The organism is Streptomyces sp. JJ66 (assembly GCF_019303495.1).
GTDB lineage: Bacteria > Actinomycetota > Actinomycetes > Streptomycetales > Streptomycetaceae > Streptomyces.
The window spans coordinates 397689-455359 of record NZ_JAEVFI010000001.1; the positions used below are offsets into that span (position 1 = coordinate 397689).

Here is a 57671-nt window from a genome sequence, read left to right on the forward strand (position 1 = left end):
CGGCGGCCGAGTCCCACATGGAGAGCACCAGGAACTCGTCCTCGGAGGCCGCCTGCGCGAACACTCCGCGCAGCATGCCGGGTGACCCGGCCATCGCCGGGTTCCACACCTTCTCCTGCATCAGCACGTAGTGGTCCACGCGGTCGGCACGCACGTGGCAGTGGGCGACGCGGAGGAGGTCGGCGTCGGTGAATTCCGGCCGGAAACCGGTCTTGACGTCGAAGCGGTACTCGAACAGGAGCGTGCGCATGTCACGGTAGGTGCCGATCTGCGCGGCGTGCAGGCGGTCGTGCGACCGGGCCATGAAAGAGTCGTAAAAGGCACGGCTCTCCCAGAAGCCGAAGAGGTGGGCCACCGCCTCGCGCGACCGGCTCCAGCCGCCTCCCTGCCCCCGGAAGCCGGGCTCGCCGAGCAGGCCCGCCCACTTCCGCTGTCCACGCTCGAACCCGCGGCGATCGACGACGGTGCACCGCATCCACTTGACCAGCACCGCGCCATCGTACGGGCATCTCACCCGCTGATCGGCCGATACCGCTGACGCAGCACCTCGACCTCCTCGCTACTGAGGTCAATTCCGAAAATCCGTCCCAGCACTGCACCGAACTCATGTTCCGCGATGTCGCGCACGTCCCGTTCCCCGTCGGGGTGGTCCACCTGAAGGCGCGTCCCGAGGAGTGCGGTGCGCCGCTGCGGTTCCGCCCGCTGCACCACCGGACGGGAGGTGAAGGGCGAGCTGGGATGCGTGCTGACGTAGTAGTTGGCCACCTCGTAATCGGGCGGGAAGACGGCGTGGTCCGTGAACATGTACAGGTCGAACCAGCCGTCCGGGCGCAGCGTGCGCAGCACCCACGCGTCGTCCGGCTCCCGGATCAGCGAGAACGTCCACGCACCCTGCCGCACCTCGGCGCCGCCCGACAGAGCCAGCGGCGCCTGTGGGCCGTCCCCGCCGAAACCGACGTCAATGATCCACCGCTGGCCGTCGATCTCCACCAGGAGCAGCATGTGGGTGGCGGGACGCAGCTTGTCCCGCTCACCGTTCAGGACCCGGGCCGCGAGCCCGGTGACGGAGAAGCCGACGCGCTCCAAGATGGCCGCGAACAGCGAATTCTGCTCGTAGCAGTAGCCGCCGCGCCGCCGCCGGACGAGCTTGTCCTGCAGCGCGCCCAGGTCCAGCGGGACGGGGCGGCCCAGCGTGATCTCCAGGTTCTCGAACGGTATCCGGGCGACGTGGGCACGGTGCAGCTCCCGCAGCGTCGCCAGGTCGGGCTTCGGCTCACCACCGGCGTACCCGGTGCGCGCCAGGTACGCCTCCAGGTCCACCTTCTCACCGCTCCACATACCGCTCTCCCTCGCCCGTCTCCCCGCCGAACCGCGCGGACCCGCCGCGCACACCTCACAACCACCCGGCGCTCCCGCCGCATTCCCTGTGGTGGGAGCGACCGAACAGGAGAGGGGCACCGGTGAGAACACCGGTGCCCCTCTCCTCGGGACTGGGCAGGTCCGTCAGCCGGGAAGGTCCCGCGAGTGACGTCAGCTGCAGCCGCTGGTGGAGCCGCAGCCCTCGCACAGGTAGCAGCTGCCCGCGCGGCGCATCTTGGTACCGCAGGAGAAGCACAGCGGGGCGTCGGCGTTCAGGCCCAGCTGCATCTCGGCCAGCTCCGTGGAGTTGTGCGCCTGGGCGGGGGCCTCGGTGGCCTCGGCCTCCGGCGTGGCGGACGCCGGGAGGGGCTGTTCGGCGTGGCGCGGGGCGGACTGGGCCAGCCCCTCGACGTCGAGGTCCTCGTCCGGCTCGTAGGAGCCCGTTTCCAGGTGGCGCTGACGCTCGGCCGCGGAGTGGATGCCGAGGGCGGAGCGCGTCTCGAACGGCAGGAAGTCCAGCGCCAGGCGGCGGAAGATGTAGTCGACGATCGACTGGGCCATCCGCACGTCCGGGTCGTCGGTCATACCGGCTGGCTCAAAGCGCATGTTGGTGAACTTCGAGACGTAGGTCTCCAGCGGAACGCCGTACTGCAGGCCGACGGAGACGGCGATGGAGAAGGCGTCCATCATGCCCGCGAGCGTGGAGCCCTGCTTGGACATCTTCAGGAAGACCTCGCCCAGCCCGTCGTCCGGGTAGGAGTTGGCCGTCATGTAGCCCTCGGCACCGCCGACGGTGAAGGAGGTCGTGATGCCGGGACGGCCCTTGGGCAGGCGGCGGCGGACCGGGCGGTACTCGACCACCTTCTCCGCCGTGGCCTCGGCAGGCTCCCCGGCAGTATCTTTGGCGTTTTTGGCGTTTTTGGCGTTCTCGGCGTTCTTGGCGCCCTCGGCACCCTTCGTCTTCGCCGACAGCGGCTGGCCGACCTTGCTGTTCTCGACGTAGACGGCCAGCGCCTTGGTGCCCAGCTTCCAGCCCTGGAGGTAGATCTCTTCGACGTCGGCCACCGTGGAGGTGCTCGGCATGTTGACCGTCTTGCTGATGGCGCCGGACAGGAAGGGCTGGGCGGCGGCCATCATGCGCACGTGGCCCATCGGGGAGATGGAGCGCTCGCCCATCGCGCAGTCGAAGACCTCGTAGTGCTCGGGCTTCAGGACCGGCGCGTCGATGACGTTCCCGTGCTCGGCGATGTGCACGACAATCGCCTCGACCTGCTCGTCGAGGTAGCCCAGCCGCTTGAGCGCCTTGGGCACCGTGTTGTTGACGATCTGCATCGAGCCGCCGCCGACGAGCTTCTTGAACTTCACCAGCGCGAGGTCCGGTTCGACGCCGGTGGTGTCGCAGTCCATCATCAGGCCGATCGTGCCGGTGGGCGCGAGCACGCTGGCCTGGGCGTTGCGGAAGCCGTGCTTCTTGCCCAGCCGCAGCACGTCCTGCCACGCCTCGGTGGCGGCGGCCCACACCGGGGTGTCCAGGTCGTCCATGCGCTTGGCCGCGCCGTTGGCGTCGGCGTGCTGGGTCATGACGCGGTGATGGGCGTCGGAGTTGCGGGCGAAGCCCTCGTACGGGCCGACGATCCCGGCCAGCTCGGCGGAGCGGCGGTAGGAGGTGCCCGTCATCAGGGAGGTGATGGCCCCGGCGAGCGCCCGGCCGCCGTCGGAGTCGTAGGCGTGGCCGGTGGCCATGAGCAGGGCGCCGAGATTGGCGTAGCCGATGCCCAGCTGGCGGAAGGCGCGCGTCGTCTCGCCGATCTTCTCGGTGGGGAAGTCGGCGAAGCAGATGGAGATGTCCATCGCGGTGATGACGAGTTCGACGACCTTGGCGAAGCGCTCAGCGTCGAAGGACTGGTTGCCCTCGTCGTCGTCCCGCAGGAACTTCATCAGGTTGAGCGAGGCGAGATTGCACGAGGAGTTGTCCAGGTGCATGTACTCGCTGCACGGGTTGGAGGCGGAGATGCGGCCCGACTCCGGCGAGGTGTGCCAGTGGTTGATCGTGTCGTCGTACTGGATGCCCGGGTCAGCACAGACGTGGGCGGCCTCGGCCATCTTGCGGAACAGCTCGCGCGCGTCAACCTCCTCGATGACCTCGCCGGTCATGCGCCCGCGCAGCCCGAACGTCGTACCGTCCTCGACGGCTTTCATAAAGGCGTCGTTCACGCGCACGGAGTTGTTGGCGTTCTGGTACTGGACGGAGGTGATGTCATCGCCACCCAGGTCCATGTCGAAGCCCGCGTCCCGCAGGGCGCGGATCTTCTCCTCCTCCTTGACCTTGGTCTCGATGAACGCCTCGATGTCGGGGTGATCGACGTCGAGCACGACCATCTTGGCCGCGCGCCGGGTGGCGCCGCCGGACTTGATGGTGCCGGCGGAGGCGTCGGCGCCGCGCATGAAGGAGACAGGCCCGGAGGCGTTGCCGCCGGAGGAGAGCAGTTCCTTGGAGGAGCGGATGCGGGACAGGTTCAGACCGGCGCCGGAGCCGCCCTTGAAGATCATCCCCTCTTCCTTGTACCAGTCGAGGATGGACTCCATGGAGTCGTCGACGGAGAGGATGAAGCAGGCGGAGACCTGCTGCGGCTGCTTGGTGCCGACGTTGAACCACACCGGGGAGTTGAACGCGAAGATCTGGTGCAGGACGGCGTAGGCCAGCTCGTGCTCGAAGATCTCGGCGTCGGCGGGCGAGGCGAAGTAGCCGTGCTCCTCGCCGGCCGCGCGGTAGGTCTTCACCACGCGGTCGATGAGCTGTTTCAGGCTCGTCTCCCGCTGCGGCGTGCCCACCGCGCCACGGAAGTACTTGCTGGTGACGATGTTGACGGCGTTGACCGACCAGAAGTCGGGGAACTCCACCCCGCGCTGTTCGAAGTTGACCGAACCGTCGCGCCAGTTGGTCATGACGACGTCACGGCGCTCCCAGGTCACCTCGTCGTAGGGGTGTACCCCGGGAGTGGTGTGGACGCGCTCGACGCGCAGGCCCCGGCTTGCCTTCGCGGCCTTGTCCCCCTTGTCCCCCTTGTCCGGCTTGCCGGCCTTGGCGCGGGAACCTCGTGCCGGGCCGCTCGTCGTCTCTGTCATTCCGCCTCCCTGGTACCGGGCATAACGCCCCGATGTGTCCCGTTTCTTCCCGGGGCACGGTGTCTGTCGGACGCCGGATCGCGCGGGGCGGCCCGGTGTCATCTGTGCTGTGTGCCGCTCGGCAGGTCAGCCGTCCGCGACCGCTGCCGCCCCGGCCTTCACCCCGGTCGGCGGCGCGGCGCCCCGTGGCTGTGGCTCCGGCTCGCGGCCCTGCTCGGCCTCCCGCAGTTCCCGGATCGCGGCCTCGAAGTCCTCAAGGCTGTCGAAGGCCCGGTAGACGGAGGCGAACCGCAGGTAGGCCACGAGGTCCAGCTCGCGCAGCGGGCCGAGTATGGCCAGGCCGACGTCGTGCGTGGACAGCTCGGCGCTGCCGGTCGCCCGCACCGCCTCCTCGACCCGCTGGCCGAGCTGAGCGAGCGCGTCCTCACCGACGGGTCTGCCCTGGCACGCCTTGCGCACGCCAGCGATCACCTTGTCCCGGCTGAAGGGTTCGGTGACGCCGCTCCGCTTGATTACTGTCAGTGACGCCGTTTCCAGCGTCGTGAAGCGCCGGGAGCAGCTCTGGCACTGGCGGCGCCGGCGGATAGCGGCGCCGTCGTCGGTCGTCCGGCTGTCAACGACGCGGCTGTCGGGGTGCCTGCAGAAGGGGCAGTGCATCGCGGAACCACCTTCCTCACCCGGGTGTGCGCAGCCTGCGAGAACAGCTCCGCGGGGGCTGGGAAGCTCCCCCGGAACTGGTCACCCAGCATAGGCGATGCCCGCTGCGGCGAAAGCACCGGGGCACAACCTGTTGGGGCCATGTCTCATACAACCACTAGATGTGGTAGCGAAGGGATCAGGGGTCGAGGGCACGGCGTAGCCGCGCGCCTGCCTCGGGACAGCGCGCGGGCACACCCGCGTGGGGCTGGTACCGGACGGACGGGTAACGCCGGGCGAGGCAGTCACCGACTCCGTGCAACGCGTGGCGCGTCGCCGGGTCCGGCTCTCATGGGGCACAGTGCCCGCGAGAGCGTACCGCAGCACCTTGGCCCCCGGGTGGCCCCGTGCCACCCCCCTGAACCCCCGGAAGCCTCAGCCCCATACACCGCAGAGCGTGATCACGTCAGGCACTCCCAGCCATTTCACTCGAACGCGTGTTTGGCGCAACCTTTCGAAAGCAACTACCGTTGTGCCACAGGGAGAACGGTTCGAAAGGGGTGCCAAGGACGTGACCACCACCGCAGACAGCGCGACGCTCACCGCCCGCAGCGGGCGCACCGAGGACGCCGTCGTGGCCCATCCCGGCCAGGACGCGGCCCAGGTGCCCGCCGACGCTGGCGAGCAGGCCATGGCCAAGCCAGGGCGAGCGCTGCCCGGGCGACCACCCGGTATCCGTGCGGACAGCAGCGGCCTCACCGACCGCCAGCGCCGCGTCATCGAGGTCATCCGGGATTCAGTGCAGCGCCGAGGCTACCCGCCGTCGATGCGGGAGATCGGCCAGGCCGTGGGCCTGTCGAGCACCTCCTCGGTGGCACATCAGCTCATGGCACTGGAGCGCAAGGGTTTCCTGCGCCGGGACCCGCACCGCCCGCGCGCCTACGAAGTGCGTGGCTCGGACGCGCCCAGCACGCAGCCAGCCGACACCGCCGGCAAGCCCGCGGCCTCCTACGTACCGCTCATCGGCCGGATCGCCGCGGGCGGCCCGATCCTCGCCGAGGAGTCGGTGGAAGACGTCTTCCCGCTGCCGCGCCAGCTCGTGGGTGACGGCGAGCTGTTCGTGCTCAAGGTCGTGGGTGACTCGATGGTCGAGGCGGCCATCTGCGACGGGGACTGGGTCACCGTCCGCCGCCAGCCGGTAGCCGAGAACGGCGACATCGTAGCGGCCATGCTCGACGGCGAGGCCACCGTCAAGCGCTTCAAACGCGAGGACAACCACGTGTGGCTGCTGCCGCACAACTCCGCCTACCAGCCCATCCCGGGCGACGAGGCGACGATCCTCGGCAAGGTCGTCGCTGTGATGCGCCGCATCTGACGTTCCGCCCCTCCCTGACTGCCCGTCCCGGCGCCGCCGGGGCGGGTTCTGCCGTACCCCACGGGAGGCAGCCGCCCTGGTACCGCCACCCCGGGTAGCCGGGGCTGCTGTCGCGGCCCGGGCGGCTGCGGCGGCCGGAGAAGGCTCAGCCGGGCTACTCCGCCGCCGTCGCCGCCTCGTCGATGGCGCGCAGCGAACGGCGTACCTGCTCGGGGTGGGTGGTGTACCAGAAGTCCGGCATGGAGGCGCGCAGGAAGGTGCCGTAGCGTGCTTTCGCCAGCCTCGGGTCCAGTACCGCGACGACGCCCCGGTCGCCCGTGGCGCGGATCAGACGGCCGGCGCCCTGGGCCATCAGCAGCGCCGCGTGCGTGGCGGCCACCGCCATGAAACCGTTGCCGCCGCCCTCCTCGACGGCCTTCTGCCGAGCGCTCATCAACGGGTCGTCGGGCCGGGGGAAGGGGATGCGGTCCATGACCACCAGCTGGCAGTTCACCCCCGGCACGTCCACCCCCTGCCACAGCGACAGAGTGCCGAACAGGCACGTTTGCGGGTCATCGGCGAACCGCCGGATCAGCTCGCCGAGCGTCTCCTCACCCTGGAGCAGCACCGGCGCCCGCAGTCGGCCGCGCAGCTCCTCGGCCGCCGCCTGCGCGGCCCGCATCGAGGAGAACAGCCCGAGCGTGCGCCCGCCCGCGGCCTCGATCAGCTCCGTCAGCTCGCTGAGCATGTCCTCCCGGCTGCCGTCGCGACCGGGCGGGGTGAGGTGCTGGGCGACGTAGAGGATGCCCTGCTTGCGGTAGTCGAACGGCGAGCCGACATCCAGGCCGCGCCAGCGCGGCAGGTCCGCACCGCCGTCGGCCTGTTCGTGCGAGCCCTCGGGCGCGAGGCCCAGCGACGCGCCCACTCCGTTGAAGTCCCCGCCCAGCTTCAGGGTGGCCGACGTCAGCACCACCGAACGCTCGTGGAACAGCTTCTCGCGCAGCAGGCCGGACACCGACAGCGGTGCGACGCGCAGCGAGGCGCCGAACCGGTCGTGCCGTTCGTACCAGATGACGTCGTACTCCGAGCCCTGTGTGACGCGTTCCGCCACCGCGTGCACGTTCTCCAGCGCCGCCACGGCCTGTTTGCGCACCGCGTCCTCGTCCTGCACCGAGCGGTCGCGGGTGTTGCCCAGCGCCGACAGACAGCCGCGGGCGGCGTCACGCAGGGCGGCCAGCGCGTAGCCCAGGTCCTCCGGCACCGTCTCCAGGCGGCCGGGCAGGGCCAGCTCCATGACCCGCTCAAAGCCCTCGGCAGCGGTCAGCAGCTGGTCGGCCGCCTTCTCGTCCACCAGCTTGGCCACCCGGTTCACCGCGCGGTGGACGCCGCCCGGGGTGAGCTCGCCGGAGGCCACGCCAGTGACCCGGGAGACCAGTTCGTGCGCCTCGTCCACGATCAGCACCTCGTGGCTGGGCAGTACCGGAGCGCCCTCGATGGCGTCGATCGCCAGCAGCGCGTGGTTGGTGACGATCACGTCGGCCAGCTTGGCGCGTTCGCGGGCGGCCTCGGCGAAGCACTCCGCGCCGTAGGGGCAGCGGGAGGCGCCCAGGCACTCACGGGAGGAGACCGACACCTGGGCCCAGGCGCGGTCGGAGACGCCGGGGGTGAGGCCGTCACGGTCCCCCGTCTGAGTCTCGTCCGCCCAGTCCCGCAGGCGCAGCAGGTCCTTGCCCAGCTTGCTGGAGGGGCCCGCGCCCCCGGCGGACTGGGCGGCGGCCTCGAACGGGTCGAACAGGCCCGGTTCGTCCTCGGCGGGTACGCCCTCGTGCAGCCGGTGCAGGCACAGGTAGTTGGAGCGCCCCTTGAGCATGGCGAACTCCGGACGGCGGCGCAGCCGCGGGTGCAGTGCCTCCACCGTGCGCGGCAGGTCGCGCTCGACGAGCTGCCGCTGCAGTGCGAGGGTGGCGGTGGCGACGACGACGCGCTCGCCCTGCGCGAGGGCGGGCACCAGGTAGCCGAGCGACTTGCCGGTGCCGGTGCCCGCCTGGATCAGCAGGTGGGTGCCCTCGTCGATGGCCTCCGCCACCGCTTCGGCCATGGCGACCTGGCCGGGCCGCTCGGTGCCGCCGACCGCGGTGACGGCGGCGTGGAGGAGGTCAAGGAGGGCGGGACCGCCGGATGGTGCGCTCATAGGGCAGCCACCCTAAGGGGTCCCGCTGACACCGCGCTCGTCTGGTCACCCAGCGTGCAGAGGGTTGGGAACGGTGCCGTCCACGACGGCGTGCGGCCGCTCCGCGCGGTCGCGGTAACCGTCGGCGTACAGCCGGTTGCGATTGAGGCACAGCCGTCCGATGCGCTCGGTGAGCAGGTCGAACAGCTCGTAGCGGCGCTTCAGCTCGGGAAAGCGCCGCTGGTAGCGCAGCACCTCTTCGCGCGCCAGCGTCCAGAACCGGGCCTGAGGTACGCCGAGCTGCCGGGCGCACAGCGGCGCGAGGTAGCGGAAGACGCCGACGAACAGGCCGGTGTGGATGAACTGCGGAAGGAAGTCCGGCGGCTCGGTGAGCAGCGTCGCCCGCACCTCGCTGGGCACCTCGGCCAGCTCCGGCAGCGGCTGGGCGCACAGGTTGACGTCGTCGACAAAGTCCTTGACCGCCAGCCGCGCCGGGACGTCCTGTTCGTCGAAGACGACGACGGCGTTCTCCCCGTGCGGCGAGAACACGGTGCCGTAGCGGTACAGGAAGTGCAGCAGCGGCGGCAGCAGGGCCTGGAACAGGTGCCGCAGCCATACCTGTGGTGCGAGGCCGGAGCGGTGCACCAGCTCGGTGGTCAGACAGCGGCCCGCCGGGTCGGTGTGCAGCAGGGCGGCCAGGCTGCGCGCCCGCTCCCTGGGCGCCAGGTACGGCCCGATGGGCTCGCGCCAGATACATCCCAGCAGTTCGCGGTACTGGTACGGGACGCCGGGCAGCCGGTCGTACAGCGGGTGTTCGACGGTCACGGAGGCCACCTCGCCGAGGAGGACGACCCGGGTCTCCTCGTGCAGGAACGGGTCGGCATCGCGCAGATGGTGAATCCAGGAGGTGACGGCCGGGGCCGCGAGCGTGCGCTCGGTGGGCAGGCCGCGCCACACGAGCGTGTTGAGTACCGACAGCGGCAGCTTGACGGTACGGGCCGCGGGGCGGCTGACGTTGAGGAAGGTGCGCACCGACTGCTGCGGCACCCGCAAGTCGTCGTCCTCGGGCAGCTCGATGACCAGGCCGTCGGCGATCTGGGCGGCGAACAGCGGCGCGATCGTCTCGTCCCACTGCCAGGGGTGCACCGGCAGCCACAGGTAGTCGTGGGGGTCGCGGTCCTGTTCGGTGACGGCGCGGGCGAACGCCTGCCGGACGCGCGCGGGCAGCTCGTCCTCGTACAGGCGGTCGGCGGTGGCCAGCGCCGGGGTGCCCCGGTAGCGGGCGAGCGAACGGTGGACGGCGAGCCACGGCAGCCGGGCCGGGGTGCGGGCCTCCGGGGTCCACCGCCGGGCGTCGGTGGCGGAGAAGCCGAGGCGGCCCTTGCTGGCGACGAGCCAGGGGTGCCCGGTGAGGTGTCCCTCCAGTTCGGCGTACCCGAGGTCGGCGAGGGCGGCGGCGGTGGGCGCGGACCGCGCGAGGCGGACGTCGGCGGCGAGGGTGGCCGTCAGCTCACGCAGCAGGTGTCCGAGGGTGTCGCCAGGGAGCCGGAGGAGGGTGCCGTGGGCGTCGGCGAGGAAGGCGAGCGGGTCGGTGGCCGGGGTGATCGAGTCGGGATCTACCTCCCAGTGCCCGTAGGCTCCGCGCCGCGCGCTGAACCGGTACACGTGGCTGCCGGGCACGGCCAGCCGGTACGGCCGCGGGGCGCTGGCGTGGTCGGCGTCTGCCCGGGGGAGGCCGCTGGTACTCGCCGTGGTTTCCGCGTCCTCGGGTTCGGGGGTGAGCACGCCTTCGTAGGCGAACTCGCCGAGCAGCTTGGCGAACAGGCGGCGGGCGGCGGCGTGCCAGGCGGCGGCGGGCGCCGGAGGTATGGAGGGCAAGTGCGTTCTCCTCGGTGTGCGACGGCGGAGTCAGAGGGGCTTGCTCCGGTCCTTCCGCTCGCCGCCGGGCGCCGGGGACGGTGGCGAGAGCGGGGGCAGGACCGCTGGGAACGACGTGCTGGCGGAACGCTATGGCGTCGGGCACCGCGTGCGGTCGCGAACGAGCAGAGCGGCCCGCTTGTCCGGCAGGTCCACTTCGGCGGCCAGCCGGAATCCCGCGCGCAGGAACGCGGCGACGGAGGCGGCGTTGCGCACGTCGGGCTCGGCCAGCAGGCGGTGGCAGGACGGCCGGTGGCTGAGCACCAGTTCGCTGACGGCGCGCAGCAGGGCGGTGCCGACGCCGTGTCCGCGCCGCTCGGGCGGGCCGATCAGCAGGTGGACGCCGGTGTCGTGCGGGCGGGTGGGGAAGTGCCGGGCCAGCGGGTCGAGATCAGCGCGGTACAGCTCCCAGTAGCTCATCGGTGTTCCGTCGAGCACGCCCAGGCACGGCACGCTGCGGCCGTCCCCAGCAAGCTGGGTGCGCAGGTGGGCCGCGGTGGTCTCGGCCGGACCGGCCAGCTCCCAGAACGCCGCGACGGCGGGGTCGTTCATCCAGCCGGTGAGCAGCTCCAGGTCGCGCTCCAGCCGGACGGGGACCAGGTGGAAGGCCCCGGCGGCGGACGTGACGGGGGGCCAGTCGGCCACGGCGCCGAGCAGTTCGCTGTCCGGCGTCCCGGCCGGGGGCGCGTCCTGGCCATGGGCGGCGACGAACTCGGCCGGGAGCTGGAGCTCCAGCGTGTCCTCGTCATCCGGGCCGGAGCCGGGCGGGGCGAACGCGGGTCCGGGCGGGGCGGAGCCGGAGCCGGACGGACCCGAGCCAGGCCCGGACGTGCCGAGCGCGAACCCGGACGAGCCGGACGGCGGCGCGGCGGGCCCCGGGGTGCCCACGCGGGTCACGGGATCGGTGGACGGCACGGCAGCCGCCTCCTCTCGGCGGGCGGGTCAGCGGTCAGCCAGCGGGTTGGGCAGCGTGACGTACACGGACTGGGTATCGACCGGGCCAACCAGCTCGTCCAGCCCGTGCAGCCGCGTGAGCAGGTTCGCCTTGCAGCGCAGCGCCGGTGCGTCCAGCAGGAGGGCCGGGAGCGGGGAGCAGGGCTCGCCGTGGGTGCTGCTCGCCCGCCCGGCGAGGAAGTGCCGGAGCGCCGCGAGCAGCAGGGCCTCATCGACGCCGAGCTGGGAGCCGAAGGCCCCGATGAGGCCGAGCACGTGATTGATGCCCAGGTAGTAGGCGAACCGCTCGTCGGTGACGGCGTCGGGCACGAAGGAGTCGCTGGTCTCGCCGACGCCCGGGACGCGGGCCTGGAGCGCGGCACGGTGCGAGGCGCGGAAGTAGTAGCCCTGGTTGTCGCGGTACCTTCCGCCCCTGGGCCAGCCCTCGGCGTCCAGCAGGACCAGGGTGTTCTGCTGGTGCGCCTCCAGCGCGATGCCGGCGTGCGCGTCCAGCCACAGCACCGGGGCGACGACGGCGTCCAGGTAGCGCAGGAACCACTCGGCGGCGACGGCGGTCACCGCACGCCCGCCGCGGGCCGCGATGCCGTGGACGGCGTCGGCGAGCCGGGAACGCGTCGGGTGGCCGGGGACGCCGGGCCAGGGTCGCGGTGAGGTGAGCGCGGCGAGACACACGGCGTCGTCGCCCGGCGCGAACGGGTGGTGCCGCAGCACGGTGTCCAGCCCGGGCACCGGCTGTCCGTCGGGGCTGTTGACGCCGAGCCAGGCCGGGTCGCGCACGATGTCGAAGCTAGGGTGGGCCGCGCGCCACTGCTCGCCGAGCCCGCTGCGCAGCAGCCGGTGCACCTCCACGCCGCGCTGTGCTTCCTTGCGCAGGTTTTCCCGGCGCGAGTTGGTGATGCGCAGGGCCAGGGACAGTTTGAGCATGACGGGCGTATCCGGCCGGGCCACGGTGCGCACGGACGACGTCGGGTGCCAGAGGTCGCCGTGTGGTCCGAGGTCATGCAGGAGACCGGCGTCCAGCAGGGCGCGGACCTCCGGGCGGTGCCGCACCGCGCGGGCCTGCCACGGGTGGAGCGGCAGCGGCACCGTGTCGGGCGTAGGCAGCCGGAGGCCGGGGGCGAGCCGGGCGGCCAGCCGGGCGGCGGGCAGGGTGCGGCCGCTCTCCGTCCAGGCGGAGTCGGCGGCGAGCACCGAGGGGTCCACGCCGAACCAGTGCAGCCGGAAGGTGCCGTGCAGCTCCGGTGAGTAGCGTTCGGCCTCCTCCGGTGACAGCCCCTCGCGGCTCTTGGGCGCGGGGTGCATCGGGTGGCCAAAGACAAGCGACTGCTCGGCGGCCAGGAACCGGCTGTGGCCCGCCGGAGGTTCGGGGGCAGCGCGGCGTGCGGCCACGAAGCGGGTGGTGCGGCGGACGGAGTCGGCCACGCGGCTCACCAGATCGGTGCCGTCCTCGATACCGCTGGAGTGCTGATGGGTCGCTTCGCGGGCGAGCAGCGCGGCGAGGGTAGGGGCGTCGAGGTCCGGGGCGTTGGCGGGCGCGACGGCCAGCCGGGGCGGGCCAAAACGGTGCCAGCCGGTGGCGGACCAGTACCGCACGGGCACGTGCACCGCCGTCCCGCAGGCCGTCAACGGCAGGGCGAGCATGCCCCCTTCGGGTGGGGTGCCCGGTCCGGTCTCGCGGAGCCAGCAGCGCAGCAGGTTCTCCGCCGCGGCGTGGTCGGCGGCGCGAGCCGGCTCCGGATCGTCGAGCGGATCGGGAGCCGGGGCCCCGGGTGGGTGAACCCCGGGCGTCCGCCGTGCCTGGCGTGGCACCGTCGCGTCGTCCAGCAGCGCGGCGGGGCGCTGCCGCACCACGGGGGCATCCCTCGTCTCGGGTTCGGCCGATTCGGCGCGTTCGTCCACAAGACCTCCCTGAACGTGTGGGCCGCTGCGCAGCCGTACGGAGTAACGACGCGGACGGCGGGAGATCACGGCCGGGCGGAAGATCGGCTGCCAACCCGGGCTGGGCAGGCGGAACCGCGGACCCGGCGAGCGCCGTCGTACGCGGCACCGGCATAGTTGGGGGTCACCGCGCTCCGGCTCGGTGCATGACAAGCCGCTCAGCACGACGATCGTTTCAGGGGGAGTTCGTACATGTCAGCCATGTCCAAGGCCGCGCGGCGGCGCCGTCCGGCGCTGGCCACGGCCGCACTGGTAGCCGCGTTCGCGGTGGCCGCCACCGCCTGCGGCCCCGACGAGGTGCAGCCGGACGACACCAAGCCCAGCGCGTCGGCCCCGGGCAGCCTGAACCCGGACGAGCTCGCCCTGCCCGAGGACCTGCCCTTCGACCTCGACGATCTCAAACGCTGGAAGGAGGGCGAGTGGGATAACTGGGACCCCGACGGCTGGCTCGGCGACGCCAAGGACTTCATCAACCCGATCATCGAGGACCTGTGGGACCGCCAGCGCATGCGGGAGGCCGAGGAGCCGGAGCGCGAGGTCGAGGAGGAGGAGATCGAGGGCACGCCCGAGGGTGACGGCGACGGCTCCACCGAGGACGAGGGCGTCACCGACCCCGAGCCCGCGCCCGTCGAGGCGGCCCCGGTGCGCACGCCCTACACCGACAACGCGGCGCCCTACGGCAAGGTGTTCATGGACACCCCGCAGGGCCAGATGGTCTGCTCCGGCACGGTCGTCCAGGACCCGGCCAACCCGGGGAAGTCCAACCTCGTCGCCACCGCGGGGCACTGCGTGCACGGCGGCCAGGGCAGCGGCTGGTTCCGCAACGTGGTCTTCGTGCCCGGATACAACAACCAGAGCCTGCCAGCGCAGCAGCTGGCGACGGCTCCGGAGGAGGACGTCCTCCCGCATGGCATCTGGTGGGCCTCGCGGGCCGCCACCACCGATCACTGGCGCACCGCGGGCGCCAACACCGGTGGCGCGGGCGCGGCTCAGGACTTCGCGGTGCTGGAGGTCAAGCCGGAGGACGGCGGCGCGGCCTCGCTGCAGGAGACGGCCGGCGCGGCGGTGGAGATCAACTTCAGCCAGCCAGCGGTGGATGCGCTGGGCGAAGTGACGGCCCGCGGCTACCCCGCAGCCCCGCCGTTCGACGGCTCCGCGATGTTCAGCTGCACCGATGCCCCCTCCCGCCTGACCATCGACGCCGCGCAGCCGACGCTGTACCGGATGGGCTGCACCATGACGGGCGGCTCCTCCGGCGGCGGCTGGGTGGCGAGGGGCCCGGACGGTGACGACGTGCTGTACTCGGTGACGTCCGTCGGCCCGCCCACCGCTACCTGGCTCGCGGGCCCGCGTCTGGGCGCGGAGACGAAGGCGGTCTTCGACGCGCTGTCCGGCTGACGCGATACCGGACGTGCGCCGGGGGCACCGTACGCGGCGGTGAAGCGAAAAGGGGTGTGGGGTCTCCCACACCCCTTTTCTTGCCCCGCTCAGGCCGAGGCGACAGCCAGCGGGCTGCGCGTCGTGTCCGTTCCGGGGACGGGGGCGGACGGGTCGGAGCCCAGCTCCACGATGCGGTTGTCCTCGTCTACGTGCACGACCTTAGGCCGGAACGCGCGCGCCTCAGCGTCCTCCAGCTGCCCGTAGCTGATCAGGATCACCAGGTCGCCGGGATGCACCAAGTGCGCGGCGGCACCGTTGATGCCGATGACGCCGGAGCCGCGCTGGCCCTCGATGACGTAGGTCTCCAGGCGGGCTCCGTTGGTGATGTCCACGATGTGTACCAGCTCACCGGGAAGCAGGTCGGCGGCGTCGAGCAGGTCGGCGTCGATGGTGACCGATCCCACGTAGTGCAGGTCGGCCTCGGTGACCGTTGCCCGGTGGATCTTCGACTTGAACATGGTGCGCAGCACGGTGCCGGACTCCTCCGAATGCGTAGGGTCGCGCTCCCTGCGTGCGGGATGCGCGCCGTTCCCGGCCATGCTACGGCGCTCCCGCCCTCCCCCGCCCCAGACGTTGACGCGGATCACACACCGGGCCGGGCCACCGGTCATCCCGGGCGGCGGAGCAGGCGGCGGCCAGCGCCCGCGGCCCGTGGCTCACCCGGGTACGTACCCGGAGCCGGTGGAAGCCCGGTGGAACGACGGACGCCCCCGTCAGGCCGACGGGGGCGAAGGTCAGGGCAGGCCGGGAGGGCACGTCACGCGGCGTACGGCCGCAGGATTGCGGCCAGTTCGTCGTGGACGCGGGCCTTGATCAGCGTGCCGGAGGCGGTGTGCTCCTCGGAGAGCAGCTCACCCTCGGTGTGCACGCGGGAGACGAGCGCGCCCTCGGTGTACGGCACCAGGGCCGCCACCTCGACCGCGGGGCGGGGCAGCTCCGTGTCGATCACGGCGAGCAGCTTCTCCACGCCCGCGCCGGAGTGGGCGGAGACGGCCAGGGCGTGCGGCTCGGCGCGCAGCAGGCGCTGGACGACGAGCGGGTCCGCGATGTCGGCCTTGTTGATCACCACGATCTCCGGCACGTCCACCGCGCCGACGTCCCGCAGGACCTCGCGCACGGCGGCCAGCTGCTCCTCGGGCACCGGGTGCGAACCGTCCACCACGTGCAGGATCAGATCGGAGTCGCCGACTTCCTCCATCGTGGAGCGGAACGCCTCGACCAGGTGGTGCGGCAGGTGGCGGACAAAGCCGACGGTGTCCGCCAGGGTGTACTGGCGGCCGCTGGGCGTCTCGGCGCGGCGGACCGTCGGGTCCAGGGTGGCGAACAGGGCGTTCTCCACCAGCACGCCCGCCCCGGTGAGCCGGTTGAGCAGCGAGGACTTGCCCGCGTTGGTGTATCCGGCGATGGCCACGGACGGCACCTGGTTGCGGCGCCGCTCCTGCCGCTTGACGTCACGGCCGGTCTTCATCTCGGCGATCTCGCGGCGCAGCTTGGCCATCTTCTCGCGGATGCGCCGCCGGTCGGTCTCGATCTTGGTCTCACCGGGACCACGCGTGGCCATGCCGCCCCCGGACGAGCCGGAGCCGCCGCCGCCCATCTGCCGGGACAGCGACTGACCCCAGCCGCGCAGCCGGGGCAACATGTACTGCATCTGCGCGAGCGATACTTGCGCCTTGCCCTCGCGGGACTTGGCGTGCTGGGCGAAGATGTCGAGGATCAGCGCGGTGCGGTCCACCACCTTGACCTTGACGACGTCTTCGAGGTGGATCAGCTGGCCGGGGCTCAGCTCACCGTCGCAGATCACGGTGTCGGCACCGCTGCGCAGCACGACGTCCCGCAGCTCCTCGGCCTTGCCGGAGCCGATGTAGGTGGCCGGATCGGGCTTGTCACGGCGCTGGATCACGCCGTCGAGCACGTGGGCACCGGCTGTTTCGGCCAGCGCGGCGAGCTCGGCGAGCGAGTTCTCCGCGTCCCGCGCGGTGCCCGACGTCCAGACGCCGACGAGCACGACCCGCTCCAGCCGCAGCTGGCGGTACTCGACCTCGGTGACGTCCTGCAGTTCCGTTGACAGACCGGCGACGCGGCGGAGCGCGGCGCGGTCAGAGCGGTCGAACTGATCTCCGTCCCGCTCGGCGTCGGTGCCCTCACTCCACGCGACGTCCTCCTCCATCAGGGCGTCGGCACGGCGCGGGGCCGGTTCGGTGCGCGGGCCGAGGTGCGGAAGAGAAGAAGAGAAGGTCAATGCTGTCCTTACGTCGATGGAGAGAAAACGGACCTGCGAGGGGTAACGCGTCACACACGCCGTTCATTCCCGCGCCAGCCGCGTCCGCGAGACGCCGTGGTCCGTCACGATGGTGGCACGCGAAGGGCCTGGCGTCACCCCGTTTACCGCGCGGGTCCAGCGCGGGCACCGCCGGGGAGGCCGCCGCGCTCCCGGCCGCACGCCCTGGGCTGCCACCCCGGACCGGGCTGGCAGCCGCCGGGGCCGGGCGCTCACGGGGTGCCGGCCGTCCAGTCCGGGTGGCCGGGCATCGCGGGGGTCTTCTCTCCGTACAGCCAGTCGCGCAGGAAGCCGCTCACGTCCCGGCCCGCGACCTCACCGGCCAGGGCGATGAAGTCGGCGGTGGACGCCACGCCGTGCTGGTACCGGGTGACCCACGTGCGTTGCAGCCGCTCGAACGCCTCCGCGCCGATGTGCTGGCGCAGCGCGTACAACACGACCGCCGCGCCGTCGTACACGATCGGACGGAAGATGTTGAGCTTGTCCTCACTGCCGGAGGGGGGCGGGGTGAGCCGGGCGGGCGGGCCGTACGCCTGCCGCCACTGATCGGAGGACTCGTACGCCCGCTTGACGCGCTCGGTGAGCTCCGGCCCGCCGTGCCCGGCGGCGTACCGCCACTCGTACCAGGTGGCGTGGCCCTCGTTCAGCCACAGATCGTCCCACCGGTGCGGGCTGACGCTGTTGCCGAACCAGTGGTGCGCCAGCTCGTGCACCATGATCGACTCCCGGTACCAGGCTGGGTAGTCCTCATTGCCCAGGAAGTCGAGCGAGAACAGGGAGAGCGTTTGCGTCTCCAGGGCGAAGCCGAGGGCGGCCTCAACGACCAGGACGCCGTAGGTGTCGAACGGGTAAGGCCCCACCTGCCCCGTCATCCACTCCAGGTGCCCAGAGGTCTTCCGCGCCCAGGGCTCCAGCGTGGCGCGGTGCCGCGTCGGCACGACATCGCGCAGCTGGACGCCGTCCGGGCCCGGGCGGCGCAGCACGGTGGAGCGGCCGATGGTGACCTGGGCCAGCTCGGTGGCCAGCGGGCGCGCCGTCCGGTACGTCCAGGTGACGCCCTCGGCCTGCCGGGTGCGGGAGACGGCATGTCCGGTGGTGACGGCGGTGAACTCCTCCGGCGCGGTGACACGGAAGGTGAAGTGCGCCTTGTCGGAGGGGTGGTCGTTGGACGGGAAGACGCGGTGGGCGGCGTCGGGCTGGCTGGCCAGCGCCAGCCCGTCGCCCTTCGTCCGGATCCAGCCGGTGGGCTTGGCACCACTGGTGGGGCTGGTGTGGCGCACGTCCACGTGCAGGGGCTGTCCCCCGGTGAGCGGACGCGCGGGGGTGAGCACCAAGTCCTCACCGGCCGCCTGCCAGGTGGCCGGGGCGCCGTTGACGCTGACCGACCGCACGGTGCCGCCAGCGAAGTCGAGGTTCACCGTCTCCAGGCGCTCGCCGGTCACCTCGGCGTGGATACGGGTGCGGGCCTGGAGCGGGACGGTGTTGTCGCCGGTGTAGGTCAGGGTGATGTCGTAGCGCAGAACGTCGTAGCCGGGGTTGCCGAGCTCCGGGAAGAGGCGGTCCCCTACGCCCAGCGGCCCCGGATACGGCGTCGCGGCGACGAGGGCGAGGCAGGTGGCCACGGCGGTGACGGCGACCGCCGTGCGGCGGACGGATGCCCGCGGCCGGACGGCGGCGCGGTGGTCCGGGCGCGGGGCGGCGCGACGGGCGGCAGCGGCGCCGCTGGGGCCGGAGGGACCGGTGGGACCGGGGAGGGGCGCGGAGGTCATGGTCCACCGCTACCAGCAGGGCACCCGGCACGCCTGACGACGCGTCAGCCGCGCACCCGATCGGAGGTGTTACACCGCCGCACGGGTGGCGCGGACGACGTCGTACACGCCGGGCACGGCACGCATGGCCCGCATCAGCGCGGGAAGCCCGGTGGCGTCAGGCAGGTGCAGGGTGTAGGTGTGCCGCACCCGCTGCTCGCGCGGGGGCGCGACGTCGGCGGCGATGACGGCGGCGCCCTGGACGGCGATCGTCTCGGTCAGGTCGGCCAGCAGGCGTGGGCGGCCGAACGCCTCGGCCAGCAGCGTCACCCGGCACCCGCCCGCTTCCGGCCGCCACCGCACCGGCACGGCGACGCGTCCGGCCCGGGCCATGCGCAGCACCGCCGCACACCCCTCGCGGTGCGCAGTGACGGCGCCGCCGCGCACCGCGAAACCGGTGACCCGGTCCGGCGGCACCGGCGTGCAGCAGCGGGCGAGCCGCACCGGGCGGTCCGGCAGCTCCACGGCCACCGCCGCGCTCTGTCCGCCGCGCGGCGGGCTCGGCGGAGCGGCTTGCCGCTCGTCGGCGGCGGGGCCCGCGGCGGACTCGGCGGGCGCGGCGTCCTCGGGGTGGGCGTCCAGCCAGCGGCGGATGGCGATGCGGGCGGCGGGCGTCCGGGCGTGCTCCAGCCACTGGGGAGCCGGGCCTGAGGCTCCTTCGGGGGCGAGGAGGAGTTGCAGCGCGTCGCCGTCGCGGAGCACGGTGCCCAGGGTGGTGAGGCGGCCGTCCACGCGGGCGCCGATGCAGGCGTGCGCCCGGGCGCCGTAGCGCGCGTAGGCCGCGTCGACGCAGGTGGCGCCGCCGGGCAGGTGCAGCACGCCGGGGTCGCCGAGGGAGCCGGGGTCGGCGCAGAAGACGGTGATCTCGCGATCCTGGGCGAGCTCGTCGCGCAGGTGGGCCCAGAAGGTGTCCGGGTCCGGGGCGTGGCTCTGCCATTCCAGCAGGCGGGACAGCCAGCCCGGACGCGTGGGGTCGTCCCGCTCGCCGTCAGCCTCCCGCTGGGCACCGGTTTCCCGCTCCCCGTCCGCGTTCCGGCTGCCCTCCGCATCCCGGTCACCGTCGGCCTCCCGGTCGCCGTCGGCCCCGGCGGGCGGCGCGGCGTCCCCCGCCGGGCGGTGCGGGTCCCCCAGCGCCACGACTCCGGCCTCGGCGACGCGGTGCATGCGCCGCGAGCGGATCAGCACCTCCGCCACCCGCCCCTGAGCGTCGGCGAACGCGGTGTGCAGCGATTGGTACAGGTTGAACTTCGGAACCGCGATGAAGTCCTTGAACTCCGCGATCAGCGGCGTGAAGCAGGTGTGCAGCTCACCGAGCACCGCGTAGCAGTCGGCGTCGTCCCCGACGAGGATCAGCAGGCGCCCGAAGTCGCACGGCCCCAGCGGGCCGCGCTTCTTCTCCACCCGGTGCACGGACAGGGCGTGCCGCGGCCGGATCTGCACCTCCGCGCCGACCGGCGCGTCCCGCAGCACGGCCCGCACGGCGTCGGCCACCTCGCGCAGCGGGTCCGGCCCGGCGGCGTGCTGGCGGATGAGCTGCTGGGTGTGCTCGTACTCCCGCGGGTGCAGGATGGCGAAGGTGAGGTCCTCCAGCTCCGTCTTCAGTGCCTGGACCCCGAGGCGTTCGGCCAGCGGGATCAGCACCTCGCGGGTGACGCGCGCGATGCGGGCTTGCTTCTCCGGGCGCATCACCCCCAGGGTGCGCATGTTGTGCAGGCGGTCGGCGAGCTTGATCGACATCACCCGCACGTCATCACCGGTGGCGACGAGCATCTTGCGGAACGTCTCCGGCTCGGCGGCGGCGCCGTAGTCCACCTTTTCGAGTTTGGTGACGCCATCGACGAGGTAAGCCACCTCCGCGCCGAACTCCTCGCGCACCTGGCCCAGCGTCACCTCGGTGTCCTCGACGGTGTCGTGGAGGAGGGAGGCGGTCAGCGTCGTCATCCCGGCGCCGAGCTGGGCGAGGATCAGGGTGACGGCGAGCGGGTGGGTGATGTACGGCTCGCCACTCTTGCGCAGCTGCCCGCGGTGCGATGCCTCGGCCAACACGTAGGCGCGGCGCAGCGGTTCGAGCGGGACGCCGGGATGGTGCGCGCGGTGTGCCTGGGCCACGTGCTCCAGGGCGTCGGGCAGGCTACCGCGTGGGGCGGAGCCGCTTACCGCGGCCCGGCTCAGCTTCCTGAGGCTCCGAACCGCGCTCATGGCAGCCCCCTGTACACGTGTCGCACCGTCAGTTGCTCGATATTACCGACCCCAGCACGCACCATCGCCAGGGTGCGGACCGAGGGTGGGTGGGATCACTCCATCGAGCGACGGGGTTCAGGCCAGGCTCAGCCACGCGGGCTCGAACGTGCCCTCCGCGACGATCACGGCGGGACCGGTCATCTCGATCTCGCCGTCCGGGTGTTCGGTGATCTCCAGCCGTCCGCCGGGCACGTCCACGGTGTACGTGACCGGATGACCGCCGTCCGCTGGGTCGGCGCCGTCCCGGCGGGCGGCGGCGACCATCACCGCACAGGCGCCGGTGCCGCACGACCGCGTCTCGCCGGAACCGCGCTCGTGCACCCGCAGGGCGACGTGGCCCGGACCCCGGTCCACGACGAACTCCACGTTGGTGCCCTCCGGGTACGCGCTCGCCGGGGTGACCAGCGGAGCGTGGAGCAGGCTGCCCGCGTCCTCCAGGCTCTCCACGAACGCCACCGCGTGCGGGTTGCCCATGCTGACGTTCCGCGCGGGCCAGCTGCGCTCGCCGACGGTGACGGTCACCTCGTCCAGCTCCGGCAGCACCGCGCGCCCCATCCCGACGGTGACCAGTCCGCCCCCGGCCAGCCGTACCCGGCGCAGGCCCGCCCGGGTGGCCACGGCGAACTCCGTGTCCTTCACCAGGCCAGCGCGGTGCAGGTAGTGGGCGAAGACGCGGACGCCGTTGCCGCACATCTCCGCGATGCCGCCGTCCGCGTTGCGGTAGTCCATGAACCACTCGGCGCTCTCGGCGAGCGCGCTCCCCTGCGGGTGCGCGGCGGACCGGACGACGCGCAGCACGCCGTCGGCGCCGATCCCGGCCCGGCGGTCGCACAGCCGCGCCACAGCCTGCCCGGACAGCTCCAGCCGCCCGTCGGCGTCGGGGAGGATGACGAAGTCGTTCTCGGTCCCGTGCCCCTTGAGGAAGGTCACGGCCTGGGCGGGCTGCGCGTTCACGCTGCGATTGTACCGACCGCGACCTGGCTTCCCGGAGGTTGCCGGGTCAGCGGAGCCGGGCTACGCGCCACAGGGCCAGGGCGATCAGGGTGCCGCAGACGACGGCGTAGAGGGCGATGACGCGCCAGTCGGCGGTGCGGCCGGAGCCCCGGGCTGGCAGGCCCGGCCAGGTGTGGCCCACCCGGCGGGCGGCCATCATGCCCCAGCCCGCCGCACAGCCGGTGATCAGCAGGCCCAGCATCGCCACGACCGCGCCGCCGTCGCCGAACTCGAAGGCCAGCGGGAAGGCGAACATCAGGGAGCCGAGCACGGCCAGGCCGACGATGGGCGCGATCTGCCACAGGCGCAGACGGCGCGGCGGGCGCAGCTCGGCGTAGGACTCGACGGGTTCGGCTGGCGCCGTGGCCGCTGGCTCGTCGGGGTCCGGGAGGGCCGCACGGTGGGTCTGCTCCACCGTCTGGTCGTCACTGCTGCGAGGGCCAGCCTCCATTGCCACGCGCCCTCCCCACTTCACGGCATGTGCGGCTCAGAGCGTCGATAATGGCACGCCCGTACGGCTGCTCACGGCGCTTAGGGCCACCCGATGCGAGGACGTGATCAGGCTGTGACCGCTCGTTCGAGGAGCGCCAGCGCGTGTCCCGGCAGCCGGTCCCGGTGCTCGGCCGCGCCGCTCAGCCAGTGCACCCGCGCGTCGCGGCGGAACCAGGAGTCCTGGCGGCGGGCGAAGCGCTTGGTGGCACGGACGGTCTCGGCCCGGGCCTCGTCCAGCGTGCACTCCCCCGCGAACGCCGCGAGCACCTGCTGGTAGCCGAGCGCGCGGGACGCGGTGCGTCCTTCGCGCAGGCCGACGGCCTCCAGGGCACGCACCTCTTCGACGAGCCCGGCCTCCCACATGAGGTCCACCCGGCGGCTGATGCGCTCATCCAGTTCACGGCGGGCGACGTCCACGCCGAGGTAGAGGGTGTCGTAGACGTCGCGCCGGGCGTCCGGGTCGGGCAGGTGGGCGGTAAAGGGGCGGCCGGTGAGTTCGATGACTTCCAGCGCCCGCACAATGCGGCGTCCGTTGCCGGGCAGGATGGCCCGCGCCGCGTCGGGGTCGGCCGCGGCGAGCCTGCGGTGCAGCTCGCCGGACCCGGCGTCGGCCAGCTCCGCCTCCAGGCGCGCACGCACGGCCGGGTCGGTGCCGGGGAACTCCAGGGCGTCCAGCGCGCCGCGCACGTACAGGCCCGAGCCGCCGACGAGCACCGGCACCCGGCCCGCCGCCAGCAGTCGGTCGATCTCCGCCCGCGCCAGGCGCTGGTACTCGGCGACGCTGGCGGCCTCGGTGACGTCCCAGATGTCCAGCAGCCGGTGCGGCACCCCCTGCCGCTCGGCGCGCGACAGCTTGGCGGTGCCGATGTCCATGCCCCGGTAGAGCTGCATCGAGTCGGCGTTGATCACCTCGCCGCCCAGCTCCCGGGCGAGGACCACACCGAGGTCGGACTTTCCGGCCGCGGTCGGGCCGACGACGGCGATGACCTGCGGTACGGGGAGGGGAGAGGGAGAGGCGGGGCTGTTCACACCGGCCAGTTTCGCAAACGGCGCCACCCTCCGACGACTGGAGGGAGCACGCGCTGAGTGAGACGAGCGGGTGAACGCACGAACGGGCGACGTGACGCGCCGGGGTCACCGTCGTTGGCCCATCAAAGGTCGCGCCGCGTGGCGCCACTCGAGTTCTGGGGGAGTGGGAAGAGCTCTGAGGGGCAGATTCCGAGCAGCAGTCGGCCGGCGAAGCCGCGAACACCGAAAGCGGCGACGGCACCCGAACCACCTGAGTCCCCATCCCCAGGAAAGTGACCGCCATGAGCATGCTGGACAAGTTCAAGGCCCTGCTCGTCAAGCACGAGAGCAAGGTCGGCAAGGCAGTAGACGCGGCCGCCCGGACAGCCGACAAAAGGACCAAGGGCAAGTACAGCCGCCAGCTCAGGACGGGCAGCACGAAGGCCAAGCAGGCCGCGGCCCGGATGGCCGACGAGCACCGCAGGACGCACGGTGGTCCCGCGAGTCCGGGCGGTCCGCCCAGCCAGGGCGGACCTGGCGGTGGCCCGCAGGGCTACCGTGGGCCGGAGGGTCCGGGAGGCCAGGACGGGCAGCGGCCACCGGGCGGCCAGGGGTACTGACCGCCCCACCCACTCTGTCGTCACCGGCGCCAGGGCCATGGCCAATGCGCCCCACCCGGGGTCCGGAGCCCGTGACCGCCCGGAGGGGCGGCGTCAGGACCAGCAGGCCACGAAGTAGCCGACACCGTAGGGCGCGCTGTCGTACAGCAGCTTGCCGGACAGGCGCGCGTTGCCCACAGCAGCGGCCAGCACCTGCCAGCTCGCCCGGCCCGATACCTGGAGCTCATAGCCAAGCTCGGCGTCCAGCGCGCCCAGCACCGCCGCGTCGGCCGTGCCCAGCGCACGTGCGGTCTCCGCGTCGAAGGCGGCGGCGCGCTCGTCGAAGTACCCGGGGGCTTTCAGGGTGCGGCAGGCGCTGCCGTCACCCATCGCCAGGACGGCGATGCGCTCGCCGTCGGCGGCCAGCTCACGGCCGGTGGCCGCGCAGCGTTCGGGGGCCAGGGTCTCCGCCACGCCTACTCCCCGCACCGGCGCCGCGTCCCAGTCCGCGCGGGCCAGCAGCCAGGCGGCGACGGCGAGGGAGGAGGGCAGCGGCCGGTCACCGCCCGGACCGTGTCCGAGGGTGACGTCGAGGTCCACGCCGAAGCCGCGGAAGGAGCCGTGGCTTCCGGGCGGGAAGGTGCCGCGAGTAGCGGGATCGGCGGGGCCGACGACGACGAGCCGGTCGGGGCGGGCGGCGGCCAGAACGTCCAGTGCTTCGGCGCAGGCGGCCCGGGCGTCGTCCATCTCGTGGGCGGCGCCCCGCGCGACCTCGGGCACCAGCAGTGGGGGGCAGGGGCAGGCAGCGGCAGCGGCAAGCATGGGGCGCAGCCTAGCGCCGCCCGGCGGCTGTGACCCCCTATCCGGCCCGGTCCCGTGAATTCGGCAACGGGTGCGGACGGTCCCCCGGTTCACCGTCCGGATAGCCCGGCCACCCCGGTCCGGGCACGACCGGCCGCCCCGGCTTGCGGACGCCCGGCCTCTCCCCGGTCAGCAGACGCCGCACCCGCCAGGCTGCGCGGGCAGCGGCTCGGGGACGCCGACCTTCGGCAGCCCCAGCAGCACCCCCGGGCCCGCGGCACCGGCCGGGGCGGGGGTACGGGCCTCCCAGGCGTCACCGGCCCGGGTGCGGCGCACGCCGAGCGCGGGACCCTCGGCCAGCAGGTGGTGCGGCGCGGCGTAGGTGACCTCGACGCGCACCATGTCTCCGGGACGCACCGGCTCCGCGGGCCGGGTGAAGTGCACCAGCCGGTTGTCCGGCGCCCGGCCCGACAGGCGGCGCGTGGCCTCGTCCTTGCGCCCCTCGCCCTCGGCGACCAGCACCTCCAGGGTGCGGCCGACCTGCCGCTTGTTCTCCGCCCAGGAGATCTCCTCCTGCAGTGCGACGAGCCGCTCATAGCGCTCCTGCACCACGGCCTTGGGGATCTGGCCGTCCATCTCGGCGGCCGGGGTCCCGGGGCGCTTGGAGTACTGGAAGGTGAACGCCTGCGCGAAGCGGGCCTCGCGCACCACGTGCAGCGTCTGCAGGAAGTCCTCTTCGGTCTCCCCGGGGAAGCCGACGATGATGTCGGTGGAGATGGCCGCGTCCGGCAGGGCGGCGCGCACCTTGTCGATGATGCTCATAAAGCGCTCCTGGCGGTAGGAGCGGCGCATCTCCTTCAGCACCCGCGAGGAGCCGGACTGCAGCGGCATGTGCAGCTGCGGCATGACGTTCGGCGTCTCGGCCATGGCGGCGATGACGTCGTCGGTGAAGTCGCGCGGGTGGGGTGAGGTGAAGCGCACCCGCTCCAGGCCGTCGATCTCACCGCAGGCGCGCAGCAGCTTGCTGAACGCCTGCCGGTCGCCGATGTCGCTGCCGTAGGCGTTGACGTTCTGGCCGAGCAGGGTGATCTCGATGACGCCCTCGGCGACCAGCGCCTCGATCTCGGCGAGGATGTCGCCCGTCCTGCGGTCCTTCTCCTTGCCGCGCAGCTGCGGGACGATGCAGAAGGTACAGGTGTTGTTGCAGCCGACGGAGACGGAGACCCAGGCGGCGTAGGCGGACTCGCGCCGGGTGGGCAGCGTCGAGGGGAACGCCTCCAGGGACTCGGCGATCTCCACCTGCGCCTCGGCTCGCACCCGCGCCCGCTCCAGCAGCACCGGCAGCTTGCCCACGTTGTGGGTGCCGAAGACGACATCGACCCAGGGGGCCTTCGCGACGATGGTGTCCCGGTCCTTCTGCGCCAGGCAGCCGCCGACCGCGATCTGCATCCCGGGCCGCGCGGCCTTCTTCGGCGCCAGCTGCCCCAGGTTTCCGTACAGCCGGTTGTCGGCGTTCTCCCGCACCGCGCAGGTGTTGAAGACGACGACGTCCGCGCCGTCGGCGTCGCCTGGCGCGCGCACGTAACCGGCGTCCTCCAGCAGACCGGCCATCCGCTCGGAGTCGTGGACGTTCATCTGGCAGCCGAAGGTGCGCAGCTCATAGGTCTTCGCGGTCATCTCAGCAGTCATCTCAGTCGACCAGGGTACGCGTTCGCCTGGGCCCCGCGCCCGCCCGTCCCGCTCCCCCGCCTCCCCCGGGCTGTGCCCCTCCCGCTGCCTTCGCCTCCCGGGGCCGGCCCGCCCCTCCCGTTCCCCCGGCCGGGGGTGACAGGATCGGCCCATGCTCTCCGCCCGCGGCACCTCCTTCGGCGTCCGGCCCGGCGGACGCCGCGCGTTCGGCGCCGCCGTGGCCGTCGTGCTGGCGCTCGCCCTGCTCGGCTGGTGGATGGCGGCGGACTCCGGGCCACGTCCCGGTGGGCGGATCGTCTTCTCCACCGGCGCGCCCACCGGCGTCTACGAGCGGTACGGGGCGCTGCTGCGGGAGCGGGCGGCCGGGCAGCTGCCGGAGGTGGACATCGAGCTGCTGCCGAGCCAGGGCTCGGGGGAGAACATCGACCGCGTGCTGTCCGGCGAGGCCGACTTCACCATCGCGCAGGCTGACGCGGTCGCCGCCCGCCTGGCCCGCTCCGGCGCCGAGGCCGCAGGACTGCGGGCCTGCGCCCGGCTGTACGACGACTACGTGCAGCTCGTCGTCCCCGCCGACTCCCCCGTACGGCACGCGGCCGACCTGGCCGGGCTCCGGGTGGGCGTGGGCGAGCCGGAGTCCGGGGTGCGCCCCATCGCCCGCCGGGTGCTGGCCGCCGCCGGACTGGACCCGGACGAGGACATCACCGCCGCCTACGAGGGCATCGACACCCTGCCCGGGATGCTGGAGTCGGACCGGCTGGACGCGTTCTTCTGGACGGGCGGGCTGCCCACCACCGCGATCCAGCGGCTGGCCGGGCGCAGCGAGATCCGCCTGGTCGAACTGGGCGACCTGGTACCGGCGCTGCACGCACAGGGGCGGCAGGCGCGGCACTACCGGGCGGCGGTGATGCCCGCCGACGCCTACCCGTCCGTGCAGCGCGGGGAGGGCATCGAGACGATCGCGGTGGCCAACCTGCTGGTGACGGCCGAGCGGGTGGACGCCGACGTCGCCGAAGCTCTGACCCGGGTGCTGATCAACAGCCGGGACGGCATCGCCCGGCAGGTGCACGCTGCCCAGCGCGTGGACCTGCGCACCGCGATCTACACCGACCCGGTGCCGCTGCACCTGGGCGCGCAGCGCTACTACCGCGCCGTCAAGCCCTGACGGCGCCATCGACAGGGCCACCGCCGAGGGCCACCGCGCAGGCGGCCAGCGCCTCGGCGTCCACCCCGGGCAGGACGGCGGCCAGGTGGCCATCGGGCCGCACCACCAAGCAGGTGTGCGGGGCGGCGCCCGGGTACGCCTCGGCGACCAGCAGCTCGGCGGGCAGCGGCAGCGCGCGCACGGCGGCGGCCAGCTGCGGCATGACCCCGGCGTGCATCCAGTGGCGGCTTTCCCACACCCGCGCCCCGGGCGCCACGAGCACCACCAGCAGTCCGCGCCCCAGCCGCCGCCGCAGCGGGCAGCGTTCCCCGCCGGGTGGGGTGACGGGAACGTCGTCCACGACGCCGCCCGGCGCGGTGGCCACCCCGAAGGCGGCGGAATCCGACGTCAGCGGGGAGTGCGCGTAGCCGCCGGGCGCGCCCAGCGTGCCCTCGCCGACGTGGCCGTCGGTGAGCAGGCCGAGCGGACCACGGCCGCCGGGGAGCAGCGAGCGCAGCGGACTCGTGTCCTGCACCAGCGGCAGCGCCTGGTCCAGCGCGCGCAGCCGGGCCACCGACGCACCGCGCCGCTCGGATTCGTAGCTGTCCAGCAGGGCGTCACCGGCACCGCCGTGCCAGGCCAGGGCCAGCTTCCACGCCAGGTTGTCGGCGTCGCGCAAGCCCTCGTCCACGCTCTGCGTGCCCAGCGCGCCCAGCAGCCGGGCCGCGTCCCCGGCGAGGAACACCCGGCCCTGGCGCCAGCGCCGCGCGATGCGCTGGTGCGCGGTGTGCACGCCGGTGTCGAGCAGTTCGTAGGCGGGCGGCGCGTCCGGGTCCGACCAGGCGGTCAGCGTGCGCTGGACGCGTTCGATGAGCACGTCCGGGGTGACGAGGTCGCCGCGCGGCGGCAGCCGCCAGTCCAGCCGCCACCGGCCGCCCGGCAGCGAGCGGGCGCTCACCTCGCCCCCGGCCCCGGGGAGCTCGCGGTGCAGCAGCGCCTCCTGGGGCCACGGCAGGGCGCAGCGCACCGTCGCCACCGCCCGCCGCTCCACCGAGGTGCGGCCCGGAAAGCGGACGCCGAGCAGCTTGCGGACGGTGGAGCGGGCGCCGTCGCAGCCCACCAGGTAGCTGCCCGACCAGGTGACGCCCAGCCCGCCCGCCGTGCGCGCGCGGACCCCGCCGGGGTGCTGCTCCAGCTCCGTCAGCCGCCGGTGCGGTACGACGTCGATCAGCTCGCTGCGGTGCGCGGCGGCGGCCAGCGCCCCGGTCAGTGTGTGCTGCGCGAGGTGGAAGGGCGCGGCACCGGGGGCGAACTCGACGTGGCGCACCGTCTGCCGACGCCGCAGCGTGCGCCACGCCCGCCAGTGGGTGCCGGACAACCCGGAGGATTCCGCCGACTCAGCTCCGCCCGCGAGGCGGTGTGCGAGCGCGGTGGTGTCGGGCCGCAGCACGCAGGTCCGCGCGGGACGGGGCTCGCTTGGGCCGTCACCGGCGTCCAGCAGCACCGAGGGCACCTCGTGCCGGGCCAGGGCAAGCGTCAGCGCGAGCCCCACCGGGCCCGCGCCGACCACGATCACCGGCTCCACGACAGCGGCTTCCGGCTCCCCACGCCCGGCTGGCGGGCCCCGCTGGAGGAGGGAAGTGGGCCACAGGGCCGGGAGTGGTGCGTGATCACACCGGTATGCAACCCACTGCCCGTTCGCCCGTCAAGTGACGGCCGTACGGGCAGTGGGCTGCGGGCGTTCGCCCGTCAGGTCTTGCGGACCTGCCCGTCCCCGCCCTCGGTCACCGGCTCGGGCCCGGCGTTCTCCAGCTCCTCCAGCTGCTCGGTGCCCACCACGGCACCGGAGGAGCGCTTGGCCCGGCGCAGGCGTCCCTCCAGCCAGCTGGCGAAGCTGGTGAGCAGAAAGTTGAGCAGGACGAAGAGCAGAGCGCACACGGCGTAGGCGGCGATGGTGTTGCCATAGTTGGCGCTGATCAGGCCAGCCGCGCGCAGCAGCTCGCTGAAGCCGAGCAGGGCGCCGCCGAGTGCGGTGTCCTTCACGATGACCACGAGCTGGCTGACGATGGCGGGCAGCATCGCGGTGACCGCCTGCGGCAGCAGGACAAAGGCCAGGATCTGCCACCTGCGCATACCGATCGCCTGCGCCGCGTCGGTCTGGCCCCGCGGCAGGGACAGGATGCCCGCGCGCACCACCTCGGCGAGGACGGAGGCGTTGTAGAGCACCAGGCCCGTGACGACGGCGTACAGCGGCCGGACCTCGCGGTCGATGTCGGTCCACATCGCGTAGCCGGTGTTGGCGAAGAACATCAGCAGCAGCACCGGGATGGCGCGGAAGAACTCCACGACGGCGCCTGCCGGTCCCCGCACCCAGGCGTGGGCGGAGAGACGGGCGATGCCGAGCCCGGCGCCCAGCGGGAGCGCGATGACCATGGCCAGCGCGGCGGCCTTGAGGGTGTTGACCAGACCCGGCAGGAAGTACGTCGTCCACACCCGCGAGTCGTCGACGAACGGCAGCCACTTGTCGGCTTCCAACTGGCCCTTATCGCCCATGGTGGACAGCACCCACCACAGTCCCAGTGCCGCCAGAGCCAGGAAACCGATCGTGTAGAGGACGTTGCGCACCCGTGCGCGTGGTCCGGGGGTGTCGTAGAGGACGGAACTCATCGCTTCACCGCCACGCGCTTGCTGAGCCGGCCGAGGAGCAGCCCCGTCGGCAGGGTCAGGAGGATGAAGCCCAGGGCGAAGGTGCTGAAGACCAGCAGCACCGCGTCGGACTCGTTTTCGATCATCTCGCTCATGAGGAACGCGGCTTCCGCCACGCCGATCGCCGAGGCGACCGTGGTGTTCTTGGTGAGAGCGATCAAGACATTCGCCAGCGGCGCGATCACGCTGCGGAAGGCTTGCGGCAGCACGATGAGCCGCAGCACCTGCCCGAACCCGAGGCCCAGCGCCCGTGCCGCCTCCGCCTGTCCCATTGGCACCGTGTTGATGCCCGACCGCACGGCCTCACAGACGAAGCTGGCGGTGTAGGCGGCCAGCCCCAGGATCGCCAGGCGGAAGTTGATGACCTCGAAGTCCTCGCCCAGCAACGCGATACCAAGCGTCTGGTTCAGCCCCAGGGAGCAGAACACGATGATGAGCGTCAGCGGTGTGTTCCGGACGACGTTGACGTACCCGGTGCCGAAGGCCCGCATCACCGGTACCGGGCTGACCCGCATGCCCGCGAGGATGGTGCCCCACACCAGCGCGCCGATGCCGGAGAAGACGGTGAGCTGCACCGTCACCCAGAACGCCCCGAAAAGGTCGTACCGTTCCAGATCAAGAAAGTCGAACACTGTCTACCGCGCTCTCACCTCAAGGAAAGCGGGCGCGCCAGGTGGCCCCGGCGCGCCCGGTGGTCGTCTGCCGCCTGTGGGTCAGCTCTTCTCGGTGATCTCCGGAGCCTCACCCGGGTCGTAACCCGCCGGGCCGAAGTGCTCCTCCACCGACTCCTTCCAGGTGCCGTCCTCGACCATCTTCTCGAGGGCGGCGTTGACGTCGCTCTGGAGCTCGGTGTCGCCCTTCTTCATGCCGACGCCGTAGTGCTCGTCTTTGAGGCTCAGCCCGGCGAGCTTGAACTTGCCTTCGTGCTGCGACTGCGCGGCGTATCCGGCGAGGATGGCGTCATCGGTGGTGATCGCGTCCACGGCGCCGTTCGTCAGGCCGGTCAGGCACTCGGAGTAGGTGCCGTAGGTCTGCAGGTTCGTGTCGGAAGCCAGCTTCTCCTTGATGTTCTGCGCGGAGGTGGAGCCCTTGACTGAGCACAGCTTTTTATCGTTGAGGTCCGTCGCCTCGGTGATGCCTTCCTCGTCCGCCCGGATCAGCAGGTCCTGGTGGGCGATCATGTAGGGCCCGGCAAAGTTGACCTTCTCCTTGCGCTCCGGAGTGATCGAGTACGTCGCGACGACGAGGTCCACGTCACCGCGGGAGATGAGGTTCTCGCGCTCCGCGCTGGGCGCCTCGACCCAGTCGATCTGGCCGGGCTCGTAGCCCAGTTCGCCGGCGATGTAGGTGGCGACATCGACGTCGAATCCCTCATAGCCGCCGTCCTTGGCCTTCAGGCCCAGACCGGGCTGGTCGAACTTGATGCCGATCGCGATCTTGTCGCCATCGCCGCCATCCCCGCCGTCACCGCTGCCGCCGCCGCACGCGGTAGCGGTGAGGGAGAGGGCGAGGACGGCCGCGGCGGCGGCACCAGTGGTACGGAGTCTCATGATGCGTTTCCCTTGGTGAACTAGGTGAAATGGCGAGCGGGCCGGCCCGTCGGATGCGGCGCCCAAAGAAGCGTGTCAGTGCGCGAGGATCTTCGACAGGAAGTCCTTGGCCCGGTCACTGCGCGGGTTGTTGAAGAACTGGTCCGGGGTGGCCTCTTCGACGATCCGGCCGTCAGCCATGAAGACGACGCGGTTCGCGGCCGAGCGGGCGAAGCCCATCTCGTGGGTGACGACAACCATCGTCATCCCGTCACGTGCCAGCTGCTGCATGACCTCCAGGACCTCGTTGATCATCTCCGGGTCCAGCGCGGAGGTCGGCTCGTCGAAGAGCATGACCTTCGGCTCCATCGCCAGCGCCCGGGCGATCGCCACGCGCTGCTGCTGGCCGCCGGAGAGCTGCGCGGGGTACTTGTCCGCCTGGTTGCCGACGCCCACCCGGTCCAGCAGGGCGCGGGCGCGTTCGTCGGCCTCCTTCTTGGGCTTCTTGCGCACCTTGAGCTGGCCGAGCGTCACGTTCTCCAGCACCGTCTTGTGCGCGAACAGGTTGAAGGACTGGAAGACCATGCCGACGTCGGCACGCAGTCTGGCCAGTTCCCTGCCCTCGGCGGGCAGCGGGTGCCCGTCGATGGAGATCGTGCCGGAGTCGATCGTCTCCAGCCGGTTGATGGTGCGGCACAACGTGGACTTGCCGGACCCCGAGGGACCGATCACGACGACCACCTCGCCCCGGGCGATCGTCAGGTCGATGTCCTGGAGCACGTGCAGCGCACCGAAGTGCTTGTTGACCTGGTCCAGGACGACCAGCGGCTCGCCCGCGGATGCGGCGCCCTCGTCCTTCGTCACCGATACTGCGCTCATCGGCGTCACTCGCTCCGTCCTCATCGGTTGAGGGGACCTTAATGAGGTGCCCGAACCGGCGTCATCACATCTGAGGGGAAATTGAGCATAACGATCTGGACACCGGCAACCACGGTGCGTAACAGGAGGTTCCGGGCGCGTTCCGGCTGCATAACGGTGGCCCGAGCTGGTCCGGGCTGCCTTGACGTGCGGGCGTGCGATCGGCGTGGATGCTAGGTAACGGCACGCTGGCGAGCGGCGTAAGACCGGCGGAACGAGGACGGCGACCAGCGGCGGTGGGCGCCGCGCGCGGACGGGAGGCGGCATGCGGCTGCTGCTGGTGGAGGACGACGACCACGTCGCCGCCGCCCTGTCCGCCGTGCTCACCCGGCACGGGTTCCGGGTCGTGCACGCCCGCAGCGGCGAGGAGGCGCTGGAGCACCTGCTGCCCGACGCCGACCGTGCCCCGTTCTCGGTGGTGCTCCTCGACATCGGCCTGCCCGACCAGAACGGTTTCGAGGTCTGCGGCCGCATCCGACGCCAGAGCGGCACACCGGTAATCATGGTGACGGCGCGGGCGGATGTGCGCTCCCGCATCCACGGGCTCAACCTCGGCGCCGACGACTACGTGGTCAAGCCCTATGACACCGGCGAGCTGCTGGCCCGCATCCACGCCGTCAGCCGGCGCTCGCCCGCTCCCGAAACGGGCGCTGGGGAGGCAGCCGGTTCCGCAGGCGCGCCGGAGCGGCCTGATGCCGACCGTGTGGACGCGGGCGGTCAGGCCGCCGAGCCGGGCCTGCGCATCGGCCCGGTGCTGATCGAACCCGCCGGGCGCCGGGTGAGCGTCGGCGGCCAGGACGTGGCGCTGACCCGTAAGGAGTTCGACCTGCTCGCCCTCCTCGCCCAGCGGCCCGGCGTCGTCTACCGGCGCGAACAGATCATCAGCGAGGTGTGGCGCACCAGCTGGGAAGGCACGGGGCGCACGCTGGAGGTCCACGTCGCCTCGCTGCGCGCGAAACTCGGGCTGCCCGCCCTGATCGAGACCGTGCGCGGCGTCGGCTACCGGCTGTCCGCCCCGGCCGTCTGAGCCGGTAGCCTGCCGCGGTGCGTGCCCGCCTGCTGCCGCTGCTCATCGTCCTGATGGCCGGTGTGCTCCTCGCGCTCGGCTTTCCGCTAGCCGCGAGCATGGCCGCCGCCCAGCAGCAGCGCCTGGTGATCGACCGCATCGACGACACCGCGCGGTTCGCCGCCCTCGCGCAGTTCGTCACCGAACGTCCGCCCCCCGAGGGTCGCGCGAACGCCGAGCGGCGGGTCGCCGAGGAGGCGCAGGACGAGCGGCTGGCCACACTCACCCAGGAACTGGCCCGCTACCACGAGCTCTACGGCATCCGCGCGGCTGTCTTCTACCGCGACGGGCGGGCGATGGCCGCCGCACCCGACGGATGGCGGATACCCCGCGCGGGCCAGGGGGCGGCAGCGTTCGCCGAGGCGCTGGCCGGGCGGCGCAGCCACGACCCGCCGCAGGTGTGGCCGTGGCAGACCAGCCGCATCGCCGTCGCCTCACCGGTCATCCGGGACGGCGACGTGGTAGCCGTCGTGCTGACCGACTCGCCCACCGGACCACTGCGTTCCCGCATCCTGCGCGCCTGGCTGCCGCTGGCGGCGGGTGAGGCAGCCGCGATGCTGCTGGCGCTGGGCGCGGCCTCCCGGCTGGCCGGGTGGGTGCTGCGGCCGGTGCGCGACCTGGACAAGGCCGCGCACGACATCAGCACCGGGCGGCTCACCTCGCGCGTCGCCGCGGCCGGCGGGCCGCCGGAACTGCGGCGGCTGGCGCACTCCTTCAACGAGATGGCCGACCACGTCGAGGACATCCTGGAGCAGCAGCGGGCATTCGTCGCCGACGCCTCGCACCAGTTGCGCAACCCGCTGTCCGCGCTGTTGCTGCGGATCGAACTGCTGGGCCTTCAGCTGCCGGAGGGCAGCGCGGACTTCGCCTCCGTACAGAGCGAGGGCAAGCGGCTGGCCCGGGTGCTCGACGACCTGCTCGGGCTGGCGACGGCCGAGCACAGCCGCACCGACCTGCGGCTGACGGACGTGGGCGAGATCGCCGCCGAACGCGTCGCCGCCTGGCGCCCGGTGGCCGAACGCAAAGGCGTCACGCTGAACTCCGCCGGGGCCACCGCCGTCACCGCCTGGGCGGACCCGGTGGCCCTGTCCAGCGCGCTGGACGCCGTGGTGGACAACGCGGTGAAGTTCACGCCCGGGGGCGCGGCCGTCACCGTGTCCGTCGCGGCGGCGGGCGACCAGGTCACCATCGAGGTCGCCGACGGCGGGCCGGGCCTGACCCCGGACGAGCTGGAACGCATCGGTGACCGCTTCTGGCGCAGCAGCCGCCACCAGAACGTCTCCGGCTCCGGCCTGGGCCTGTCCATCGCCCGCGCCCTGCTCGCCGCAGGCGACGCCACCCTGGCCCACACACCCGGCGACCCGAACGGCCTCCGCGCGACACTCACCCTCCCCCGAACGGCACCCTGATCACACCCCCGGTCTCCGACGCCAGGACCCACGCACGTCGCCTCGCGCGGCCCTTGGCCGCCCAACGCCTGCCGCAACGTGGCCAGCGCGGGTGCCACCCCGACGGGATGCCTCCCGCCGCAGCACGCCTCGCCGCCCCAGCCAGGACACGGCTCCCGCAGTCGTCCCAGCCCGGAGCTTCAGCGTGTTGTCCCGGCACGCTGGGATCGGGACCTGCGATCACCTAAGCCTCCGGCAGGTACTCCTCCAGCAGCTCCGTATCCTCCTCGTCCTCCGCCTCCAGGGCCTGGCGGACGACGCGCAGCGCCAGACCCTCGGGATAGCCACGGCGGGCGAGCAGGCCAGCGAGGCGGCGCACCCGCTTGTCTGGGGGCAGGCCCCGGGTGGAGCGGAGCTTGCGGTCAACCAGCGCGCGGGCTGTCTCCTCCTCCTGCGCGGAGCCGAGCTGGCCCAGCGCGTCGTCGATGACCGCCGCGTCCACGCCCCGGGTGCGCAGCTCGCGGGCCAGCGCCCGGCGGGCCAGGCCCCGGCTGTGGTGCCGGGATTCCACCCAGGCGTCGGCGAAGCTCGCGTCGTCGATCAGCCCCACCTCCTCGAAGCGGGACAGCACCTCCTCGGCTGCCTCGTCCGGGATCTCCCGCTTGCGCAGGGCTTCGGCGAGCTGGGCCCGGGTGCGGGGCGTGCCCGTCAGCAGCCGCAGGCAGACAGCGCGCGCCCGCTCCACCGGGTCCTGCGGCGGGTCCTTTGAGCCCTGGGGCGTGGGCGGTGCCGTCTCCTCGGCCCTCGACGAGGAGACGGCACCGCCGTCTTGGGGTGGCGGGCTGCTCGGGGCGCTGTGCTCCGGCCAGTCGGTACGCCGTGTCATACCGTGCCCGGGTCAGCTCTTGGCCGGGCTGGCGGACTTGGCGGCCCTCCCCTTGGCAGCCGTCGCCGGTGCGGACTTGGCGGCGGGCTCAGCGGCCGGTGCCGTGCCTGTGGCCGCGTCCGGGCCCGGCTCGACCACGGGTTCCTGTGGCCGCACGCCGATGCCCAGCTTGTCCTTGATCTTCTTCTCGATCTCGTTGGCCAGATCCGGGTTGTCGCGCAGGAAGTTGCGGGCGTTCTCCTTGCCCTGGCCCAGCTGGTCGCCCTCGTAGGTGTACCAGGCTCCGGACTTGCGGATGAAGCCGTTCTCCACGCCCATATCGATCAGGCCGCCCTCACGGCTGATGCCCATGCCGTAGAGAATGTCGAACTCCGCTTGCTTGAAAGGCGGAGCGACCTTGTTCTTCACGACCTTGACCCGGGTGCGGTTGCCCACCGCGTCCGTGCCGTCCTTCAGCGTCTCAATGCGGCGGATGTCCAGCCGCACCGACGAATAGAACTTCAGCGCGCGGCCACCGGTCGTGGTCTCGGGGCTGTTGTGCACCATCACGCCGTCGACGAAGTAATTGTGGGTGCCCTCCACTTCGATGTCGAACTTGCGCATGGACCGGGTCGGCGGCTTGACGTGAATGTCCAGCACACGGGAGGCGACGAGCCGCTGGGCCTCTGCCGAGAACTGTGGCTCGACGGTGAACTGGCCACGGAAGCGGGGGAGAAGCTTGTATTCCATCGAAGGGTGGATGTAGGGCGCCACCAGCTTCTGGAAAGCAGCGGACGCCTCGGTGGAGAACTGGAGCACGGCCACCTGCCGTGCTCCGGAGAGGCGCAGCTTCACATCAAGACCGTGGGTGTCACGCAGATAGTCGACGATACGGTCACGCGAGCCCTCGCTCATCGCCTCCACGCAGATTTCGACCCGCCCGCTGCCGCCCTCGGTACGCGCCTGGAGGCCCTGGGAACGCACGGTGAAGCAGCCGTCGTCCATGTACCAGACCGCCAGCGCGAGCGGCGTCATGGCCTTGAGATGTTCCCAGGTGATGTGCTTCTTGCCGTCCCCGAAGTAGACGACCTGCCGCAGCTCCTCCAGCTCGGGGAGGGGTGTGAAGTCGGCGAAGACCGCTCCCTTGGCATTCGTGCTGCGGGTGCACCCGATGTTGCCGAGCAGTGACACCTTCCAGTCAAGGTAAGCGGCCTGCTCAGCGCCATGCCCCATCCGGAAGCGCACACCTGAGCGCTCGCGCCGGTCGGGCGACAGGCTGCCGTCCCCCATCACGGAACCGAGAATCATCTGTTCCTGCTGGGTGCTGAGCAGCTTCTTCTCGGCCAGCAGCACCCGGTCTCCGGCAAGGAGCTCACCGGCCTCACGCCAGCCCCCTGGCGTGCGAACGAGGTGGTTCTCGGTGGCCGCGAACCGCGCCCTGCCGTTGCCCCCGGACCTGGCCACGGTGAACTGCAGGAACCGCTCGGCATCGCCGTTGTCGAACCAGTTGGTGATGCGGCGCGGCACGATCCGGTCGGCCTCGGGGTCGTAAGACAAGACCTCCACGTCCATCTTTTGACGGACGATTTTGCCGATCTTCTCTTGAGTGCCGTCCGCGAGGGTGACCTTTGTCCCGTAGGACATGCACCCGAACATGACGCCGACCTTCTCGCGGAGCTGGTTGATGAAGATCGCTGTCGTCTTCGACTGGCTCAGGGCACCGGTGATCTTGCGCAGCGCCTGGCTCATCAGGCGGGCCTGGAGACCGACGTGGGAGTCACCCATCTCGCCCTCGATCTCCGCGCGCGGCACCAGGGCCGCCACCGAGTCGACCACGATCAGGTCCAGCGCGCCGGACCTGATCAGCATGTCGGTGATCTCCAGCGCCTGCTCGCCGTTGTCCGGCTGGGAGAGGATCAGCTGATCGACGTTCACTCCGAGCTTCTTGGCGTACTCCGGGTCCAGCGCGTGTTCAGCGTCGACGAAGGCGACCGTGCCGCCGGCCTTCTGGGCGTTGGCCACCGCGTGGAGCGTGAGTGTCGTCTTGCCCGAGGACTCCGGGCCGTAGACCTCCACCACGCGCCCGCGTGGCAGGCCGCCGACGCCGAGCGCGACGTCCAGCGCGGTCGATCCGGTGGGGATGACCTCGATGGGCTCGTTCGGCCGCTCGCCCAGGCGCATCACGGCGCCCTTGCCGAACTGCCGTTCAATCTGCGCGAGCGCGGCGTCGAGCGCCTTCTCACGGTCGGTTCCTGCCATGGGTGCCACCGGTTTCTGGTTCGTTCGCTTCACGTCCGCCGACGCTAGCGGCTGCCACTGACAAGCGGCCCGGGCAGCCCCCGGCCCGTTTCCGCCGCCACCCATGGGAATCGATGTTCGATTTGTGTGTCAAGTTGCCGCGCCGACCCTGTGGAGAACGACAAAAAGGCTGGTCAGAGGCGTTGGGGAGGGGCGCTGGTGCTGCTCAGCGGCTGGTCAGCGCAGCTCTGCGGGCACGTCCACCGCCCGGCACACTCCGCGCCAGACCTCCTTCGCGCTCCACCCCGCGTCCAGCGCCTCGTGGACCGTGCGACCGCCCAGTTCGGACATCACGTGGTCGCGCGCGAAGGAGTCGGCGTACGCACCGCCGAAGTGCGCCGCCATCCGCTCCCAGAAGTCCGTCAGCCGCATGCCTTCCAGTATCACGCAGGCGGGCGCGGCAGCCGGGCGCGGAGCCGTTGTCAGTGGTCCGGTGCACGATGGGGGCATGGGTCACCCGACGGCTCACCCAGCCCTGGACGGCTTCTCCCCCGCGACGCGCGCCTGGTTCGCGGGGGCCTTCCGCACGCCCACCGCCGCCCAGGAAGGCGCGTGGCAGGCACTGCGCGAGGGCGCGGACGCGCTGGTGGTGGCGCCCACGGGTTCCGGAAAGACGCTGGCCGCGTTTCTGGCCTCGCTGGACCGGCTGACAGCCGAGCCGCCGCCCGCCGACGCGCTCAGGCGCTGCCGTGTCCTGTACGTCTCACCGCTGAAGGCACTGGCCGTGGACGTCGAGCGGAACCTGCGCAGCCCGCTGACGGGCATCCGGCACGAGGCGCTGCGTCTGGGCCTGCCCGAGCCTGACGTGCGGGTGGCGCTCCGCTCCGGTGACACCCCGGCCGCTGAGCGCCGCTCGATCTCCCGTCGCCCGCCGGACATCCTGATCACCACGCCCGAGTCGCTGTTCCTGATGCTGACCTCGCAGGCCCGCGAGGCGCTGAGCGGCGTGGAGACGGTGATCCTGGACGAGGTGCACGCGGTGGCGGGTACCAAGCGCGGCGCCCACCTGGCCCTGTCGCTGGAGCGGCTGGACGCGCTGCTGGAGCGTCCGGCGCGCCGGGTGGGCTTGTCCGCGACGGTGCGCCCGGTGGAAGAAGTCGCCCGCTTCCTGTCCCCGCAGCGCCCGGTGAAGATCGTGCAGCCGCCCGCCGGGAAGGAGTTCGCGCTCTCGGTGGTCGTCCCGGTGGAGGACATGGGCGAGCTGGGCGGTTCCCCGGCGCCGGACGCGGAGGAGATGAGCGCCAAGCCGTCGATCTGGCCGTCCGTCGAGGAGCGCATCACCGATCTGGTGCAGGCGCACCGTTCCACGATCGTGTTCGTCAACTCCCGGCGGCTGGCCGAGCGGCTGTGCAACCGGCTGAACGAGATCGCCCACGAGCGGGCGACGGGTGAGCCGCTGCCACGGGACCAGTCCCCCGCCGAGTTGATGGGCGGTTCCGGCGCGGCGGGGGGTGCGCCGCCGGTGCTGGCCCGCGCGCACCACGGCTCGGTGTCCAAGGAGCAGCGCGCGCAGGTCGAGGAGGAGTTGAAGGCGGGGCGTCTGCGGGCCGTGGTCGCCACCTCCTCACTGGAGCTGGGCATCGACATGGGTGCGGTGGACCTGGTGGTGCAGGTCGAGTCGCCGCCGTCGGTGGCCAGCGGATTGCAGCGGGTAGGGCGGGCCGGGCATCAGGTGGGGGCGGTCTCGGCGGGCGTCGTCTTCCCCAAGTACCGGGGTGACCTGGTGCAGTCGGCGGTGGTGACGGAGCGGATGCGGCAGGGGGCCATCGAGGCGCTGCGCGTTCCGGCGAACCCGCTGGACGTGCTGGCGCAGCAGCTGGTGGCGATCACCGCGATGGACAGCTGGGACGTGGACGAGCTGCTGGCGCTGGTGCGGCGGGCCGCGCCGTTCGCCGCACTGCCGGAGTCCGCGTACACCGGGGTGCTGGACATGCTGGCGGGCCGCTACCCCTCCGACGCGTTCGCCGAGCTGCGCCCGCGCGTGGTGTGGGACCGGGTGGCGCACACCGTCACCGCCCGGCCTGGTGCGCAGCGGCTCGCGGTCACCTCCGGCGGGACCATTCCCGACCGTGGCCTGTTCGGCGTCTTCCTCGCGGGGGCGGACCCCAAACGCGGCGGCGGCCGGGTGGGCGAGCTGGATGAGGAGATGGTGTACGAGTCGCGGGTGGGGGATGTCTTCACGCTCGGCACCACTTCCTGGCGCATCGAGGACATCACACGGGACCGGGTGCTGGTCTCGCCCGCCCCCGGCGTCCCGGGGCGGCTGCCGTTCTGGAAGGGGGATCAGCTGGGGCGCCCGCTGGAGCTGGGCCGGGCGCTGGGCGGGTTTCTGCGCGAGGTGGGCGCACTGGAGGAGGACGCCGCCCGGGCCCGGCTGGCCGATGCCGGTCTGGACGAGCTGGCGGTGGGCAACCTGCTGGCGTACCTGGCCGAGCAGCGGCAGGCGTGCGGCCACATCCCGGATGACCGGACGATCGTCGTGGAACGCTTCCGGGACGAGCTGGGTGACTGGCGCGTCGTCGTGCACTCTCCCTTCGGCGCCCAGGTGCACGCGCCGTGGGCGCTGGCGCTCGGCGCGCGGCTGACCGAGCGGTACGGGCTGGACGCGCAGGTGATGCACGCTGACGACGGCATCGTGCTGCGCCTGCCCGACGCCGACCTGCTGGGGCTGGACGCCCCGGAGGGCGCGCTGGAGGCGGGCAGCGCCTTCGACGACGAACAGGCGCCCGTCGGTGCGCGGGATGTGCTGTTCGAGCAGGCCGAGGTGGACCAGCTCGTCACCGATCAGGTCGGCGGTTCGGCCCTGTTCGCCGCCCGTTTCCGCGAGTGCGCGGCGCGGGCCCTGCTGCTGCCGCGCCGCGATCCGGGCCGGCGTACGCCGCTGTGGCAGCAGCGTCGTCGCGCCTCGCAGCTGCTTCAGGTGGCGAGCGAGTTCGGTTCGTTCCCGATCGTGCTGGAGGCGGTGCGCGAATGTTTGCAGGACGTGTTCGACGTGCCCGGCCTCGCCGAGCTAATGGGCGACGTGGCGGCGCGCCGGGTGCGGCTGGTGGAGGTCACCACGCGCGAGCCCTCGCCCTTCGCGCGCTCCCTGCTGTTCGGCTACGTCGCCCAGTTCCTCTACGAGGGTGACACTCCGCTCGCTGAGCGCCGCGCCGCCGCCCTCTCGCTGGACTCGCGCCTGCTGGCGGAGCTGCTGGGCCGCGCCGAGCTGCGCGAGCTGCTGGATGCCGAGGTGCTGGCGGAGCTGGAGGCCGAGCTGCAGTGGCGCACCGGGGAGCGCCGCGTGAAGGATGTCGAGGGGGTGGCCGACGCGCTGCGGCTGCTCGGGCCGCTGACGGGCGGCGAGCTGGCCGAGCGCGGCGCCGACCCGGGGTGGGCGCCCCAGCTGGTGGCGTCCCGCCGGGCCATCGCCGTGCGCGTCGCCGGAGTCGAGCACTGGGCGGCGGTCGAGGACGCGGGCCGGTTGCGGGACGCGCTGGGCGCGGCGCTGCCCGTGGGCGTCCCGGAGGCGTTCACCGAGCCGGTGCCCGACCCGCTGGGTGATCTCCTCGCCCGCTTCGCCCGCACCCACGGCCCGTTCACCACGGAGCAGGCCGCGGCCCGGTTCGGGCTCGGGCAGGCCGTGGCGGACGGCGCGCTGCACCGCATGACGGCGGAGGGCCGGCTCGTCCGGGGCGAGTTCCACCCTGCGGGGGCCGGGCAGGAGTGGTGTGATCCGGTGGTGCTGCGCAGGCTGCGGCGCCGCTCGCTGGCCGCGCTGCGCGAGGAGCTGGAGCCGGTTCCGGCCACGGCGCTCGCGGCGTTCCTGCCGCGCTGGCAGCACGTGGACGGCGGCGGGCTGCGCGGGATTGACGGGCTGGCCCGCGCCGTCGAACAGCTGCAAGGGGCGGCTGTGCCCGCCTCCGCGCTGGAGCGGCTGGTGCTGCCGAGCCGGGTGGCGGGCTACACGCCCGCGCTGCTGGACGAGCTGACGACGGCCGGTGAGGTGGTGTGGGCCGGGGCTGGTGCGCTGCCGGGCAAGGACGGCTGGGTGGCGCTCTGCCCGGCTGACGTCGCGCCGCTGCTGCTGCCCGAGCCGCACCCGCTGGAGCTCGGCCCGTACCACCGCGCCGTGCTGGACGCGCTGGCGGGCGGATACGGGTTGTTCTTCCGGCAGCTCGCCGAGCGGGTCCGGGCGGGGGAGCCGGAGGCCACCGACGCACAACTCGCCGACGCCGTGTGGGAGCTGGCCTGGTCCGGCCGCCTGACCAACGACAGTCTGGCCCCGCTGCGCAGCCTGCTCGGCTCGGGGCGTACCGCTGGTTCCACCGCGCACCGGGCCCGGCGTCCGGCGCCGCGCGGCCGGTACGGTTCCCTCGCCCTGCGTACCGCCGGGGCGGGTAATCCGGGCGGGCAGGGGGCGGCGCGCGGCGGACCGCCTACGGTCGCCGGCCGCTGGTCGCTGCTGCCGCCCCGCGCAAGCGCGCCGGAGGACGCCACCGTCCGCGCCCACGCCACCGCGCGCACCCTGCTGGACCGGCACGGCGTCGTCACTCGCGGCGCCGTCGCCGCCGAGGGGGTGCCCGGCGGCTTCGCGGCCGTCTACCGGGTGCTGTCGGCGTTCGAGGAGAGCGGGCAGGCCCGGCGCGGCTACGTGGTGGAGCACCTGGGCGCCGCCCAGTTCGCGATGGAGGGTGCGGTGGACCGGCTGCGCGCCCTGCACACCGCCCGCGAGCGGGAGCGTGCGCCACGGGCCGTGGTGCTCGCGGCGGCCGACCCGGCGAACGCCTACGGTGCCGCGCTGCCCTGGCCGGAGCCGCCTGAGGGTGCCGGGCACAAGCCGGGCCGCAAGGCGGGCGCACTGGTGGTGCTGGTGGACGGCGAGCTGGTGCTGTACCTGGAGCGCGGCGGCAAGTCGCTGCTGGGCTGGGGAGCGGGGGCGGCGCTGGAGGCGGCCACGGCGGCCCTGGCCGAGGCCGTGCGGGCCGGGATGCTGGGTTCCCTCACCGTGGAGCGGGCTAACGGCGCATCGGTGCTGACGGCGCCGCTGGGCCGGGTGCTGGAAGCCGCCGGTTTCCACGCCACCCCGCGCGGTCTGCGGCTGCGGCCGTGATACCGGGCCGCACCGGGCGGGGGCCTGAGAAGCTGGTCCCATGCCCGAGGGAGATACGGTCTGGCGCACCGCGCGACGCCTGGACGAGGCGCTGTCCGGCGCCCGGCTGGAGCACGGTGAGCTGCGGGTTCCGGCGTTCGCGGCGGCGGAGCTGGCTGGCCGGGTGGTGCTGGAGACCCTGCCGCGCGGCAAGCACCTGCTGACGCGGCTCAGCGGTGGCCTCACTCTGCACTCGCACCTGCGGATGGACGGCGCCTGGCGCCTCTACCCGGCGGGCGACCGCTGGACGGGCGGACCGGGCCACGAGATCCGCGCGGTGCTCGCCTCGGCCACCACCGCGGCGGTCGGCTACCGGCTGCCGGTGCTGGAGCTGCTGCCCACCCCGGCTGAGCCGGACGCCGTCGGGCACCTTGGCCCGGACCTCCTCGGCCCCGACTGGGACGCCGCCGAAGCGCTGCGACGGCTGCGCACCGTCCCGGAGCGCGCGATCGGTGAGGCCCTGCTGGACCAGCGCAACCTCGCCGGGGTGGGCAACGTCTACCGCTCCGAGCTGTGCTTCCTGACCCGCGTCCTGCCCTGGACGCCGGTCGCGGACGTGCCGCACCCCGAGCGCCTGCTACGGCTGGCGCAGCGCCTGCTGGAGGTGAACAAGACCCGGGCTGAGCGCTGCACCACCGGGGACCGCCGCCGCGGCCGCATGCTGTGGGTCTACGGCCGCCACCGCAAACCCTGCCTGCGCTGCGGCACGCCCGTTCGCCGCGCCGAAGCCCCCGGCCCCCACGGCTCCTCCCGCCCGCTGTACTGGTGCGCCCACTGTCAGCGGTGAGGGGAGCGAAGGCGAGATCTGGGCACGGTGTCCCCAAGGTGGACACCGTGCACGTCTGGGGCCGTCCCGGGCCTGCCGGTGGCTTCGCGTGCCTGCACGGGTGGCCGCCTCGGGGCTGAAACGCACGGTGCCGAGGCCCGGGGGCCTCGGCACGCGGTGTCGAACGTAAGGGTGGTCAGGCGGCGACGACGTCCACGGCCTCCTGGGGCCGCTTGATCGTCACGCGCTCGTCCGGCCGACCGGTGACGGAGGTGACCGACACCGGGTTGAGCATGGGCCGCATCGGCGCGGGTACCGCATCGCTGGCGGCCGACTGAGCCAGCTCGGCCAGGGCCAGTTCGTCGCTGACCTCACGCATCAGCTCGGACATCGGGACGTCCAGCGCGTCACAGATAGACGACAGCAGCTCGGAGGAAGCCTCCTTCTGCCCCCGTTCCACCTCGGACAGGTAGCCGAGTGAGACGCGCGCGGATGCGGAGACTTCGCGCAGGGTACGGCCCTGACGCTGGCGCTGCCGACGCAGCACGTCACCCAGCAGGCGACGGAGCAGAATCATCGGTGGCTCCCTCCTCGGACCGTGGACCTGAATCCTTCATGCCCCACCGTACCGCCTACAACCGTGGCCGTGCGGGGAGCTATCTCGTGTTCACTCAGGGCTGCAAACATCCTTTCTCCCCTCGGTGTTCCGTACCCTGTCCCCCGGCCTTCCCCAGAACTTCCGCGCGCAGGAGGCGGAGAGCGGCCTGAACGCTGTCCCGCCGGATCCGCGCGCGGTCACCGTCGAAGTCCAGGCTGCGGGCACTCACCTCGCCGCCTGGTCCGGCGACGGCCACGTGGACCCGGCCGACCGGCTGCCCGTCCTGCGGATCGGGCCCGGCGACTCCGGTGGTGGCCACGCTCCAGTGGGTACCCAGCAGCTCCCGCACTCCACCCGCCATCTGCCGCGCGACGTCGGCGTTCACCGCGCCGCGCTCGGCGAGCAGCGTGCCGTCTACGCCCAGCAGGCGCGACTTCAGCTCGGTGGCGTAGGCGGTCACCGAGCCCGCGAAGGCCCGGGAGGCGCCGGGGACGGCGGTGAGGGCGGCGGCGACCAGCCCCCCGGTGAGAGATTCCGCCGCGCTGACCGTCTCCCCGCGCGCCACGAGGAGCCCGATCGCCGCTGCCGCGCTGTCGTCGGTCATGACGCCTGCTCCGCGGCCCGCCCGGCCCGGCGCAGCCGGGCGGCCTGGTGTACGTACTCCACCGCGCTGGCGACGGTCAGCACCACGGCGGCGGCCATGACCCACCAGCGCAGTGAGGCCAGCGGCCCGTCCAGCACGAGGATGTACATGCCGACGGCGACGCCCTGGAACAGCGTCTTGAGCTTGCCGCCCCGGGAGGCGGGGATCACCCCGTAGCGGATGACCCAGAACCGCATCAGCGTGATGCCCAGCTCGCGGCCCACGATGACGCCGGTCACCCACCAGGGCAGGTCGCCCAGTACGGACAGGCACACCAGCGCGGCGCCCATGATCGCCTTGTCCGCGATGGGGTCGGCGATTTTGCCGAAGTCGGTGACGAGGTCGTAACGGCGCGCCAGCTCACCGTCGAACAGGTCGGTGATCATGGCGACGGTGAACGTGGCCCAGGCCAGTGAGCGCCAGCCGGGGTCATGGCCGCCGTCGGCGACCATGAGCAGGACGAAGACCGGCACCAGGGCCAGCCGGAGCATGGTCAGGAGGTTGGCGATGTTCCACAGGCTCACGTTCCGGGCGGCGGTCCGGTGCGCCGGTGCCAGGGGACCGCTCCCGGCCGTGGAGGCCGGGATGCCTGTCATGGGGACGCCTCCTCCACGGTTGCCGGCTCAGCGACCAGGTCAACGCCCTCGGCCGCCAGCGCCTTCGCTTCGACCATACGTCCGGGGGTGAGCCCGGCGCAGCCGGGACCGGTCAGGCGTACCTGGCCGTCGGTCTCGGGTGCCTGGTGGGCGGCGCGGCCGAGTACGCCCTCGTCCGCGTCGACGCTCTCCACCAGCACCGACAGCCGCTCGCCCACCCGTTCCTCGGCACGCTGCGCGGTCAGCTCCTCGGCGAGCGGTGTGAGGTGCGCCAGCCGCTCGGCGACGGCTTCCGGTGCCAGCTTGTCGGCGTAGCCGGCGGCCTCGGTGCCGTCCTCGTCGGAGTAGCCGAAGACCCCGATGGCGTCCAGTCGCGCCCCGGTCAGGAAGCGCTCCAGTTCGGCGAAGTCGGCCTCGCGCTCACCGGGGAAGCCGACGATGAAGTTGGAGCGCACTCCGGCCTGCGGCGCCTTGGCCCGGATGGTCTCCAGCAGCTCCCAGAAGCGCTCGGTGTCCCCGAAGCGGCGCATGGCGCGCAGCACGGTGGGCGCGGCGTGCTGGAAGGACAGGTCGAAGTAGGGCGCGACGTTTTCGGTGCCGGCGAGCACGTCGATCAGGCCGGGCCGCAGCTCGGCGGGCTGCAGGTAGCTGACGCGGACGCGTTCGATGCCCTCGACGGCGGCCAGTTCGGGCAGCAGCGTCTCCAGCAGCCGGATGTCGCCGAGGTCCTTGCCGTAGGAGGTGTTGTTCTCCGAGACCAGCATGATCTCCTTCACGCCCTGCCCGGCCAGCCAGCGGGTTTCGCCCAGCACGTCAGCGGGGCGGCGGGAGACGAAGGAGCCCCGGAAGGAGGGGATGGCGCAGAAGGTACAGCGCCGGTCGCAGCCCGAAGCGAGCTTGACGGACGCGACGGGGCTGGTCTCCAGGCGGCGGCGCAGCGGGGCGCGGGGGCCGGAGGCGGGCGCCAGCCCGTCGGGCAGGTCGGCCGGAACGGAGTGCGGGGCCTCGCCGTGACCGGGCAGCGCCACGCCTGAGTCCTGCCGCTCGGCGGGGCTGATGGGCAGCAGCTTGCGCCGGTCGCGCGGGACGTGCGGGGTGTGCACACCGCCGGAGAGGATGGTCTGGAGCCGCTCGGAGATGTCGGTGTAGTCGTCGAAGCCGAGCACGCCGTCGGCCTCGGGCAGCGCCTCGGCCAGCTCCTTGCCGTACCGCTCGGCCATGCAGCCGACGGCGACGACGGCCTGGGTGCGGCCGGAGCTCTTGAGGTCACCGGCTTCCAGCAGTGCGTCGACGGAGTCCTTCTTGGCGGCCTCGACGAAGCCGCAGGTGTTGACGACGGCCACGTCGGCGTCGGTGGCGTCGGGCACGAGCTGCCAGCCGTCCGCTGCCAGCCGGCCCGCCAGCTCCTCGGAGTCCACTTCGTTTCGGGCGCAGCCGAGAGTGACCAGGGCGACGGTACGGCGATCGGGCATGCGCTCACCCTACTTCGTTCCGCCCCGCGCGACGGCCGGGCCCCGCTGGTGCGGAAACCCGGCCGGAGGGACGACAACGGACGACGGGGGCACGCGCAGGGGCACGCACAAGAGCCGTGGGCTCACCCCTGGGCCGGGTCCCCCTTGGTGTAGCTGACGCGCTGGACCTGGCCGACCTCCCCGACCGGCTCGACCTGCTTGCCGTTGACGAAGATCTGCACGGCGCCAGCGTTGCCGAGCACCAGGTCGATCTTCTCGTCGTCGGTGAAGGTCTCGCTCTCGCCGTCCTTGAGCACACCCTCATGCAGGTAGCGGCCGGTGTGGTCCTTAGCGGAGATCCAGCTGTTGCCGCCGTCCGCGACGAGCTTGACGGTCACCTTGTCGGCCGGGGCCGCGGCGATGGGGCTCTGAGTCGGCTCCGGTTCGGGCTCGGGTTCCTTCTCCTCGGCGGGCGCGCTCGGGGAGGCGGAGGCGGTTTGCTGGTCGGTGGCCACGGTGTCGCCGCCGTTGTCACCGCCGCCGAAGAAGGTGAAGCCGACGAAGCCGACGACTACGACGATCGCCGCGACCATGGCCGCCGTCCAGTTGGGGCGGCGGCGTTCGGGCTTGAGGCGTTCGGCTTCGAACAGTGGTGCGGCCTCGGTGGGCTGGGGGCGCCCGCCGTGCTCGGCGTCGTACCGCGCCACCAGGGGGTCCGGGTCGGCGCCGACGGCCTTGGCCAGGGAGCGGATGTGGCCGCGGGCGTACACGTCGCCGCCGCAGCGGGAGAAGTCGTCCTGCTCGATCGCGTGCACGATGGGGACACGCACGCGGGTCGCGGAGCTGACCTGTTCGACGGTCAGACCGGCGTCCACGCGGGCCTGGCTGAGAAAGCGGCCGAGAGTGGGCCGTTCCTCCTCGGGCAGGGCTGAAGTGCGGTCCTCTTCGGGTGAGTTGCCGGGGCTTCCGGGAGTGCCGATGGACACGAGGGCGCCTTTCGAGCGTGTAGCCACCTGCTGGGCATTCAGTCTAGAGGTGTCAGGAGCGGAGCGGGCAAGCGGGCGTACGGACTGTGTGGGCCATCGGGAGGGCCTGCCACCCGAAGGGCTGCCCCGTACCGCCACGCGGGAAGCGCGACGGACAAGGTGATGTTCCGCTTACCCGCTTAACGTGACGTATGGCATAACGAAACGGTTGCCCGGGTGTTCCTTACGGTTGGGCTTCGTCCCGGTCACGGCCTGGACTCGCCTGCCCGTCTCCCCCGTGCTCCCGCCCCCGCACGTCACGCCTCACCGCGGATCGTGGCCAGCACGCCGTCCAGGTCTTCGGGCTTCACCAGGACGTCGCGGGCCTTGGAGCCCTCACTGGGTCCGACGATCTCGCGGCTTTCCATCAGGTCCATCAGCCGCCCGGCCTTGGCGAAGCCGACGCGCAGCTTGCGCTGGAGCATCGAGGTGGAGCCGAACTGGGTGGAGACGACCAGCTCGGCCGCCTGGCACAGCAGGTCCAGGTCGTCGCCGATCTCCTCGTCGATCTCCTTCTTCTGCTTCTGCCCCGTGGTCACGTCGTCCCGGAAGACGGGCGCCATCTGCTCCTTGCAGTGCGCCACGACGGCGCGGATCTCGTCCTCGGTGACGAAGGACCCCTGCATACGGGTGGGCTTGCCCGCGCCCATGGGCAGGAACAGCCCGTCACCCTTGCCGATCAGTTTCTCCGCGCCCGCCTGGTCGAGGATGACGCGGCTGTCGGCGAGCGAGGACGTGGCGAACGCCAGCCGGGAGGGCACGTTGGCCTTGATGAGCCCGGTGACGACGTCCACCGAGGGGCGCTGGGTGGCGAGCACCAGGTGGATGCCGGCGGCGCGGGCGAGCTGGGTGATGCGCACCACGGCGTCCTCCACATCGCGCGGAGCCACCATCATCAGGTCCGCCAGCTCATCCACGATGACCAGCAGGTACGGGTAGGGCGACAGTTCCCGCTCGCTGCCCTCGGGCGCGCTGACCTTCCCGGCGCGGACAGCGTGGTTGAAGTCGTCGATGTGCCGGAAGCCGAACGCCGCGAGGTCGTCGTAGCGCAGGTCCATCTCGCGCACCACCCACTGCAGGGCCTCGGCGGCCTTCTTGGGGTTGGTGATGATGGGCGTGATCAGGTGCGGGATGCCCTCGTATGCGGTCAGCTCCACCCGCTTGGGGTCCACCAGCACCATGCGCACGTCCTCCGGGGTCGCCCGCATGAGGACCGAGGTGATCAGGCAGTTGATGCAGGAGGACTTGCCGGAGCCGGTGGCGCCCGCGATGAGGACGTGCGGCATGCGGGTGAGGTTGGCGTTGACGTAGCCGCCCTCGACGTCCTTGCCGAGCGCCACGACCATCGGGTGCTCCTCGCCCTGGGCGTGCGCCGAGCGCAGCACGTCCCCGACGTTGACCATCTCGCGGTCGGTGTTGGGGATCTCGATGCCGACGGCCGACTTGCCCGGGATCGGCGAGATGATGCGCACGTCGGGGCTGGCGACGGCGTAGGCGATGTTCTTGGTCAGCGCGGTGATCTTCTCCACCTTCACCGCGGGCCCCAGCTCCACCACGTAGCGGGTGACGGTCGGGCCGCGGGTGAAGCCGGTGACCGAAGCGTCCACCTTGAACTCGGTGAACACGGTGGTGAGCGAGTCGACGACGGCGTCATTGGCGGCGCTGCGGGTGCGCCCGGGGCCGCCGCGCTCCAGCAGGTCCAGTGCGGGCAGGGCGTAGGTGATGTCCCCGGAGAGCTGGAGCTGCTCGGCCCGCGCCGGCAGGTCCCCCGCGGGCTCGGGCGCGGGCTTGGTGAGGTCCGGCACCGAGCCCGTCGCACGCGAGGTGCCTCCCCCCTCCCCACGGCCGCTACCGGCGCGGCGCCGGACGGGTGCGGCGTCCACCTCCCCCGAGTGCTCGTCCTCCTCCGCGCGCTCGGCGGAGACGGTCGAGCTGATCCCGGCGACCAGCGGCGAGGGCTGCACGCCGTGCAGCAGAGCACCGTCGAGGTCGGCGGCGGCAGCGGCGGCGAGGTCCACGGCGTCCAGCGAGCTGCCGTCGCGGCGCGTTCCGGAGCCGGTGGCGAACGCGGGCCGCCGCTCCCCGCCGCGCGTGCGCCGACCGCCCCGGCGACGCGGGTCCAAGGCCCCCTGCCCGCCCTCCTCGGGCACGGTCTCCCCGCGCGGGTCGGCGCGGCGCTGGCGCGGCGGGGCCTGCCGGGCGCCGGTGTCCGACTCCTCCCCCGGTTCCGGCGCGGCGACGACGCCCAGCCGCTCCCCGAGTTGCCGCAACCGCTGCGGGATGGCGTTGACCGGCGTCGCGGTGACCACCAGCAGGCCGAACACCGTCACCAGGACGAGCAGCGGTACGGCGAGCACTTCGGTGACGGTGTAGATCAGCGGCATGGCCGCGCCCCAGCCGATGAGCCCGCCGGCGTCCCGCAGCGCCTCATCTCCCCCACCGCGCCCGGGGGCCCCGCACGCGATGTGCACCAGCCCCAGTACGCCGACGACTAGCGCGGACAGTCCGATGACGATGCGTCCGTTGGCCTCGGGCTGCTCGGGGTGCCGGATGAGCCGGACCACCAGCGCGCCGAGCAGTACCGGCACCAGCAGGTCAAGCCGTCCGAACGCGCCGGTGACGAGCATGGTGATGAGTTCACCGACCGGGCCGCGCAGGTCTGACCAGGTGCCGGCGGCGATGACGAGGGCGAGGCCGAGCAGCAGCAGCGCCAGGCCGTCCTTGCGGTGGGCCGGGTCCAGCCCCTTGGCGCCGCCCACTATGCCGCGCAGCACCGCACCGACGGTATGGGCGATGCCCAGCCAGATCGCGCGCAGCAGCCGGAAGATGCCGCCGGTCGGCGACGGCGCGGGCTTGGGCGGCGCCTTCCTCGCGGCCGCCTTCTTCGCCGGCGGCCTCTTCGGGGTGGCCTTCTTCGCACCGGCCGCCTTCGCCGGCGGCCTCGCCGCTGCCTTCTTCGCGGGCGCCTTTCCCGCGGCACCGCTGCCGGACGTACGTGAGGCCATGGTGGTGAGGTTACCGCCGCGGGCCGCGTGAGGCACGGACGGACCGCCGGGCCGGACGGGGTGCCCGTGCCGAAGGGGGCGGGGCGCCACCCGTGACGCGGCCTCAGCCGTGCGGCGTCAGCTCACTGCTGGGACGGCACCGAGGCGGGATGGCCGTCGGTGCCCGGCTCCAGCGCGTCAAGTGCCCGGCGCAGCCCGGTGAGTTTGCGTTCCAGGTGGGCGGCGGTGGCCACCGCACCGGCGTCCGCGTCGTCGCCCAGCTGCTTGGAGAGGGCCTCGGCCTGCTCCTCGACCGCCGCGAGCCGCGCGGACAGTTCGGCGAGCACACCCGCCGGGTCCTGCGCCTCCTCAGCGCCAGCGCCCGACTCCAGCTGGAGCCGCAGCAGTGACGCCTGCTCGCGCAGCTGGACGTTCTTCATGTACAGCTCGACGAACACCGACACCTTGGCACGCAGCACCCAGGGGTCGAACGGCTTGGAGATGTAATCGACCGCACCGGCCGCGTAGCCGCGGAAGGTGTGGTGCGGGCCGTGGTTGATGGCGGTGAGGAAGATAATCGGGATGTCCCGGGTGCGTTCACGGCGCTTGATGTGCGCGGCCGTCTCGAAGCCGTCCATGCCCGGCATCTGAACGTCCAGCAGGATCACGGCGAAATCGTCCGTGAGCAATGCCTTGAGCGCTTCCTCCCCTGACGATGCCCGCACCAGCGTCTGATCGAGCGCGGAGAGGATCGCCTCCAGCGCCAGCAGATTCTCCGGCCGGTCATCGACCAGGAGGATCTTGGCCTTCTGCACCATGGCCCGTCCTCCTCGCCCCGGTGGCACCTGGGGCACCACGTGTGGGGACGACTCCTTTGCGCCGCCCGTCCTTGTGCCGGTCATGGTAGCCGCACCCTGCGGGGCACCACACCCTGTTACCGAGATGTCACTGTGCACGCAGCGGGAACGCCCCGTACAACCGGGAGGTTCCCGAACGCCACAGTTCCACCCGGAACCGGCCACGGTCAGTCAACATACCTCCCTTCGGGGAAGCCTCACATATCGGCCCTGGCCGTGGTGTCCTCGGCTGCTCCTTGGCCGCCTGCCCTGGCCCGCGCGGCTGCGCTGCCGCCCTGCCCTCAGTGCCCCATCCACTGGGACATCACCGACAGCAGGTGGCCTGGCTCGACGGGCTTGGTGACGTGGTCCGAGGCACCGGCGTCGATGCTCTTCTTCTGGTCGCCCTGCATCGCCTTCGCCGTCAGCGCGATGATCGGCAGACCGGCGAACTGCGGCATCCTGCGGATGGCCTGCGTCGTGGCGTAACCGTCCATCTCCGGCATCATGATGTCCATCAGGACCAGGGCGACGTCGTCATGCTGCTCCAGCACCTCGATGCCCTCGCGTCCGTTCTCCGCGTACAGCACCTGGAGCCCGTTGTGCTCCAGCACGCTGGTCAGCGCGAACACGTTGCGCACGTCGTCGTCCACGATGAGCACCTTGCGGCCCTGGAGGGTGCTTCGGTCCGGCGGCACCGCCTCCGGGGACGGCACCGGCCGCTCCTCGGCGACGGCCGGGGCGTCCGCGCGCGCGGCGCCGTCCACGGCCTGCGGCGCTTCCTGGTGCTGTGCGGGTTCCGCGGGCGCCTGAGGGGCCTGGGGGTCCTGCCGGGGTGCGGACGGCTCCGCGGGGGCCAGCTCGGGCGCCCGCGGTGCGGCGGCCACCGGGGCGGCCGGTTCAGACGATGCGGCGGCCGCGGTGGAGTGGCCCGGCTCAAAGACGCCCGGCAGGGCCAGCGGCGCCCCGTCGGGCTGCTCGAACCCCGGCGGCGGCAGCTCGGTGGGGTACAGCGGCAGGTAGAGCGTGAACGTCGAACCGCGTCCGGGCTCGCTGACGGCGCCGATCTCGCCGCCCAGCAGGCGGGCGATCTCCCGGCTGATCGACAGGCCCAGACCGGTGCCGCCGTACTTGCGGCTCGTGGTGCCGTCGGCCTGCTTGAACGCCTCGAAGATCACCCGCATCTTGCTGGAGGCGATGCCGATGCCGGTGTCCGCCACCGAGAACGCGATCAGCTCAGCGTCGGCGTCCCGCAGCGCGCCCTGTTCCAGCATCTGTTCCCGGATGGCGACCGGGACATCGGCGCGGGCCGGACGGATCACCAGTTCCACCGCGCCGGTGTCGGTGAACTTCACCGCGTTCGACAGCAGGTTCCGCAGCACCTGGAGCAGCCGCTGCTCGTCGGTGTGCAGGGTCGGCGGCAGCTCGGGGGAGACGCGCACGGAGAAGTCGAGGTTCTTCTCCGCCGTCAGCGGCCTGAAGTGCGCCTCGACGTAATCCACCAGCTGCACCAGCGCGATGCGGGCGGGGCTGACGTCCATCTTGCCCGCTTCAACCTTTGACAGGTCCAGAATGTCGTTGATCAGCTGGAGCAGGTCGGAACCGGCGCCGTGGATCGTCTCGGCGAACTCCACCTGCTTCGGGCTGAGGTTGCCCTCGCCGTTGTCAGCCAGCAGTTTGGCGAGGATCAGCAGCGAGTTCAGCGGTGTGCGCAGCTCGTGCGACATGTTCGCCAGGAACTCCGACTTGTAGCGCATCGAGACCGCCAGCTGCTCGGCGCGCTCTTCCAGCACCTGCCGGGCCTGCTCGATCTCGGTGTTCTTGATCTCGATGTCCTGGTTGGTCCGGGCCAGCTGCTGGGCCTTCTCCTCCAGCTGGGCGTTGGAGTTCTCCAGCGCCTTCTGCCGGTTCTCCAGCTCCTTCGAGCGCTCCTGCAACTGCTCGGCCAGCTCCTGCGACTGCCCCAGCAGCATCTCGGTACGGGTGTTGACGCTGATCGTGTTGACGCTCGTGGCGATCATCTCGGCGATCTGGATGAGGAAGTCCTTCTGGATCTTGGTGAACGGCTGGAACGCCGCCAGCTCCACCACCCCGAGCGTCTGCCCCTCGAAGACGACGGGGATGAGGATGACGTCGGCGGGCGGCGCCTCCCCAAGGCCGGAGCTGATCTTCAGGTACTCCGGCGGCACCGACTCCATCATGATCGGACGCTTCTCGGCCGCCGCCGTGCCCACCAGCGACTCACCGGGCGCGAAGACCGCCGGCATGTTGCCGGGCGCGTACCCGTACTGGCCCAGCAGCCGCAGTTCGTACGTCCCGTCGCCCTCCCCGACGCCGGCCATCTCGGCCGCCCCGCCGGTGGGTGCCGCCAGGAAGAACGCCCCGTGCTGCGCGGAGACCGCGGGCGCCAGTTCGCTCATGATCAGCTGTGCGACGTCCTTGAGGTCACGGCGGCCCTGCATCAGACCGGAGATGCGGGCCAGGTTGCCCTTGAGCCAGTCCTGGTCTTGGTTGGCGAGCGTGGTCTCGCGCAGGTTGCGGATCATCTCGTTGATGAACCCCTGCAACTCCAGGATCTCCCCGGCCGCGTCCACGTCGATCTTGACGCTCTGGTCACCACGGGTCACCGCCGTGGCCACGTCCGCGATGGCGCGGACCTGGCGGGTGAGGTTCCCGGCCATCTCGTTCACCGACTCGGTGAGGTCCTTCCACGTCCCGGCCACGTCACGCACCCGGGCCTGGCCGCCGAGAATGCCGTCGGTGCCCACCTCCCGGGCCACCCGCGTCACCTGCTCGGCGAAGGAGGACAGCTGGTCCACCATCGTGTTGATCGTCGTCTTCAGCGCCAGGATCTCCCCGCGCGCCTCGATGTCGATCTTCTTCGTCAGGTCGCCCTTGGCGATGGCCGTCGTCACCTGGGCGATGTTGCGCACCTGACCGGTGAGGTTGTTGGCCATCATGTTGACGGACTCGGTGAGATCCTTCCACGTCCCCGCCACGCCCGGCACCCGGGCCTGGCCGCCCAGGATGCCGTCGGTGCCCACCTCGCGGGCCACCCGCGTGACCTCGGCGGCGAACGACGACAGCGTCGTCACCATCGTGTTGACGGTGTCCGCCAGCTGCGCGACCTCGCCGCTCGCCTCGACCGTCACCTTCTTGGTCAGGTCGCCGTTGGCGACCGCCGTGGCCACCTCGGAGATGTTGCGCACCTGACCGGTGAGGTTGTTCGCCATCAGGTTGACGTTGTCGGTCAGGTTCTTCCAGATCCCGGAGACGTCGCGCACCTGCGCCTGCCCGCCGAGCTGGCCCTCGGTGCCCACTTCGCGGGCCACCCGCGTCACCTGTTCCGCGAACGACGACAGCTGGTCCACCATCGTGTTCACCGTCGTCACCAGCGCCAGGATCTCGCCCTTGGCGTCCACGGTGATCTTCTTCGACAGGTCCCCCTGGGCGACGGCAGTGGTCACCTCGGCGATGTTGCGGACCTGGGAGGTCAGGTTGTTGGCCATCCCGTTCACCGACTGGGTGAGGTCCTTCCAGGTGCCCGAGAGCCCCTTGACCTCGGCCTGGCCGCCGAGGATGCCCTCGGTGCCCACCTCACGCGCCACTCGCGTCACCTGCTCCGCGAACGACGACAGCTGGTCCACCATCGTGTTGATTGTGGTCTTCAGCTCCAGGATCTCCCCGCGCGCGTCCACCGCGATCTTCTGCGACAGATCGCCGCGCGCCACCGCCGTGGCCACCTGGGAGATGTTGCGCACCTGCGAGGTGAGGTTCCCGGCCATGCCGTTGACGGAGTCGGTCAGCTCGCGCCACACCCCGGCGACGCCCGGCACCTGCGCCTGACCGCCCAGCCGGCCCTCGTTGCCCACCTCGACGGCGACCTGTGTCACCTGGTCGGCGAACGCGGAGAGCTGATCGACCATCGTGTTGATGGTGTTCTTCAGCTCCAGGATCTCCCCGCGCGCGTCCACCTGGATCTTCTGCGACAGGTCGCCGCGCGCCACCGCCGTCGTCACCTGGGCGATCTGGCGCACCTGATCGGTGAGGTTGCTCGCCATCGAGTTGACGGAGTCGGTGAGGTCCTTCCACGTACCGGAGACGCCGTCCACCCGGGCCTGACCGCCCAGCCGGCCCTCGGTGCCCACGTCCCGCGCCATGCGGGTGACCTGCTCGGCGAACGCCGACAGTTGCGCCACCATGGTGTTGACGGTGTTCTTCAACTCCAGCATCTCGCCGGAGACATCCACGGTGACCTTCTGCGACAGATCACCATTGGCCACCGCCGTCGTCACCTGCGCGATGTTGCGCACCTGGCCGGTGAGGTTACGGAACGCGGTGTTGACGGAGTCCGTGAGGTCCTTCCACGTCCCGGCCGCGCCCGGCACCTCGGCCTGACCGCCGAGGCTGCCCTCCACGCCGATCTCGCGGGCCACCCGCGTCACCTCGGCACCAAAGGACGACAGCTGATCGACCATCGTGTTAACGGTGTTCTTCAACTCCAGCATCTCGCCGGAGACATCCACGGTGACCTTCTGCGACAGATCACCATTGGCCACCGCCGTCGTGACCTGCGCGATGTCACGCACCTGCGCCGTGAGGTTGCGAAATGCGGTGTTGACCGAGTCCGTGAGGTCCTTCCACGTGCCGGCCACGCCCGGCACCTGCGCCTGACCGCCCAGGATGCCCTCGGTGCCGACCTCGCTGGCCGCCCGCGTCACCTCGTCGGCGAACGTGCGCAGGGTCTCCGTCATCGTGTTGATCGTCCTGGCCAGCTGCGCGACCTCGCCGCGCGCGTTCACCGTGACCTGCTGCGACAGGTCGCCGCCCGCGACCGCCGTCGTCACCCGGGCGATCTCCCGCACCTGCGAGGTGAGGTTGCCCGCCATCAGGTTCACCGAGTCCGTCAGGTCCTGCCAGACGC

At 72.2% G+C, this 57671-nt stretch carries 41 protein-coding genes and 3 pseudogenes (2 of these 44 cut by a window edge); 9 read left to right on the plus strand and 35 right to left on the minus strand.

The features are described from left to right. From JJV70_RS01670 to nrdR, 4 genes are all read right to left on the minus strand, one after another. Positions 1-490 carry the 5' portion of a YdbC family protein gene (locus JJV70_RS01670; protein ID WP_219045668.1) on the minus strand. It extends 119 nt beyond the left edge of the window, so 490 of the gene's 609 nt are visible here — the first part of the coding sequence; it begins with the start codon at positions 488-490; the stop codon falls past the left edge of the window. 20 nt (positions 491-510) lie between these two features. Continuing rightward, positions 511-1338, minus strand: a complete 828-nt coding sequence (locus tag JJV70_RS01675) for an arylamine N-acetyltransferase (RefSeq protein WP_219045669.1) — start codon at positions 1336-1338, stop codon at positions 511-513. Positions 1339-1530: 192 nt separating this feature from the next. Beyond that, positions 1531-4485, minus strand: coding sequence for a vitamin B12-dependent ribonucleotide reductase (locus JJV70_RS01680; RefSeq protein WP_219045670.1), 2955 nt, complete (start codon positions 4483-4485; stop codon positions 1531-1533). A 126-nt stretch (positions 4486-4611) separates the two neighbouring features. Continuing rightward, the gene (nrdR, locus tag JJV70_RS01685) at positions 4612-5142 is read right to left on the minus strand and encodes a transcriptional regulator NrdR (protein ID WP_374227224.1); all 531 of its coding nucleotides are present in this window, start codon (positions 5140-5142) and stop codon (positions 4612-4614) included. 550 nt (positions 5143-5692) lie between these two features. Between nrdR and lexA the strand changes: the two genes are divergently transcribed. Continuing rightward, positions 5693-6496: a transcriptional repressor LexA gene (lexA, locus tag JJV70_RS01690; protein WP_219045671.1), complete on the plus strand. Its 804-nt coding sequence runs from the start codon at positions 5693-5695 to the stop codon at positions 6494-6496. A gap of 154 nt (positions 6497-6650) precedes the next feature. Here lexA and JJV70_RS01695 read toward each other — a convergent pair whose 3' ends face one another. From JJV70_RS01695 to JJV70_RS01710, 4 genes are all read right to left on the minus strand, one after another. Next, complete coding sequence (locus JJV70_RS01695) at positions 6651-8666, minus strand: ATP-dependent DNA helicase (protein ID WP_219045672.1); 2016 nt, start codon at positions 8664-8666, stop codon at positions 6651-6653. Between the two features lie 45 nt (positions 8667-8711). Beyond that, positions 8712-10523: an IucA/IucC family siderophore biosynthesis protein gene (locus JJV70_RS01700; protein WP_219045673.1), complete on the minus strand. Its 1812-nt coding sequence runs from the start codon at positions 10521-10523 to the stop codon at positions 8712-8714. Positions 10524-10652: 129 nt separating this feature from the next. Continuing rightward, a complete protein-coding gene (locus JJV70_RS01705; RefSeq protein ID WP_374227225.1) occupies positions 10653-11477 on the minus strand; it encodes a GNAT family N-acetyltransferase in 825 nt (274 codons plus the stop codon). Positions 11478-11504: 27 nt separating this feature from the next. Next, positions 11505-13415, minus strand: a complete 1911-nt coding sequence (locus JJV70_RS01710; protein ID WP_219045674.1) for an IucA/IucC family protein — start codon at positions 13413-13415, stop codon at positions 11505-11507. Positions 13416-13646: 231 nt separating this feature from the next. Here JJV70_RS01710 and JJV70_RS01715 point away from each other — a divergent pair, with 231 nt between their 5' ends. Further along, a complete protein-coding gene (locus JJV70_RS01715; RefSeq protein WP_219045675.1) occupies positions 13647-14852 on the plus strand; it encodes a serine protease in 1206 nt (401 codons plus the stop codon). A gap of 89 nt (positions 14853-14941) precedes the next feature. On the opposite strand, the gene panD is transcribed toward JJV70_RS01715, so the two are convergent. From panD to miaA, 7 genes are all read right to left on the minus strand, one after another. Further along, a complete protein-coding gene (gene panD / locus JJV70_RS01720) occupies positions 14942-15364 on the minus strand; it encodes an aspartate 1-decarboxylase (protein WP_219045676.1) in 423 nt (140 codons plus the stop codon). 287 nt (positions 15365-15651) lie between these two features. Continuing rightward, positions 15652-17136, minus strand: coding sequence for a GTPase HflX (gene hflX / locus JJV70_RS01725; protein ID WP_257573137.1), 1485 nt, complete (start codon positions 17134-17136; stop codon positions 15652-15654). A 251-nt stretch (positions 17137-17387) separates the two neighbouring features. Continuing rightward, positions 17388-18944: a M1 family metallopeptidase gene (locus JJV70_RS01730; RefSeq protein WP_219045677.1), complete on the minus strand. Its 1557-nt coding sequence runs from the start codon at positions 18942-18944 to the stop codon at positions 17388-17390. Between the two features lie 69 nt (positions 18945-19013). Further along, positions 19014-21182 (minus strand): bifunctional (p)ppGpp synthetase/guanosine-3',5'-bis(diphosphate) 3'-pyrophosphohydrolase, encoded by a 2169-nt coding sequence (locus JJV70_RS01735; protein ID WP_219045678.1) that lies wholly within the window; start codon positions 21180-21182, stop codon positions 19014-19016. A gap of 117 nt (positions 21183-21299) precedes the next feature. Then, positions 21300-22178 (minus strand): diaminopimelate epimerase, encoded by an 879-nt coding sequence (dapF, locus tag JJV70_RS01740; RefSeq protein WP_219045679.1) that lies wholly within the window; start codon positions 22176-22178, stop codon positions 21300-21302. Positions 22179-22224: 46 nt separating this feature from the next. Further along, positions 22225-22674: a hypothetical protein gene (locus JJV70_RS01745; RefSeq protein ID WP_374227226.1), complete on the minus strand. Its 450-nt coding sequence runs from the start codon at positions 22672-22674 to the stop codon at positions 22225-22227. Positions 22675-22775: 101 nt separating this feature from the next. Then, positions 22776-23738 (minus strand): tRNA (adenosine(37)-N6)-dimethylallyltransferase MiaA, encoded by a 963-nt coding sequence (gene miaA / locus JJV70_RS01750; protein ID WP_219045680.1) that lies wholly within the window; start codon positions 23736-23738, stop codon positions 22776-22778. A 281-nt stretch (positions 23739-24019) separates the two neighbouring features. Between miaA and JJV70_RS01755 the strand changes: the two genes are divergently transcribed. Next, positions 24020-24337 (plus strand): antitoxin, encoded by a 318-nt coding sequence (locus JJV70_RS01755; RefSeq protein WP_219045681.1) that lies wholly within the window; start codon positions 24020-24022, stop codon positions 24335-24337. 93 nt (positions 24338-24430) lie between these two features. Here the strand turns inward: JJV70_RS01755 and JJV70_RS01760 are convergent, their stop codons facing one another. Together JJV70_RS01760 and miaB are read right to left on the minus strand one after the other, a co-directional pair. Next, complete coding sequence (locus JJV70_RS01760) at positions 24431-25138, minus strand: class III extradiol dioxygenase subunit B-like domain-containing protein (protein WP_219045682.1); 708 nt, start codon at positions 25136-25138, stop codon at positions 24431-24433. 168 nt (positions 25139-25306) lie between these two features. Continuing rightward, complete coding sequence (miaB, locus tag JJV70_RS01765; RefSeq protein WP_257573138.1) at positions 25307-26806, minus strand: tRNA (N6-isopentenyl adenosine(37)-C2)-methylthiotransferase MiaB; 1500 nt, start codon at positions 26804-26806, stop codon at positions 25307-25309. 151 nt (positions 26807-26957) lie between these two features. Between miaB and JJV70_RS01770 the strand changes: the two genes are divergently transcribed. Then, positions 26958-27968 carry a TAXI family TRAP transporter solute-binding subunit gene (locus tag JJV70_RS01770; RefSeq protein ID WP_219045683.1) on the plus strand — a complete coding sequence of 337 codons (1011 nt, stop codon included), beginning with the start codon at positions 26958-26960 and terminating at the stop codon, positions 27966-27968. Here JJV70_RS01770 and JJV70_RS01775 read toward each other — a convergent pair. From JJV70_RS01775 to JJV70_RS01795, 5 genes are all read right to left on the minus strand, one after another. Next, entirely contained in the window at positions 27958-29532 is a 1575-nt protein-coding gene (locus JJV70_RS01775) for an FAD-dependent monooxygenase (protein ID WP_219045684.1), read from the minus strand. The two genes, JJV70_RS01770 and JJV70_RS01775, sit on opposite strands and share 11 nt — an antisense overlap. Before the next feature lie 164 nt (positions 29533-29696). Next, positions 29697-30614 carry an amino acid ABC transporter permease gene (locus tag JJV70_RS01780; RefSeq protein ID WP_219045685.1) on the minus strand — a complete coding sequence of 306 codons (918 nt, stop codon included), beginning with the start codon at positions 30612-30614 and terminating at the stop codon, positions 29697-29699. After that, complete coding sequence (locus JJV70_RS01785) at positions 30611-31285, minus strand: amino acid ABC transporter permease (protein ID WP_219045686.1); 675 nt, start codon at positions 31283-31285, stop codon at positions 30611-30613. The genes JJV70_RS01780 and JJV70_RS01785 overlap by 4 nt, the downstream gene beginning before the upstream one ends. An 81-nt stretch (positions 31286-31366) precedes the next feature. Further along, the gene (locus JJV70_RS01790; protein ID WP_219045687.1) at positions 31367-32203 is read right to left on the minus strand and encodes a glutamate ABC transporter substrate-binding protein; all 837 of its coding nucleotides are present in this window, start codon (positions 32201-32203) and stop codon (positions 31367-31369) included. A 75-nt stretch (positions 32204-32278) separates the two neighbouring features. Beyond that, positions 32279-33061, minus strand: coding sequence for an amino acid ABC transporter ATP-binding protein (locus JJV70_RS01795; RefSeq protein WP_257573210.1), 783 nt, complete (start codon positions 33059-33061; stop codon positions 32279-32281). 304 nt (positions 33062-33365) lie between these two features. Here JJV70_RS01795 and JJV70_RS01800 point away from each other — a divergent pair, with 304 nt between their 5' ends. Next, the gene (locus tag JJV70_RS01800) at positions 33366-34127 is read left to right on the plus strand and encodes a response regulator transcription factor (RefSeq protein ID WP_219045688.1); all 762 of its coding nucleotides are present in this window, start codon (positions 33366-33368) and stop codon (positions 34125-34127) included. A gap of 17 nt (positions 34128-34144) precedes the next feature. Then, positions 34145-35575 carry a HAMP domain-containing sensor histidine kinase gene (locus tag JJV70_RS01805; protein WP_219045689.1) on the plus strand — a complete coding sequence of 477 codons (1431 nt, stop codon included), beginning with the start codon at positions 34145-34147 and terminating at the stop codon, positions 35573-35575. Between the two features lie 223 nt (positions 35576-35798). On the opposite strand, the gene recX is transcribed toward JJV70_RS01805, so the two are convergent. The 5 genes and pseudogenes from recX to JJV70_RS01835 all read right to left on the minus strand — a co-directional run bounded on the left by recX (position 35799) and on the right by JJV70_RS01835 (position 39089). Continuing rightward, the gene (gene recX / locus JJV70_RS01810) at positions 35799-36440 is read right to left on the minus strand and encodes a recombination regulator RecX (protein WP_219045690.1); all 642 of its coding nucleotides are present in this window, start codon (positions 36438-36440) and stop codon (positions 35799-35801) included. 12 nt (positions 36441-36452) lie between these two features. Next, a pseudogene (locus JJV70_RS23100) lies at positions 36453-37109 on the minus strand (intein-containing recombinase RecA); the annotation flags it as partial. A 105-nt stretch (positions 37110-37214) separates the two neighbouring features. After that, positions 37215-38075, minus strand: a pseudogene (locus JJV70_RS23105) (recombinase RecA); the annotation flags it as partial. Continuing rightward, positions 38070-38678 (minus strand): annotated as a pseudogene (recA, locus tag JJV70_RS23110) (recombinase RecA); the annotation flags it as partial. The pseudogenes recA and JJV70_RS23105, both read right to left, overlap by 6 nt. A gap of 216 nt (positions 38679-38894) precedes the next feature. Continuing rightward, entirely contained in the window at positions 38895-39089 is a 195-nt protein-coding gene (locus tag JJV70_RS01835; RefSeq protein ID WP_219045691.1) for a DUF3046 domain-containing protein, read from the minus strand. A 76-nt stretch (positions 39090-39165) separates the two neighbouring features. On the opposite strand from JJV70_RS01835, the gene JJV70_RS01840 reads away from it, so the two are divergent. Continuing rightward, the gene (locus tag JJV70_RS01840) at positions 39166-43809 is read left to right on the plus strand and encodes an ATP-dependent helicase (protein WP_219045692.1); all 4644 of its coding nucleotides are present in this window, start codon (positions 39166-39168) and stop codon (positions 43807-43809) included. A 40-nt stretch (positions 43810-43849) separates the two neighbouring features. Then, on the plus strand, positions 43850-44635 hold the full coding sequence (locus tag JJV70_RS01845) for a DNA-formamidopyrimidine glycosylase family protein (RefSeq protein ID WP_219045693.1): 786 nt from the start codon (positions 43850-43852) through the stop codon (positions 44633-44635). A 175-nt stretch (positions 44636-44810) separates the two neighbouring features. Here JJV70_RS01845 and JJV70_RS01850 read toward each other — a convergent pair whose 3' ends face one another. From JJV70_RS01850 to JJV70_RS01875, 6 genes are all read right to left on the minus strand, one after another. Further along, the gene (locus tag JJV70_RS01850; RefSeq protein ID WP_219045694.1) at positions 44811-45191 is read right to left on the minus strand and encodes a helix-turn-helix domain-containing protein; all 381 of its coding nucleotides are present in this window, start codon (positions 45189-45191) and stop codon (positions 44811-44813) included. 94 nt (positions 45192-45285) lie between these two features. Continuing rightward, entirely contained in the window at positions 45286-45816 is a 531-nt protein-coding gene (locus tag JJV70_RS01855) for a CinA family protein (protein ID WP_219045695.1), read from the minus strand. Then, positions 45813-46451 (minus strand): CDP-diacylglycerol--glycerol-3-phosphate 3-phosphatidyltransferase, encoded by a 639-nt coding sequence (pgsA, locus tag JJV70_RS01860; RefSeq protein WP_219045696.1) that lies wholly within the window; start codon positions 46449-46451, stop codon positions 45813-45815. Before pgsA ends, JJV70_RS01855 begins: the two co-directional genes overlap by 4 nt. Continuing rightward, a complete protein-coding gene (rimO, locus tag JJV70_RS01865) occupies positions 46448-47923 on the minus strand; it encodes a 30S ribosomal protein S12 methylthiotransferase RimO (RefSeq protein ID WP_219045697.1) in 1476 nt (491 codons plus the stop codon). The genes pgsA and rimO overlap by 4 nt, the downstream gene beginning before the upstream one ends. 122 nt (positions 47924-48045) lie before the next feature. Continuing rightward, complete coding sequence (locus JJV70_RS01870; protein ID WP_308294642.1) at positions 48046-48882, minus strand: RodZ domain-containing protein; 837 nt, start codon at positions 48880-48882, stop codon at positions 48046-48048. A gap of 302 nt (positions 48883-49184) precedes the next feature. Further along, on the minus strand, positions 49185-51701 hold the full coding sequence (locus JJV70_RS01875) for a DNA translocase FtsK (RefSeq protein WP_308294637.1): 2517 nt from the start codon (positions 51699-51701) through the stop codon (positions 49185-49187). 19 nt (positions 51702-51720) lie between these two features. Here JJV70_RS01875 and JJV70_RS23350 point away from each other — a divergent pair, with 19 nt between their 5' ends. After that, a complete protein-coding gene (locus JJV70_RS23350) occupies positions 51721-51963 on the plus strand; it encodes a hypothetical protein (protein ID WP_308294638.1) in 243 nt (80 codons plus the stop codon). 91 nt (positions 51964-52054) lie between these two features. On the opposite strand, the gene JJV70_RS01880 is transcribed toward JJV70_RS23350, so the two are convergent. Both JJV70_RS01880 and JJV70_RS01885 read right to left on the minus strand, forming a co-directional pair. After that, positions 52055-52729: a two-component system response regulator gene (locus tag JJV70_RS01880; RefSeq protein ID WP_219045699.1), complete on the minus strand. Its 675-nt coding sequence runs from the start codon at positions 52727-52729 to the stop codon at positions 52055-52057. 320 nt (positions 52730-53049) lie between these two features. Beyond that, positions 53050-57671, minus strand: the 3' portion of a protein-coding gene (locus JJV70_RS01885) for a HAMP domain-containing protein (protein ID WP_219045700.1). Its footprint extends 898 nt past the window's final position; only the last 4622 of its 5520 coding nucleotides appear in the window; its start codon lies beyond the right edge, outside the window; the stop codon is at positions 53050-53052.

What these genes read in the sequence shown, in the direction of transcription:
- JJV70_RS01675 (WP_219045669.1), bottom strand. Translation starts at nt 1,338, where the DNA reads ATGTGGAGCGGTGAGAAGGTGGACCTGGAGGCGTACCTGGCGCGCACC.
- JJV70_RS01680 (WP_219045670.1), bottom strand. Translation starts at nt 4,485, where the DNA reads ATGACAGAGACGACGAGCGGCCCGGCACGAGGTTCCCGCGCCAAGGCC.
- nrdR (WP_374227224.1), bottom strand. Translation starts at nt 5,142, where the DNA reads ATGCACTGCCCCTTCTGCAGGCACCCCGACAGCCGCGTCGTTGACAGC.
- JJV70_RS01695 (WP_219045672.1), bottom strand. Translation starts at nt 8,666, where the DNA reads ATGAGCGCACCATCCGGCGGTCCCGCCCTCCTTGACCTCCTCCACGCC.
- JJV70_RS01715 (WP_219045675.1), top strand. Translation starts at nt 13,647, where the DNA reads ATGTCAGCCATGTCCAAGGCCGCGCGGCGGCGCCGTCCGGCGCTGGCC.
- JJV70_RS01730 (WP_219045677.1), bottom strand. Translation starts at nt 18,944, where the DNA reads ATGACCTCCGCGCCCCTCCCCGGTCCCACCGGTCCCTCCGGCCCCAGC.
- JJV70_RS01735 (WP_219045678.1), bottom strand. Translation starts at nt 21,182, where the DNA reads ATGAGCGCGGTTCGGAGCCTCAGGAAGCTGAGCCGGGCCGCGGTAAGC.
- JJV70_RS01755 (WP_219045681.1), top strand. Translation starts at nt 24,020, where the DNA reads ATGAGCATGCTGGACAAGTTCAAGGCCCTGCTCGTCAAGCACGAGAGC.
- JJV70_RS01760 (WP_219045682.1), bottom strand. Translation starts at nt 25,138, where the DNA reads ATGCTTGCCGCTGCCGCTGCCTGCCCCTGCCCCCCACTGCTGGTGCCC.
- miaB (WP_257573138.1), bottom strand. Translation starts at nt 26,806, where the DNA reads ATGACTGCTGAGATGACCGCGAAGACCTATGAGCTGCGCACCTTCGGC.
- JJV70_RS01770 (WP_219045683.1), top strand. Translation starts at nt 26,958, where the DNA reads ATGCTCTCCGCCCGCGGCACCTCCTTCGGCGTCCGGCCCGGCGGACGC.
- JJV70_RS01780 (WP_219045685.1), bottom strand. Translation starts at nt 30,614, where the DNA reads ATGAGTTCCGTCCTCTACGACACCCCCGGACCACGCGCACGGGTGCGC.
- JJV70_RS01790 (WP_219045687.1), bottom strand. Translation starts at nt 32,203, where the DNA reads ATGAGACTCCGTACCACTGGTGCCGCCGCCGCGGCCGTCCTCGCCCTC.
- JJV70_RS01795 (WP_257573210.1), bottom strand. Translation starts at nt 33,061, where the DNA reads ATGAGCGCAGTATCGGTGACGAAGGACGAGGGCGCCGCATCCGCGGGC.
- JJV70_RS01800 (WP_219045688.1), top strand. Translation starts at nt 33,366, where the DNA reads ATGCGGCTGCTGCTGGTGGAGGACGACGACCACGTCGCCGCCGCCCTG.
- recX (WP_219045690.1), bottom strand. Translation starts at nt 36,440, where the DNA reads ATGACACGGCGTACCGACTGGCCGGAGCACAGCGCCCCGAGCAGCCCG.
- JJV70_RS01835 (WP_219045691.1), bottom strand. Translation starts at nt 39,089, where the DNA reads ATGCGGCTGACGGACTTCTGGGAGCGGATGGCGGCGCACTTCGGCGGT.
- JJV70_RS01840 (WP_219045692.1), top strand. Translation starts at nt 39,166, where the DNA reads ATGGGTCACCCGACGGCTCACCCAGCCCTGGACGGCTTCTCCCCCGCG.
- JJV70_RS01845 (WP_219045693.1), top strand. Translation starts at nt 43,850, where the DNA reads ATGCCCGAGGGAGATACGGTCTGGCGCACCGCGCGACGCCTGGACGAG.
- JJV70_RS01850 (WP_219045694.1), bottom strand. Translation starts at nt 45,191, where the DNA reads ATGATTCTGCTCCGTCGCCTGCTGGGTGACGTGCTGCGTCGGCAGCGC.
- JJV70_RS01855 (WP_219045695.1), bottom strand. Translation starts at nt 45,816, where the DNA reads ATGACCGACGACAGCGCGGCAGCGGCGATCGGGCTCCTCGTGGCGCGC.
- pgsA (WP_219045696.1), bottom strand. Translation starts at nt 46,451, where the DNA reads ATGACAGGCATCCCGGCCTCCACGGCCGGGAGCGGTCCCCTGGCACCG.
- rimO (WP_219045697.1), bottom strand. Translation starts at nt 47,923, where the DNA reads ATGCCCGATCGCCGTACCGTCGCCCTGGTCACTCTCGGCTGCGCCCGA.
- JJV70_RS23350 (WP_308294638.1), top strand. Translation starts at nt 51,721, where the DNA reads ATGCCCAGCCAGATCGCGCGCAGCAGCCGGAAGATGCCGCCGGTCGGC.
- JJV70_RS01880 (WP_219045699.1), bottom strand. Translation starts at nt 52,729, where the DNA reads ATGGTGCAGAAGGCCAAGATCCTCCTGGTCGATGACCGGCCGGAGAAT.